This is a genomic window from Fusibacter sp. A1 (assembly GCF_004125825.1).
Taxonomy (GTDB): Bacteria; Bacillota; Clostridia; order Peptostreptococcales; family Acidaminobacteraceae; genus QQWI01.
The window spans coordinates 1-57,671 of record NZ_QQWI01000007.1 but is presented as its reverse complement, the minus strand read 5'-3'; the positions used below and the strand labels follow the sequence as shown (position 1 = coordinate 57,671).

The following is a 57,671-nucleotide window of genomic DNA, read 5'->3' as shown; positions in this document are numbered from 1 at the left end:
CAGGGATGGGTCTTTTTTGTTTTTGTTACTATTTAAATTTAAAGGAGATAAAGATGGCAGAATTTTTAGGTACATGGAAACGTACACACTATAGCGGTGTGTTAAGAGAAGAACATATCGGTCAAGAAGTGATCTTGATGGGCTGGGTTCAGAAGAAGCGTAACTTAGGCGGACTGATCTTTGTGGATTTAAGAGACCGTGAAGGTATTTCACAAATCATCTTCGACAGCGCTGTTTCAGAAGAGTCCTTTAACAAGGCTGACCAGCTTACAGGTGAGTGTGTGATCGCTGTGAAGGGTATCGTACACAAGCGCGAATCGATCAATGAATCAATTCCTACGGGTCTTGTAGAAGTTTACGGTGCGGAGCTTAAGATTCTTTCGTTCTCGCAAACGCCGCCGATCCATATCAATGATGACGATAACGCCGGTGACCAGTTAAAACTTAAATACAGATATTTGGACTTAAGAAAACCTAAGATGCAGAACTTCCTTAAGACGCGTCATAAAATTTCTTCTACGATTAGAGATTTTTTAAACCGAGAAGGCTTTTTAGATATGGAAACACCAGTACTGACTAAACCGACTCCAGAAGGCGCACGCGACTACCTGGTGCCATCGAGAGTGCACCCTGGCAAGTTCTATGCGCTGCCACAGTCGCCACAGTTATTCAAACAGCTGCTGATGATTTCGGGCTTTGACAAATACTATCAGATCGTTAGATGTTTTAGAGACGAAGACCTTCGTGCTGATAGACAGCCTGAGTTCACGCAAGTGGATATCGAAATGTCCTTCATCGACCAGGAAGACATCATGGCCGTCAACGAAAAGCTGATGGGTGAACTTTTCAAGAGCGTCCTAGGATTGGAGCTTGAGTCTAAGTTTATGAGAATGACCTACGCTGAGGCGATGGACAAATACGGTTCGGACAAACCAGACTTACGTTTTGGCATGGAAATGGTGAAATTGAACGACTTAGTGGCAGATTGCGGATTTAGCGTATTTGAGGATACAGTTAGAGATGGTCATCTTGTAAAGGCGATCAATGTCATCGGTGGTGCCGAAGCATACAGTAAAAAAGCGATGAAGAATCTTGAGAAGACAGCAAAGACTTACGGAGCCAAAGGACTTGCTTGGTTGAAAGTCACCGAAGAAGGAATCGATTCGCCGATTGCCAAGTTCATGACAGAAGAAAAGATTGCTTCTATCATTGAAGCAATGGATGCGAAAGTAGGCGATATGGTCCTGTTTATCGCAGATAAGAAGTCGGTTACAAACGTCACACTTGGCGGTTTAAGACTAGAGGCTGCTAAAAAGCTTGACCTGATCGATCCTAACGATATTAAGGTTTTATGGGTGGTTGACTTCCCGCTGTTCGAGTACGATGAGGATGACGGCAGATTCTATGCGAAACACCATCCGTTCACAAGCCCGATGGAAGAGGATCTTGACATTATCGAATCTGACCCAGAAAACGCACGTGCTAAGGCATACGACCTTGTCATCAACGGATCTGAAGTGGGTGGCGGCAGTATCAGAATCTATGATGCCGAGCTTCAGAACAGAATGTTCAAGGCCCTTGGTCTTACTGAGGAGGAAATCACGGATAAGTTCGGGTTCCTTGTTGAAGCCCTTAAATACGGTACGCCACCACATGGCGGTATCGCTTACGGTCTTGACAGGTTGACAATGATCCTTACAGGAACTGAAAATATCAGAGACGTGATCGCATTCCCTAAAACACAAAATGCAGCGTGTCCTTTGACAAACGCACCTTCTCCAGCAGATGCAGCACAGCTTGAAGAACTGGCACTTGCGGTTGTTTTGAAGGAAAAGGAAGAAAAAACAGAAGAATAGGGCTAAACATTACTATTCTTTAACATATTATTTGTTTCCAGCTACTTTATTAAAACGTGTAATAATTTATAATAGTAGTTGTGAAACTAGGATAACGTTTTCTCGAGAGGAGAGTACGATGAATCGGATTGGACAGGTTGTAGAACTTGATCACGACATGGCAGTCGTCGCTATGAGAAAGCACACAGCGTGCGGTGATTGCGGCGCGTGTCAGTTGGGTGAGGAGAACATGGAGACAACAGTCAATGTTTTAAACCCGATCGATGCGCAACCAGGTGATTTTGTTGAAATCGATATGGCGGACGCGGATGTTCTGCGAGCTGCATTCCTAGTGTATATCATTCCGCTTGCGGCACTACTTTTAGGCATCGGACTTACGCAACTGTTTTTAGGCTTTATCGGTGTAGGTAATTCAGAATTGATCGGTGTACTTGTAGGGTTTGCCAGTATGGCGGTATCTTACATCATTATCAGAAAGAAAGATGATGCGTTAAAAGGAAAGAAACGCTACATTTCTACGATCACTAAAAATTTTGGCAACGGTGAAACGACTCAGGCTTAAGTGGGGTTATACCTCATTAAATGATAAGGAGGATTTACATGAATTTTAGATTTTTACAATCAGCAGATCCAGTGGTTTACGAAGCGATTCAAAACGAAACTAAAAGACAACAAGACGGTCTAGAACTGATCGCATCAGAAAACTTTGTATCAGAAGCGGTAATGGAAGCTGCAGGTAGCGTATTTACAAATAAGTATGCTGAAGGTTACCCAGGTAAGAGATACTACGGTGGCTGTTCGGTAACTGACGTAGTGGAGACGCTTGCAATCGAAAGATTGAAAGAAATCTTCAGCGCGGACCACGCGAACGTTCAACCGCATTCAGGCGCTAACGCGAACATGGGTGTTTACCTTGCCGCACTTAAACCTGGCGACAAAGTACTTGGTATGGATCTTTCTAACGGTGGTCACTTGACTCACGGTTCTCCGGTTAACATTTCTGGTCTTTACTTTGACTTTGTGTCATACAAACTAGACCCTGTAACAGAAATGATCGACTATGACCAAGTGAGACAACTTGCTATCGAGCATAAGCCAAAAATGATTGTAGCTGGTGCTTCGGCATACGCTAGAAAAATCGATTTTGCCAAGTTCAGAGAAATCTGTGACGAAGTCGGCGCGCTTTTAATGGTAGATATGGCTCATATCGCCGGTCTTGTAGCTGCTGGTCTTCACCAAAATCCATGTGAGTACGCTGACTTTGTAACGACGACTACTCATAAGACATTAAGAGGTCCACGTGGTGGAGCTATCCTTTGTAAAGCAGAGCACGCGAAAGCTGTTGACAAAGCGATCTTCCCAGGACTTCAAGGTGGACCGCTTGTTCACGTAATCGCTGCTAAGGCTGTTGCATTCGGCGAAGCGTTACAACCTGCATTTAAAGCTTACCAGGAGCAAGTGGTTAAGAACGCAAACGTTCTTGCTAACGAGCTGATGAGCCGTGGAATCAATCTAGTATCTAACGGTACAGACAATCACTTGATGCTTATCGACCTTGGCGCAGAAGGAATTAGCGGCAAAGTCGCAGAAGCGCTACTTGGCGATATCGAAATCACGGTCAACAAAAACACAGTACCTTCAGAAACACGTTCGCCATTTGTTACAAGCGGTATCAGAATTGGTACTCCTGCTGTAACTTCACGTGGTCTTGTTGAAGAAGATATGGTAGAAATCGCTGACATCATCGCATCATGCCTTAACCAAACGGTTGAGCCAGCGATACTTAAAGAGCGAGTTCACACGCTTTGCAAAAAATATCCGTTATACGCTAAATAGTCGTAAGAGGCTAAAGCTGGATTAATAATCGTATAGAAGACTGTTGCCAATCTAGATTGGTGACAGTCTTTTTTACTGGTGCAAATAAGCGGTGCAATATGGTAAAATACTAGTGATACTATATTTGGGGGTGCTCTATGCAGATTAGGGAAGAAGCAGATTTGACTGTCATTCAACCGCTATGGGAAAAGTTGAACGCGCATCATCTGGAACATTCAATTGATTTTAAGGGTTTTTTCGAGTCCAATTATTTTGAAAGAAGACTGGCATTCATCAACGAAGCGGAAGAAGTGAAATTGTATGTGGCTGAAGATCACGAGGATTGCGGTTTTATTATTGTTGCCATCGACAAACTCAGAAGAGGTGAAGTCGAAGCGCTCTATCTGGATTCTGATAAGAGGGGACTTGGCATCGGAGAAGAATTGATGCAAAAGGGACTTGACTGGCTTAAGGCACATCATGCCAAAAGCATCTCACTAAAGGTAGCTGCAGGCAATGAGGCTGTCATGGACTTTTACGAAAAATTTGGATTTAAAAAACGCCTATACTACATGTATCAGGTTGAAGAATAGAGGATTAGGAGAATTTGATGGAATTATTTACAACGATTGAGAAGCACGGTCAAGGACATTTGATAAAGCATTATGAGAGTTTGCCTAAGGAGGCGCAGGTTGATTTTTTAAATCAGTTGAAATCGATCGACTTTGAACTGATCGACCGACTGTATGGACAGCTTGTTACGGGGCAGCAGGCGACCGATCACGAACGGAGTCTTTCGCCACTCTTGCCTGATATCTTGACAGATGCTGATAGAATAACCTTTGAACAGCTGGGAATTAAGGTGATTGCAGCCGGGCAAGTTGCCGCACTGCTTCTTGCGGGGGGACAGGGGTCAAGGCTTGGACATGAAGGACCAAAGGGTACTTTTGATATCGGACTTGCCTCTGGTGCGTCTTTGTTCCAGCTGCATATCGATTCATTGAAAAGAGTTGAAAAGACCACTGGGACTTATATCGATTTTTATATCATGACCAGTGACACCAATCATGACGAAACCGTCGCCTATTTTGTGCAAAACGGCTACTTCGGCTACCCACGCGAGAAGGTGACTTTCTTCAGGCAGGGAATGCTGCCGGCAGTTGATTTTAGTGGGAGGATCATCATCGAATCCGAGGGCAAAATCAGCTTCAGCCCGGATGGCAATGGAGGCTGTTTTGTGGCGCTTGGTAAAAGTGGTGTGATGCGCTCGATATTAGATAAGGGTATCAAGTGGTTGTTCCTATTTGGAATTGACAATGCCATCACAGACGTCTGCGATCCTGTATTTGTAGGTTACACCGAGGCTTCTATGAAGCAATCCGCAAGCAAGGTCGTCAAAAAGATAAGTGCCGATGAAAAGGTCGGCGTACTATGCTACGATCACCTTAGACCTTCGATAGTGGAGTATTCTGAGATGAGCGAGCAAGATACACGCCTTACAGATGAGAAGGGCGAGCTTGTATACAGCAATGCGAACATTCTTAACCATCTGATAAGAACAGATGTGCTAAACGACTACCTGACAGAACCTATGCAGTATCATCTAGCGGTGAAAAAGATCAAACATATCACGGATTCTGGAGTTTCTGTTACACCAGATAAGTCGAACGGATATAAATACGAAAGCTTTATTTTCGACATATTCCCTTTCTTTACCGATATGGGAGCCCTGCAGGTGTCTCGCGAGCTTGAGTTCGCACCTGTTAAAAACAAAGAGGGTGCTGACTCACCCCAGACTGCAAAAGCGCTTTATATGAAGAAATACAAGTAGCGTCATTAGATTAGAGGTAGATATGTCTAGAAAACTTTTAGAAGAAGCGTTTATAGAACTGATCGAGCATATTGATGAAGGTGTGCATATAATTGATGCCTCTGGAGTGACCCGTGTTTACAATAAGGCGATGGAAGATATCGAGGGTATGAAGGCTAGCCAAGTGATTGGTAAGCATATCACTAAGGCCTACGACGGCTGGACTGAAGAGAATTCGACGCTTTTGACCGTGCTTAAAACCGGAAAATCGCTGCATAGACCCAATCAGAAGTACCTTAACCTGATGGGAAAACCCATTGCTACTGTAAATACAAGCATGCCTCTTTTTCATGAAGGTGAGATTATCGGTGCGCTTGAAGTCTCGCAAAATATCACAGAAGTCAGTGAGCTTTCTGAACAGATCATACAGTTAAGGCAGCAAATCATGGATCCTGCAAAAGCTAAGGATCATCCCAATTATAAAGAAAAGCATTATACCTTCGATATGCTTATCGGACAAAATAAGAACTACCTGAATGCGATTAAGATTGCCAAGCGCGCGGCCAAAACCTCGTCGAGTATCATGATTGTCGGAGAGACCGGTACGGGTAAGGAACTGTTCTCACAAAGTATCCACTATGAAAGCGATAGAAAGACCTTTCCGTTTTTAGCAATCAACTGCGCCGCAATGCCCGAATCACTTTTAGAGAGCATCTTGTTCGGGACGACAAAGGGCAGCTTCACCGGTGCGATGGACAGACCGGGCCTGTTTGAACAGGCCGACAAGGGCACGCTGTTTTTAGATGAGATAAACTCCATGTCCCTAAACCTTCAGGCAAAACTGCTTAGGGTGCTGCAAGAGGGCTATGTCAGACGAGTAGGAGGGCTAGGTGATATTCCTGTGGATGTCCGGATTATCGCTGCGACCAACGAGGAGCCTTCGAAACTCATCGAAAAGGGCGAATTTAGAAAAGACCTTTATTATAGAATCAACGTACTAGCCATCAAGATTCCGAGTTTAAAAGAAAGACCTGAAGATATCAAGCACTTGGTGGACTATTTTATAAAATACTACAACGAAAAGCTGTCAAAAGACGTATGGATGCTCTCAGAAGAGGTGATGAACCTTTTAAAGCAATACGAATGGCGTGGCAATGTCAGAGAACTTCAGAACTTTATCGAATCCTCATTAAACATGGTGCAGGATGAGCATGTGGTCAATAAGGAACATATGCCTGACCACTGGCAAGAGGTTTTTGGAAGCTCGAAAGTTAAAGAGGAAAGACTCACGTTTGTCAGTGATGACAGGTCGCTTAATGAGCAGATCAGAGAGCTTGAGATTGAGATCATCAAGTCGAAAATGAATGAACATGACAGTAACGTGAGCAGGGCGGCAAAAAGTTTGGGCTTATCAAGACAAAACCTACAATATAAGCTGAAACTGTATGGGATTTAAGTATTTGAATGATTATACATGCGGGCATGTGCAAGATATTTTGCACATGCCCGCATTTTATTTTGCACTACTTGTATTTATGGACTCATTGGTGTATTATGTTGTATTTTATTGTATAATGCATGCAAAATATTTTGCTTTATAAACGCAAAATATTTTGCATGTAGGGTTTACGACTGTGAAAGCGTTTTCTAAACATGCACTGACGCTCGGATTAGATGCATATCTATGCATGACGTGCATGTTTATGAGTTTTTTTATACTGAAAACTGACAAAATGGTTGTTAAAGTTGGCACGCATCTTGCTTTATAAATGGGCATAACGCTTCAAGCTAACTTTAAGGAGGAATTACTAATGAAAAGAAATGTAAGAGTAGCAATTTGGGGATTCGGCGCAATGGGCAGTGGTATGGCTGAGATGCTTCTTAAAAAGACTGGTGTTGAAATCACGGCTGTATGTGATAGACACGAAGGCAGAGTTGGTAAAGATATTCATGAAGTACTAGGTGTTGAACGTGGTGATAGAGCCGAAGTAATCATCAACCCTAACGTTGAAGAAGTAATTAAAGAAGGCGTTTGTGATGTTGTATTATGTGCTACTGATTCCTTCACAAAGTCAGCGTTCCCAAGACTTAAATATTGCTTAGAGCAAAAGTTGAATGTAATCTCGACTGCTGAGGAAATGGCTTATCCACAAGCTCAAAATCCTGAACTTGCAGCTGAACTTGATAGAATTGCAAAAGAAAACGGCGTTTCAATCTTAGGTACTGGCATCAACCCAGGACTTATCATGGACTTGCTTGTGGTTATCCTTACAGGAGCTATGACTGAGCTTGACCATGTTAAAGCAGAAAGAATCAACTCACTTTCTCCATTTGGTCACACAGTAATGGAAGAGCAAGGCGTTGGACTACCAAAAGACGAGTTCATGAGACGTGTTGAAGACGGAACTATGGCTGGTCATGTTGGATTTGAAGAGTCAATCACGATGATCGGTGACGCTGTAGGTTGGAAAGTAGAAGGCATCAAAACTCAAATGGCTCCAATCACAACTGACGTAGACAGAAAATCACCACACGGTTTTGCTGCTGCTGGAGACGTTTGTGGTGTTAACATGACTGGTCAAGGTTATGTAGATGGTAAAGTGCTTATCGACATGTACCACCCACAACAAATCGAACCAGAGCAAGTTGGCGTATTCACAGGTGACTACATCACACTTCAAGGTAAGCCAGAAATCAACATGGCGATCAAACCAGAAACAGAAGGTGGTCTTGGAACAATCGCAATGTGCGTAAACATGATTCCACAAATCATCAATGCAAATCCTGGTCTTAAAACAATGCTTGACCTACCAGTACCAAGAGCGATTATGGGCGACATGAGAGATCGTATCGAGAAGTTCTAATTAGTACGAATTGAATTTATTCGGTTGTAGGGGCGTGCCTTGTGTGCGCCCGCAACTCTTTGATAATACCTGAGCGGGTAGACATGAAGCCTACCCCTAAAGGCAAATCATCCAATTTTGAAAGGAAGAATACAATGGCTAAGAAAGGCGATTATGTAAATATATACAACGTCGTACTAACGCCAGCTGAACGTGCGCCGCAAGTGCCGGAGGATACAAAATCTGTGCCGCTTGAAATGTGGGTTCGTGGATTCCTTACTGAAGATGGCGACATCGGTGACGAAGTGACAGTAGAAACCATCACAGGACGTAAAGTGACAGGTAAGATTGTCGAAATCGCGCCGACATACAACCACTCCTTTGGTAAACATATTCCAGAAATCTACGAAATAGGCAAACAGTTGAGATCAATCTTGTTCGGAGGTGACTTATAATGAGAGACAACAGTTACCAAGGTGTAATGAGCCGCCGAAACGAAATTATGAAAAAGGCTGTCGGTATTGACTATAGTACTTTTGAATCGGGAGCGATCGCTTTTGATTACGAAAAAATGATGCGAGAAACCGGTTATACGCTAGAAGAAATGCAGGCGATCCAGGGTAGCACAGGTGTCGGCAACACTCCGATCCTTGAGCTTAAGAACCTTACAGCACTTGCAAGAAAATCAGCGAAAGCAGGAAAGGGTGCCAGAATCTTCTTAAAAGACGAGGCATGCAATCCTTCGGGCAGTTTTAAGGCAAGACGTGCTGCAAATGCCGTTTATCACGCTAAAAAACTTGGTTATAAGGGTGTTATTGCTGCAACAAGCGGTAACTACGGGGCTGCCGTAGCTTCACAGGCGGCGATGCACGGCCTTAAATGTATCATCGTCCAGGAATGTTTTGATTCTGAGGGCAAGGGACAACCGGAAATTATCGAGAAGGCTAGAAAATGCGAAGCATACGGAGCCGAGGTCGTTCAATTGTCCGTAGGTCCGGAACTATTCTACACCTTCCTTCAACTGCTTGAAGAAACAGAATATTTCAATGCATCACTTTATACACCGTTCGGTATCGCTGGTGTCGAAACCCTTGGTTACGAACTTGCGCTCCAAATGAGAGAACGTGTGGGTAGAGACCCTGATGTGGTGGTTTGCACCAACGCCGGCGGCGGTAACTTAACCGGTACTGCGCGAGGCTTAAGAAAAGCAGGTGCTGTAGACACCAAAGTGGTTGCTGCAAGTGTCGATCTATCTGGTCTGCATATGGCTAGTGACAAACAATTCAATAAAAAATCATTCACAACAGGTCACACTGGATTCGGTGTTCCCTTTACCACAGTACCTGATAGAAGCGACGTACCACGTTCAGCTGCACGTCCTATGCGTTATATGGACAGATATGTGACTGTCAAGCAAGGTGAAGTGTTCTATATGACAGAAGCCTTAGCTCAAATTGAAGGTCTTGAAAGAGGTCCTGCCGGTAACACTTCGCTTGTTGCCGCATTCGCTATCGCACAAGAAATGAACGAAGACCAGATCATCGTTGTTCAAGAAACTGAATATACAGGCGCTGGCAAAAGCATTCAGCCACAGCTTAGTTTTGCAAGGGACAACGGCATAGATATCAAGTTCGGCAACCCAGATGAAGAAGTACCTGGTGTGAACATCATCATGCCTGCTAATCCTTCGATGATCAAGGCACGTGATTTGGATCTTGATAAATTGAAGGTGTCTGTCATTAAAAATGCTATTAAGGATTTTGATCCAAATACGATTTCTGATGAAGATATCGCTTATTTGGTGGACGAGACAAGTACAAATACTGAATATGTAAAAAATGCAATCAATAAATTAAGTGACGTATAAAAAATACGCATGATGGAGGTTATTCGATGAAAGGTTTATTAGTAAGAGAAGACGACTTTGAAAAAAGACGCGCACACCTCGCGGATTTATCTGACGAGCAGTTGAAAGAAACTTTTTGGAACCTGATTGAGGAAGTTGTAGATCCTCTTCTTGATCTTGCAAAAACACACACTTCTCCATCGGTAGAACGTTCGGTTCTACTAAGAATGGGCTTTAGTTCATTAGAAGTTCAACCGCTTGTCGATGGTGCTATCGATCGTGGTTTGATGGGTAAAGGTGTCGGTCACGTTGTTTACCGTATCGCTAAAGAAAAAGACTTAAGTATTCGTGAAGCAGGTCTTGCTTTAATCGATGGCAAGTACTGGGACGATGCAGTAGCAATCTTCAAAGGGGGTAAATAATCATGACTTTAATTCCAGATCAAAAAATGGACGTAAGAGAAATTCTGCAAGACCTTGAAAACTATAGACCTAAGCGTAGAGGTTGGGTTTGGAGAAAGAAAGTTCCTCATTTACAAATGGGTAAGTTTACCTACGAAGAATGTGCTGAGCCGCTAAAAAACAGCATTGGAATACCAGCTGCACAGTACTTTGATAATTTAGACCCTCAACCGATGGAAACAATCACTACTGAAATCGCTTCTGGTAGATTTGAAGACGATATCCGTAGAATGAGAATGTCTGCTTGGCACGGTGCTGACCATATCATGGTTATCCGTACTGCAGGTCAATCTCACTTTGATGGCTTGATCGAAGGTTCTCCTCAAGGTATCGGCGGTGTGCCGATCACTCGTAAGCAAGTGAGAGCTCACAGAAAAGCACTTGACCTTATCGAAGATGAAGTGGGCCGTCCAATCAATTACCATTCATACATTTCGGGTGTTGCTGGACCTGATATCGCTGTAATGTTCGCTGAAGAAGGCGTAAACGGCGCTCACCAAGATCCACAATACAACGTTCTTTACAGAAACGTGAACATGGTTCGTTCGTTCATCGATGCCGCTGAATCAAAAATGCTGATGACTTGGGCTGATATCGCTCAAATCGATGGCGCGCACAATGCAAACGCGACTGCAAGAGATGCTTGGAAAGTTATGCCTGAACTTATGGTTCAACACGGTATCAACGCGCTGTTCTCTTACAAAGTCGGCATGAAAAAGGAAAACATCTGCTTGTCTACAGTACCGCCTACAGCGGCTCCTGCACCAAGCTTGAAGTTTGACTTACCGTATGCTGTAGCGCTTAGAGACTTCTTTGACGAATACAAAATGCGTGCTCAAATGAATACAAAATATATCACATCTTCTGGTCGTGAAGCAACGGTTACGCATGTTCTTAACATGTTGATTTCAAGACTTACTAATGCTGATATTCAATCTACAATCACTCCAGATGAAGGCCGTAACGTGCCATGGCACGTGTTCAACATCGAAGCATGTGACACTGCCAAGCAATCACTTGTGACAATGGACGACCTTTTAGGCATGGTTGAGATCAGAAAAGAAGGTTTCTTACCACAACAGGTAAGAGAGCTTAAAGAAAGAGCAATCCTCTTCCTTGAAGGCATCAAAGAAAACGGCGGTTACTTCAACGCAGTTGAAAAAGGTAGCTTTGTAGATTCAGGAATGTACCCAGAAAGAAACGGCGACGGTATCGCTCGTAAAATCGACGGTGGTGTTGGCGCTGGCGCAGTATACGAAAGAGATTTCGACTACATGGCTCCAGTTACGGCTCACTTTGGTGACAATAACATCGAGCAGTACGATGCAAGTGCTGTATCTAATCCATCGGTACTGATCGATGGTTGTACGCTTGAAAAACCTGAAAAGATCATCTACATCGATGAGCTTGACGAAACGGATAATGCGAATGTTCGTATGGACGAAACAGAAGCTTACAGAAACACTAACTTACTAAAGCCAGAAGTTGAATGGTTGGGTGACGGTACTGTAACTACTGAGTTCTTCTTACCGACTGATTCAAGAACTGCCGAGTTCGCAGCACTTGAGTTTGCAAAACACATGAACATGAAAGACGCGGAAGTAATTCACGTTGAAATGATGCACCCATCAGAAGGTACACGTGTTCAGGTCAAAGGTAAACTTGAGTTTGTAGTGGATATGGATAAACTTGTGATTCCACCAATTCCAGAAACTTTGAGCGATGATGAAATCAGAGAGTTTGTTAAAGAACACGGTATGAAGGTTGTTGCTGGAACAGTTGGCCAAGATGAGCACTCAGTTGGTCTACGAGAAGTAATCGACATCAAGCACGGCGGTATCGAAAAATTCGGTATCGACGCTGAATACCTTGGAACATCTGTACCGGTTGAGAAACTAGTAGATGCTGCCATCGAGCACAATGCAGACGTAATCCTTGCTTCTACGATTATTTCACATGACGATGTTCACTACAAAAACATGAAGAGAATTCATGAATATGCAGTGGAAAAAGGTGTTCGTGAAAAACTGATCATCTGCGCAGGCGGTACTCAAGTATCTCCAGAAATCGCAAGAACACAAGGAATGGACCAAGGCTTCGGTCGTTATGACAAAGGCACGCAAGTTGCGACATTCTTAGTAAAAGCAAAAAAAGAAAAATTGGGCTTAGAGTAGTATAAGCTGTGAATCAAGGCTGCCCGATGGGCGGCCTTGATTTTTACTACAAGAGGTGAAAAATGAAAATAGATGTACTGGTAGCAGAAATCGGCAGTACGACCACAGTAATTAACGCATTCAAGGGTGTAGATACAGACCATCCAGAGTTCATCTGCCAAGGACAGGCGCCTACAAGCGTATCTGATGGCGATGTGACCATCGGACTTAGGGCTGCCATGGACGACTTGCAGTTTAGACTTGGGCACCAGACACTAGATTACAATGAGCTTTTAGCAACCAGTTCTGCAGCAGGCGGACTGAAGATGACAGTTCACGGACTTGTATACGACATGACAGCAAAAGCTGCAAGAGAAGCGGCTTTAGGTGCAGGTGCCAACATCCATTTGGTGACTGCGGGCAAGCTAAGAAGAACCGACCTTAAAAAGATTAAAGATGTTGCCCCAAACATCATACTCATAGCAGGTGGTGTGGACTACGGAGAACGTGATACGGCACTTGAAAACGCAGAAAAGATTGTAGCGCTTGATCTAGATGTACCGGTGATCTATGCCGGAAACATCGAAAACCACGAAGAAATCAAACTGATTTTTGAAGAAGAAGGAAAGGCTCATCTGCTGCATATCGTGGATAATGTCTATCCTCAGATCGATGTGCTCAATGTAGAGCCGACAAGAGCCGTGATTCAAGACGTGTTTGAAGAGCATATCGTACACGCGCCAGGCATGTCTAAGGTGAGGGAGCTTGTTAACGGTCCGATCATTCCAACACCGGGGTCAGTGATGGAAGCTGCCAAACTTTTGAAAAGCCATATCGGAGACTTGATCGTATTTGACGTGGGCGGTGCCACAACCGACCTACATTCAGTGACTGAAGGATCAGAAGAAATCAGTCGTATTCTGTTAAGTCCTGAACCGGTTGCAAAACGTACTGTTGAAGGCGACTTGGGTGTTTATATCAACATGCATAACATCGTAGACTTAATCGGAATCGATACACTTGTCAAAGATCTTGGTTATTCAGAACACGAAGTGAAACATCTGATCGATAACCATGTACCGATACCAAAGTCCGAACAACAAAAGCGATTTGTCGAGCGTCTTACAAAAGAAGCGGTGCTTCATGCTGTTGACAGGCATGCAGGCGGATTCAGAACACTGTTTGGCGGCTTTAAAAAGACACTTGCAGTGGGTAAGGACCTTACCAGTGTCAAGTATATCGTCGGAACAGGCGGCGCGCTGACTAGACTGGATGCAAGACACGAGATACTCAAGTCCGTTGCGACAAGCAACAAGGGTGATAAGTTGTATCCTACTGAAGAAGCTAAAATTCTGATCGATAACGATTATATTATGGCCTCACTAGGTGTACTAAGCAAAGTTCACCCAGGGGCAGCGTACAAATTGATGAAACATAGTTTAGAACTTGATGAAGAATAGCGGAGGATAGGATGTACCCTCAATTAGTAATCGATTTAAAAAAACTGCAAGAAAATACAAAAGTATTAGTTGATAAATGCAAAGCACAGGGAATTTCTGTAATGGGTGTCACCAAAGTATTCTGTGCTGACGAAAAATCAGCACAGGCTTATGTGGACGGCGGTGTAGACTACTTGGCGGATTCTAGAATTGAAAACCTTGAAAGACTGCAGTTTTTCGCACCTAAAAAAGTACTTTTAAGACTACCGATGATTTCTGAAGCCGCGCGAGTTGTCGAAGCAGCGGATATCACCCTAAACTCTGAAGTCGCAACGATCAAAGCGATTAACCAGGCGGCAAGTGCCAAAGGCTTAGTGCATGAGATCATTCTGATGATTGATCTTGGCGACTTAAGAGAAGGCATCATGCCGGTAGACTTTGAAGCGACAGTCAGTGAGATCACTGCACTTGAAAACATTCAGCTAATCGGTGTTGGAGTCAACTTGACATGCTACGGCGGAGTGGTGCCAAATGCAGACAACCTTGGTCAGATTTCTGCATTTGCAAGACGACTGGAGTCTGAATACGGCTTAACACTTGATATCGTATCTGGTGGTAATTCAAGTAGCCTATACCTGCTTGACAGAGATGGCCTTCCAAAAGGAATCAACAATCTTAGACTTGGTGAGGCGCTTGTACTTGGCAGAGAAACCGCATTCGGTGACGCTATCGAAAACACACATCAGGATGCTTTTCAGCTGGTTGCAGAGATCATTGAAATGAAGGAAAAACCGACGCTGCCAATCGGTGAAATCGGTATGGACGCGTTCGGCAATAAGCCGGTGTTCGAGGATGAAGGCATCAAAACACGCGCGATACTTGCAGTAGGAAGACAAGACGTGAATGTCGACAACATCATCCCTGTGGATAGCCGTATCAGAATCTTTGGTGCATCAAGCGATCACCTGATTGTCGATCTTACTGAAGTTGCAAACGACTACAAGGTAGGCGACACGGTAACGTTCAATCTTGAATATGGTGGACTCTTATCACTGGCAACATCGCCTTATGTTAAGCGTGTATATAAGTAGTTTTATGTTATAATAAAGCTGTTATCCATTTTGGGATAACAGCTTTTTTAATACAACCAATGAAGATATGGGTGAGAGAATGAATCTACTGGACATGATAAACGATGAACAAATCAGACACGATGCGCCACTTGCAGAGCGGATGAAACCTGCAAGCCTTGATGAGTTTGTCGGGCAGGAATCGGTGCTTGGCGAAGGAACACTTTTAAGAAGAATGATCAAGGCGGACCAGATGCGGTCGATCATCTTCTATGGTCCTACCGGTGTGGGCAAGACAAGCATCGCTAGAATCATCGCAAAGATTACCTCGTCGCAGTACCTTAACATGAACGCTGTCACATCTGGAATAAAAGACATCAAAGAGGCCATAGCAAAGGCCGAATACGCAAAACTTAGCGGTCAAAAGACCATACTCTTTATCGACGAGATCCACAGGTTCAATAAGGCACAGCAGGACGCCTTGCTACCTTATGTTGAAAACGGTGTGATATGCCTGATTGGGGCGACTACAGAAAATCCATACTTCGAAGTCAACGGCGCCTTGATCTCAAGAACCATGGTATTTAGACTAGAGGCGCTTGACGACGATCAACTGACCATCATCATAAAAAGAGCCCTGTCAGAACCTGGACGAGGGCTTGCGGATTATCATCCCATCATGGAAGAAGAGGCAATCAGCTACCTTGCTAACTTTTGTTACGGCGACGCCCGTAAGGCGCTTAACGCGCTAGAACTTGCCGTTCTGTCAACCGATCCAAACAGAGACGGTGATCTTGTGGTTACCTTAGCGGATATCAAAGCAAGCTTTCAAAGAAAAGACGTCAGGTACGATAAGGGCGGAGACCAGCATTATGATATCGTATCAGCCTTTATAAAGAGCATCAGGGGCTCTGACCCTGATGCGGCACTGCATTATATGGCAAGAATGATAGCGGGCGGAGAAGACCCTATGTTCATCGTCAGAAGAATTGTGATCAGTGCAGCAGAAGATATCGGAAATGCAAACCCGATGGCCCTTGTGGTGGCGACCGCAGCTGCAGATGCCATTAAACTGATTGGTATGCCAGAAGGTAGAATCGTACTTTCTCAAGCGGTGACTTATCTTGCAAGTTCGCCCAAATCAAATAAAGCCTATGCGGCAATAGGACTGGCACAGGCGGATGTTGAAACAAAAGATATCGGTGAAGTGCCAAGTCATTTAAAAGACGCGTCATATAAAAGCGCAAAAAAACTAGGGCATGGGGTAGACTACAAATATCCGCACGCCTATGACGGAGCCTACGTGAAGCAGCAATACATGCCAGAAGCACTACAAGGTGCTAGCTACTACGACCCAAGCGATAGAGGCGAAGAAAAGCACCTGAAAGCCTACTTAAACAGCATACAAAACAAATAATCTACGTAGTCGCCTTGAGATCAAATTAAGTTCTTTGGTCTTAAAGGCGCTCTTTTTCAGAACAACCTAAACCCCATGCTTCATCACATGATGGTCAATCCCATAAAGATCAAGCAGCGTTTTTCCTATCTGGTTTTTTCGAACCTCTGTTTCGTTGAGAAGTACCCCTGTAAGGATATGATAATAGTCTGGATCGTCCAAATGGAACATCGCAATTGCTTTTCGTAGCATCAGATTGTTGTAGGTCGTACTCCTAAACGAAAGAACTGGATCGCCAATAGCACCGTCTACAATGGCTTTCACTTTTTCATGTTCATCCAAATGGTGGTAGGAATAGCTCAAGTTCAAATAGAGCGTCGCAAGGTTTCTGATATGCTCATCAGAAAGTGCTGGGTAAGACCTAATCTTATCTATGAGGCATTCGATCAGGTTAATCGCTTCAATATTTCTTTTGCTGCGCCTATACTGAATCACCAAGTAGATCGATGCGGAAACCTCGAGTGAAAACAGATAGGGATCAGTTGCAATATTCTTACGGTCCTTACTTAACAACATAAGGATCGCTTCTGTATTGATGATGTTCTTATCGATGTTCTTAGTGGTATTCAGCTCTAATGACTTAAACCCCTCAAGGTAGTCGATATAATACTTGCTATTATGCTTAGGACCGTTCGAATCGATGATATGCTGAATGACCTCTTCTATTTTAGCTTTCAACTCCACGTAGTTAAGGCTATCCAGCTCATTCGTGATCATCCCGGCAATCTCATTTGAAAAAAAGCTGAACTTGCTTCTGTGTTTAGTCAGTAGGAAGATCAAGTCGTATTTATAAACCTCAGACAGCTTCTCTAGCGTCGATAGTTTTGGCTCTGCAATCCCTTTTTCAAGTCTGCGAAGCGTCTCGATAGCCACTCCTGTAATCTCAGACACCTTTTCCTGTGATACACCGCAGTTTTTTCTTATCTGCCGGATTTGATCACCAAACCGCACAAAATCCAAGTTCATAGAAACCTCCAATACATTAGTGATTTACATAGCTGTATTTATTATAACTCATATGAAGGGAAATACCATGAGAAAGCTACAGGTAGTCGGTACTTACTGTGGAATATACCCTTCTATTTTGTACTAGGTCCTTTATTCATTCCTAAAATCGGCTATTTCGGTGTCATTATCAGTGAACCCGTCATTTGGATATTGATGACGTTGCAACTCATCGGCGCTTATAAGAGAAATAAATACCTTTTTTCATCACTATAGAGTCACACCAACAGATAGTAAAGATACACAGAGATTAGAAGAATAAAGAAAGAGTAGCGACTACGGTAGCCGCTACTCTTTTTGCATTAGCAAACAAATTACTGATTGATTGTAGACTTTTGAACAAAATCAATGGCTTCCTCAAGGAGCATATCCTTGAAGTCTTGTGCTTCAAAAATGCGTCCACTCTTTTTATCATTCAAGAAAGCAGGAAGCGCCACACCCGGAAGCGTACTTCTAGGATCGTTTGGTGCGCTCGGTCCGCCCAAATCTGTTCTACACCAACCTGGATCGACCAAATTGATCATCACGTCAGTTCCTTCAAGCTTAGACCCGATATCTTTGGTGACCTTGTCAAGCGCAGCCTTGCTTGCTGAATATCCGGCCTGCTCGGGTTCATTTTTGATTCCGCTAGTCGTATTGACAATACGCCCGAAATCATTCGCGATCATTTTTGGTAAAAAGTGATAACAGATCTGCATGGGTGCCACTAGGTTGATCTTGTTACTTAGGTCAAAGTCTTCTACAGGTGTTTTAAAGAAATCATGCCGATAAGCAATTTGAATACCGGCATTGTTGAAGACATAGTCCACACGTAAAGCCAATTCATCAATTTTTGCCAGCATCTCAATCACCTGGTCAGAATCGGAAAGTTCCGCTTCGAAAGTATGAACGATACTTCCAAGAGACTCCACCTTTTCTTTTACTGCTGCCAGATTTTCGCGTTTTCTTGCATGTAACAACAAATTAAAACCCTTTTGAGCAAGAAACAAGCTTAACTCACAACCAATTCCACGACTTGCTCCAGTAACGAATGCCCACTTAAGATTAGTAGAAATCATGATACCTCCTTGTAGCTCTCAGATAAGCTAATCATATGCTAGACAACTACTTAGTTCAATTAGGAACTGTTCTAAATTTTATAGGACAATTGGTATAAGCGATGTTTGACAGTCTTATAAGTGATGAAGTATAAGTAGCAATTGATATGAGCATAGCAAGCATTTGAAATATATTCTGACAATGATTATGTGACTACGGTGTCAATAAATGGTATGATTTGTAGAGTAATAAATTCATTAAGGTGTTATTCATTTTAATGATGTGTTGTTACATGATTACGCATACTAGAAAATGCAGCTTACATGATTAGAAAGTGTTAGATAAAGGATTACTATTTCTTATGGATTATGAATGTTACGAACAGAATTGATATGCAATAGTGTTCGCTGTCAGTGGATCTAAAAGGATACGTATCAAAATGTATACTGGTAAAATATCTAGGTTGCGGGAATATAAAAAAGAAGATGAGATGAAATAATTTTCTCTTTTAAAGGTAATAGGTTGGCTTGCCAAAGTGGTGAGAATGTACTGAACTTGATATAATCGCAGATAGGACCGAAATTGATCAGAGGATGGCAGGGTGATGTTAAAAAGGTCCATCAACATATTTGCGTTCTTGGCAAGCTTTAGCTATTGCATTTTTAACAGGTGTGATCTATTATGAAATTTCCTCATGTAACTTCTGTTTAGAAACACAAATAAAGAAACTAAATGCTAAGCGAAACTCAGTTGTGGGACGATTAACTATTGAGAGGACATCAAATGGGATATGAAACAATGATACAGACAAAGAAAGACAGTGGTGTCAAGTTCAAAGCGATAGGACTTGCGATATTGGCTGCGCTCTTATATGGTGTCAGTTCACCAGTGGCAAAACTTCTTTTGAGAGAACTACCACCTGTACTTATGGCCGCTCTTTTATATTTAGGTGCGGGTTTTGGAATGGCAGGTGTCAATGCCTATATCGAATTGAGAAAAAAGGAACGATTCGAAGCCCAAATCACAAAAAATGAAACTAAGTATATTCTTTGGATGATAGTTCTTGATATTGCAGCACCAATTCTTTTGATGTTTGGATTGTCCAAGACAACAGCCGCGAACGCATCGTTACTTAATAATTTTGAGATTGTTGCGACTTCTTTGATTGCGCTATTTATTTTCAAGGAAACAGTAGGTCGTAGAATGTGGTTTGCGATTACACTTATTACTATTTCGAGCATAATCTTGTCAGTGAGTGATTTTAGCAGTCTGTCCTTTTCTCTTGGCTCCATTTTTGTATTACTGGCTTGCATATTTTGGGGTTTAGAAAACAACTGCACAAGAATGCTATCTTTAAAGGACCCTTTGCAAATTGTGGTCATCAAGGGATTGGGTTCTGGAACCGGTTCTGCACTGATTTGTTTTTATCTTAAGGCATACAGTAATAATTGGTTGTACATAGCGATTGCCTTGCTTCTAGGGTTTGTGACATATGGACTGGGTATCTTTCTTTATATCAGGGCGCAAAGGGACCTTGGAGCAGCAAGAACAAGCGCATACTATGCGACAGCACCATTTATAGGAGTGCTGATTTCGTTTCTTGTCCTTCATGAACCGATCACAAAATCATTCCTAATCGCACTTGCAATCATGCTGCTGGGTACTTATTTCGCCGTATCGGAAGATCACAAGCACAAACATGCCCATAATTACGAGCGGCATGAGCATAAACATAGGCATGACGATGGGCACCACATGCATATGCACGATGAGGATATCACGTTTGAACATTCTCATGAACACACCCATGATCTAATGGAGCACAAGCATGCCCATACACCCGACTTGCATCATCGACACATGCATTGAGGATGGATGTGAGCATGAACTTATACAACTGATCAATCATAATATATCTGGCAGGGGAAAGGTAATTACAGACATATCACTAAGGAGACCGATCATATGGGTTACGGTATAAATGATGTTTCATCCTTACAAGAACTTAAAAAATCATTCAACCTCTTCAAAGTCGTATTTAAAGGTAGACCAATTATTGATAATCCCGAATACTCCTTTGAAAAGTGGGAAGAACGAATGGAAAAATACAGTGATTTGATGCTGTTTGCGAGTAAGGAAGATGAGGTTATCGGCCTTGTTTTTGGCAGATTGATGGATAGTGATAATTTAACAATCGCACTTTTGGCAGTTGATGAAAACTACAGGCGAACCGGAATCGCTAAAAAAATGATTCATGCGCTTGAAGAAAGAGCAAAAAAATATCATATCAAAACGATAAGTCTTGGTTCAGTCGAATCAGCAGAAAAGTTTTATGTCAAGATGGGCTATAAAGGCTCGCTCTTGGTTCAGTCTCAAGTGCACAGCATTGATGAATTGTTTTCACTGAAAACAGGTCATAAAGTATCCTTTACTAATATCTATGATGGTAAAGTCAGTCAAGTATGCCTAGAACTCGATGAATCCGATAGGAAGCTGCAAAAGAAATATGAATCCGCCTTTACTGGTTGCTACACTCAAATGCTTTTTAGAAAAATCGTTAATTATGATTAAGTTCCTATGAAGATAAGGATGATTCTATGAGTCAATTAAAGATGCTTGTGCTGTTTTTACTAGTGGGTTTCTTAAATAATGTCCATAGTCAAGAGTTAGCATTCGATTCGGTCATTCATTTCTCGTTTGACAATCAAGTGATTATTGAAAGGGATGTGGATCAAACTGCTGATGCGAATGAATCCGCTAATGAAGATATAGAAGACATGTTTTCCTTTGAAGAACTGTTAGTAGGACAGTTGAAACCTTATAGGCTAATGCTCACCCCAGGTGAAAATCCATCTGAAATGATCAATGTGACGTTTGCTTTGCCACAATCCATAGACAGCGCGTCAGTACTAGTTTTGGACACGCAAGGGCATCTTGTGGACACTTATGATGCTGTATTTGTAGAGCAACTACAATTTGCTGAATCCGAGTTGTTAAATATTTTCAAAGCGAGCTTAATTGAGCTTAAGCCAGATACCAGCTATACTTACTACCTAAGATCAGGTGAGTTGATCAGTCAGCAATATCAATTTGAAACTGTAGGCACAAAAGAGGTAATCCTATCCTTCTTTGGAGATATCCAAGGCTATAAGCGCAGTCAATACGATGCTTTTAGAAGGATTTACGAGCACATGCTGCTGGAGTCTGGAAACCCAGACATAAACTTATTGGCTGGCGATCTGGTGGATGATGGCGAAGAGGATGAGCAGTGGAACTATTTGGACTTGGCTATGGGTGATTATTTCGATGACAGACTATGGATGACTCCAATTGGCAACCATGATGTAATGGGTTCTGATGAGAATTTCATTCATAGCTTCAACTTTCCTGACAATGGAATAATATTATTAGAGGAAAGAAACTATTATATCGATTTGCCAAATGTGAGAATTGCTGTCATAGATACAGAATCACCTTCACTTTTTAAAGAGCAAACAGCTTGGCTGAATGATATCATGCTAAGTGAAAAAAACAAATTTAAGATTGTATTGATGCATCGAAGTGTGTATCCGATGAGGTACAACGAGAACTACATCAGGGAATTTTCTTCAGTATTTGAAGCTTTGGGAGTTGATTTAGTCTTAAGTGGACATGATCATATTTACAATAGGACTACGGTAAAAGATGAAAAAGTGGTAGAAATCGATAAGGGTGTGACCTATCTTGTTGGCGGAAGTGGTTCTGGATCAAAATATTACAAAGCAGATACCAGTGCAAAGCGATATTGGAAGTCGCTTTACTACGATGAAAACAACCCTGTTTATACAGTGATCAAGGCAACTCAGTTTCAGATTCTGATTCGCGTTTATGCAGTCGAAAATGACACCTCGCTAATAATCGACGAATTTGTGTTGACTAAGTGAAGCATGTTTTGACGTCGTCATTTTAACGAGCTTACAGCAGAAGAAACACTCATTGTCTGATGTGAAATAGGATGTAAGGTACGGCAAGACATCAGTCATGGCGTGGTTAATTCTCACTTTAGTTGATTAATTCCCATCAATTAAGATATGGCTTAGCAAATGCGAATACCTTACTATTGATTTAGGCCAGTAATTGATATAAGTGGGCCAATCATTGATATAAGGAGACAAGATATGCAAGTAAGAATTGGTGAAGTAATTAAAATGCACAGAGGAAGAAAAGGTTTAACACAGGACAAGCTAGCAGAAATACTAGGAGTGTCGGCGCAAGCGATCAGTCGCTGGGAGAATCAGATGACTTATCCAGATATCAACTTGATACCGGCGATTGCAAATTTCTTTGGTATTTCTACGGATGAGCTCTTAGGTATGGATACACTTAGAAATGAGGAAGAGATCAGTAGAATTCATAGCACTGTTCATAGGGCAATTAAGAGTGGCAAGGTGGATGAAGCCATCACAGAGCTCAGGAAAGCGCTTAAAACTTATCCTAATGATTATGGATTCATGTGTGAGTTAGCTCAGGCATTAACGATCCATAAGGACTATGAGGTATCAAAGGAAAGCTTAGATGAGGCCACGAGAATTTCTGAACTGATTCTTGAGGATTGTGTGAATGACAAAATAAGGAGTACCACAAAGGCGAATCTCTGTTTTGTCTATTTGCACTGTGGCAAGGTAGAAGCCGCAAAGCAATTAGCTGGTCAGTTACCTCATGTATGGGAATCAAGAGAAATGATTGTGCCTGAAATGAGTGCTGCAGATTTTGATCTTAACAAATTCAAGCTAGGAATAACGACAACATTGGATGTCGTTTATGCAAAAATCAAAGCACTAGAGGATGATGACAAGACTTCTACAAGTAAGTTGCTTATTCTGGGTCAAAAGTCATTTGAGCATGTGAACTTCGATGAAAAAATGAATATGATCACAAAATTTATGGCATAACCAAGTTCTACTGTGTTATTGGAATGATTACTGAATGATGACTTCCAGTGGGCGATTAACATTTGAAAATAATCATGACCTATTAATGATTTAACATACTTTACTTCCCTATATAGATTAGATAATATAACCGATCAAAAGCACTGCAATCACAATAAGCGGTGCTTGAATTTTTCTTGAAAGCAATAGACCGACTGTCAGTAGCATCACTAGAAGATTATCTAGGGTGAATCCGCTTTTTTGCATGAGGATTACAGCAGAGACAGAGATCAGACCACCTGCTACTGCGTTGATTCCTTTTAATGAAACCTTGATCCCTTTGATTTTTTTTAGGTTTTCCCATATGGGGTAGACAAAATAGATTAAAAGAAGACCTGGTAAGAAGATACCTATTCCGCCTACTATCGATCCGAGCAGTTGCTGTAGCGTACTTCCGCCACGGGCAGCCATGCCACCTGCATATGCGCTAAAACTGAACATTGGTCCAGGTAGTCCTTGAACTAGGCCGTAACCCGTTAAAAACTCGCTGTTTGTCATGTACTGGTTGACTAGCACAAGTTCACTGTGCATCACAGGTACGACAACTTGTCCGCCTCCGAAAACGAGGTATCCATATCGATAAAAGCTTTCAAATAAGTGAACAATTCGATGGTCCCACGTGAGCGTCAAGACGATTCCAACTAGTGTGAAGAAGGTAAATGCAATTAGGTATGGCCAAGGTGGAGACAGTTTAACATGGTTCCATAAGTCCTTTTTCTTTGATGTGACGATACTTGCTGTTCCTCCGAGGATCAACACTAGCGGAAAGACCCAAGGGTCACGGATGAAATAGGTGGTTAGTGCGCCAAAGAGCAAGAGCCCGACTGTAAGTTTGTCGTTAACGACTTTGCGTCCGATCCTGAAAGCGGCAACCACGATAAAACCGACAGCCATGGGACCGATGTATCGAAGGGTATCATGAGAGATGTTCCTGCTTTCAAGAAACTGATACAAAAAGGATAGAAGGGTCATCGCTATAAGCACTGGCAGCGCCCATACCATCATGGTGAGAAAAGCCAGTAGGGGACCGCCGGTCTTGTAACCGATGGAAACAATGGTTTGTGTACTGGTCGGACCTGGTAGGATGCTGCACAGGGCGATTAGCTCAACGAGTTCCTCTTCGCTAAGATAGTTCTTCTTTACGACAAGCTGGTCTGTGAAAACGCCGTAATGCGCTTCTGGGCCGCCATATGCGCCTAGGGAGCAGATGAAAATGTCTTTTAAGAAGCTACGCCATTTAGGTTGTTCCTTATTCTTTGTTGATTGTATTTGCATATGCTGGTCTCCTTTATATGGATTGCTATCTAAAACCTTTGATCCAATGATTGATTTCAGAAAGGTCGAATGCTAACGATGTTTAGAATCATTATACACTAAATGAGAATTAATTTCATCTCAATAGAAAGAGGTTTGTGACTAAATCATGAAACTGTTTTGTTACAATTACCTTAAATCACCAATTTAGTTTGTGTTTTTTTGTATAATGAAATGGTATAAAAGAACACTACATCTATTACGGTTGCTAACCTAGGGAAGAGCAACTTTGCAAATGCTTTTTAGGAGAAAACTATGATTGATAAGCTCATTACAGCGGTATATTTATATGCTGTTTCAGTAATTGGATTGTCACTAACCGCTTACCGGATCTACAGATGGCAGAGGTTGAATCGAAAAAACTTATTTTCATGCAAATGGACTCTTAACAATACTAGGCTATTTACAATAATCATGTATTGCATTGCTTTGATTCTTCAAATGATTGTAACCCGAAAGATGCAGGCAATCGGATATCCGTATGTTGACTTGAACTTTTCAATGATTGCAGTAGTTGCTGCAGCTTTGATAGGGGATTTTGTTGACTTGGTTCTTAAAAAAGGAATTACAGATTCTGTTGTTTATAGCTCCACTGCTAAAATAAACTTTGATAAGCTTGAGAATTTCATTTGGCAACCCGTCAAAGATGAGCAACTTATCGAACTGCAAGTTTATAAGAAGTACAAACGATACCCGGATTACGTTCCAGCGCCGATTTTTAAGTTCACCTTCGAAAAAGCATTACAAGAAGAAATTGAAGGATTTTTGATTGAAGAAAAAAAGTTGAAGCTTCAAAAAACTATTGGAAAGAATGAAAAGTCTTAAAAAGCGGAGTATCCGATTGAAGGGGAAAAATGATGATAGCCTATCGTAAAGTCAGCGATTTCAAAAGAGGAACACTCTTTCAACTGCTAAAGGACGCATATGCCTATGACGGAAGATATGAAGAACACTTTAGTTTGAATTGGAGAGAGTGCGACGATTTTTTTTATGACAATATTCACATAGGGGATAGCTGTTGCATAGTCACTGTTCTAGATGATGAGGCGATAGGATTTGTTTCCTGGGATCCAAGGAACATGCCTGATTATGTAGAGATCGGCCACAACTGTGTGGCTACTAAATTTAAAGGAATGAAATACGGAAAACTACAGCTTGAAGAAGCGCTTTCTAGAAATAGACAAAATGAGTTGAAGAAAATAATTGTGACTACAAACCAAGCGTTGGTTCCAGCGCAAAGAAATTACGAAAGTGTCGGGTTCAAATTGGTTGAAAAAAGGGTCAACAATTCAGAAACGAGTTTTTCAGGAGATTATATTGATTACGAGTATCAATTGTAAATACACGAATATAACACCTATAATAAAACTGCAGAAATATAGTATGAAGGAGCTTGATTCCTTTAACGATTAACGACTATTCATCTATAGATATGGAGAACTTTTATGTTACCAATAACAATTGTTATGCTTACGCGAATTATTTCAGCTATTATCCTTGCAGTTGTAGGAATCATCTTTATAAAAAACTTCGAAAAGGATTTGAGTAAGTATGAAAAAGTGAGCCGTTTTATGGTTCGATTTTCATTAATTTCAACGGCAATTCATATTTCTGCAGTGTTTGACAATGTTATTGAAGCTAAAGAATTAATCAACATACTACTTATTTTAGCGGCATCAATGTCAATATATTATATTCTTATAAGAAAAGTGAAACAAAAGATAATAAAGTCTAAATGACACTCATCATAAATTGAAATGTGCTAGGTAATTGACACTTAAGTAAAGTTGTCGTTGAACAGCCATAGTCTGTCGATTTATATTGTTTGATTATTTTCGTTAAGCAAGGAGGATTCAATGATATACCAAGTAGGCAATCAAAAGATACTCTTAACAGCTTCAATAAGAAGAAAAGTAAGTCATAATGGGACGTTTAACAGTCGTAAGGTAGACGATCACATAATGAACGTCTTTAGAAATGATTCGAGTTCATTTAAAAAAGAGTATTTGGAGTTTAATGTTACTGGAGAAGAGGCGAAACAAGCAACTATTGAACTTTTAAAGGATTACGTTAGCGGATGTAGAGGTCGATTTTTCGTGGATGCTGATCATGAAAAACTTTACTGGCTGGATGTTTGGATTAACGGAAATTTCTTGACACGCAAATTGAAGTTAAGTGATTACATACGACTTAAAATTGATAGTGAAGAAGTGATACGAGTAAGTGGGCAAGTGGAGGATTTTTACATTCACTTTGGAAATGATACAACGTTAAGATGCAATAGGTGCATCACTATGAGTTAGGGAGTAACCATATGGTAACAGTCAATGAGTGAATATAAATACCTTATGCCTAAAAGGCGTTCTAAGCTCCGAACAAGCATAGGAAAATTATACTTTAGGCAAAAACGCAAACTCCAGTGGCTGAAAGAATCGAGTCGATTCTCTAAACATAGAACGAATGAGCTGCTGCCTTATATTACATTTACCCACCGCACCCCGATACTAAGACGTTTAAAAGATGTTGATATGTGGATGCAGCATAATAAGGCGGAGAACTTAAAAATTGCCATTCGCTCAATTGACGGTTTAGTGATTGAACCTAGAGAGGTGTTTTCTTACTGGTACAGTCTTGGCAAACCTACGAAAAGAAAAGGGTATAAGGAGGGTATGATACTTCACTATGGCAAGTTCCGAGCAGGGACTGGGGGTGGGCTTTGTCAGCTCTCGAACTTATTGTTTTGGATGACGCTACATACGCCTCTTAATGTGATTGAAAGACATCGGCATGGATTTGATGTGTTCCCAGACAGTAATCGGACACAACCGTTTGGAAGTGGTGCATCTTGTGTTTACAACTATCGTGATTTGCAAATTGAAAACACAACTGAAGAAAGGTATCAATTTCATATACGTATTGAAGAGGACTACTTAATAGGAGAAATACGTTCAGAGCTTCCTAAGTACTTTGATTACTCAGTGTATGAAAAAGACCACCATTTGAGCCATGAGTACTGGGGGGCATATGTCAGGCACAATAGTATTTGGCGAAAGACGCTTGATTTACAGGGTAAAGTGATAAATGATGCGAGACTGTACGAAAATCATGCGCTTATGATGTATGAACCCTTGCTAAGTTCAAATGAGACTGCTTTGTGACGTCTTTGCTAAGAAAGATAACGCTTAATTTAGAGGATATTTATGGACAATTATATTGAACGCCTAATCGATTACTTACTAGTGAAATACAAGTGCGATACAGTCATACTTTATGGCTCATATGCTCGTGGTGATTTTACTGCAGAAAGCGATGTAGATCTTGTGTGTTTTAGAGAGAGTGAGATCGATTTGAACGATACCGGTATCTTTGAAGGAAAACAGCTTGATGTTTGGGTGATGAGCAAGAAGGCTCTATTAGCACCACAAGACTTTCTTCATATTCGGGAAGGGATAGTTCTAGTTGACAAGGATGCTTCTGGAGAGAAACTTTTAAAAACAGTAGATGATATGTACGCATGTGGTCCTGAAAAGAAAGAGCGAAAGGACAAACTCTTCCTGATAGACTGGATGAATAAAATGTACCTTCGTTCAACGAAGGGGGATATTGAGGGAACTTATCGCTACTACTGGCTTGTGAGAGACATTCTGGAGATCTACTTCGAGTTACATGACTTATGGTATGAAGGACCAAAAAAGAGCTTAAGTTGGTTAGAATTGAATGACACAGTCTTTTATAACCACTACGAAAAGGTGTTGAGAGATAAGGTTTTATCTGTTGAAATGAGAGCACTAATTGAATATCTTTCAGAATCTCTAATGGTAAATGATCAGTTGGAAGAAGCGATTCTACCGAACAAGCAATAGCTCTCTGATATTTTTGAGATGGCTGAGGCTCTCTAAATAGTGATACTATGGACATATCGTATGATTCAGGAGGGGAATGCTATGAAAACAAGAATTGAAAAAGTCACTAAAGAGAATTATCAGGAGCTATATGACTTTGAGACCAGAAATCGACTTTTCTTCGAATTGGACCTACCACCACGCCCACAGGGATACAATCATTTTGAGACCTTTTCAGGTATTATGGATGAGCTGCTAAAAGAACAGGAATCCGGTTCTTATATAATGTATCTCATTAGGGGAAATGAGGGGGAGCTTGTTGGTCGGATTAATTTGAGCCTTAACGTAAAAACCGGTGAGAAATCTGCTGAGGTTGGGTATAGAATGGATAAGGAGAAGCTGGGGCGTGGTTATGCAAGTAAGGCACTAAGGCTTATTTTGGAAGAGGCAATCAATATCCATCACATCACTGTAGTTACCGCGGGAACTTCGTCAAAGAATATTGCTTCTCAGCATGTACTTGTAAAGAATGGTTTTTCAAAAGTAGGTGAAGAAAAAAAGGTGATGAAGGTGAATGATCAATGGGCGGACGGATACTTGTATTCATTGAGACTAAAGAAGCTAAACCCTTAAAGTTAGCTAAACCGGTGACAGGATATCCATTTGATTCTGGAGGTGTAATGTGAAGGAGTTAAAAGACTATATTGACGCAATAGAGATTCCTGAGCAAAGAAAAAGAATGATTGATGTTTTCAACTGGATTGAAAAGGAATTTCCGATGCTTGATGCAGCTATTAAATGGAACCAACCCATGTTTATTCATGAGGGTACCTTTATCATAGGTTTTAGCATGGCCATGCATCATATGTCATTTACTCCTGAAGAAGCTCTCGTGACTTTGTTTTTGGATGATATCAAAAAATCAGGATATGATCATACAAAGGGCCTTGTAAAGGTGAAGTGGAATCAGGAAGTGGATTTGAAATTGCTGCGAAGAATGATTGAGTTCAATATTGAGGATAAGGCAGGGTACAAGAACTTTTTTAGAAAGTAGATGGATAGGGTAATGGATAGAAGGGAGGACTAACAATGGAAGAGTATAAATTCTGTCAAAGCTGCGGTTTTCCAATGAAAAAGGACCCGCAAGGAGGCGGCACTGAAAAAGACGGTTCGATCAACAAGAAGTATTGTTATATGTGCTACAAAGACGGTGAGTTTTTAACGCCGCCAGAAGTGGACACTGCGAGGAAAATGCAAGACTTTTGCATTACGCAGATGAAAGAATCTGGAATGAACGGTATGGTGGCATGGTTGGCGACTCGCAGTATACCGAAGCTTGAGAGGTGGAAGAAATAGAAGGTTCACACTTAAAAGACATCATATGGAATGATGTCTTTTATTAGTGTACAATAGTCAGTATAAGGGGGTAAATGATGAATAAAGATCTAGTACTAGTAAAACAAGTCGAAGGCGATGCCTATGCGACACAAATCGAAGCAATACTTAATGACAATTCCATCCCATGTGTGAAAAAGTATTCTAGTGACGGTGCTTTAGCGCATTTGTATATGGGGGCGACAAACCATCTGATTGAGTTTTATATCTCACCGGATGATGTTGAACGAGCAAAGGTGCTTCTTGAAAACTTTGAGGTGGCAACTACAAGCCTAATAGATTCTATTTATGATGACGAAAATGTGCAAGCTATGATAAAATCGCGTAAATTAATACAAGATCGATTATCACTAATTATTTTGATTTTTGTTACACTCGCTCTTGTCGGAGCGGTTGCATTTTCTCTAATCAATTGAATAACATGCTAATGAACAAACAACTTTAATCCGGAGTTTGAATGTTGATATCATCTCTTGCCGATCCATTAGTTCCATAGGAAAGACCTTGCTGTAGTATTGAATACAACAAGGTCTTTTCCAATGCAGGGTATTATGCTCTATACTGCCTGGTTACTTGCCAGTTCGACTTTTTTAGCAAAAGCATCAATTGCTTCAAATTTTATCACGCTAACTGTTTCAGAAGTCTTAGCAATCATTTTAGTAACTAAGCGATCGAAAAAGTTCATTTTAGATTGGTTTAGCTCAAATCCAAACTGCGTAACTATCGTTGATTCTGTCTTCAACTGATCGGGAACTAGATTGAAATGGTCGGTCGTATCATTACAGCAGAAGTAGTATGAAACGTGCTTAGATTTAAGAAGGTCAACATGGTTAGTGAGATATGTCTTCACTGGTTTTCTGATTTGGCCCGCATAGACCGATGTACCTATGATGATGTTTTGATAGTCAGATACGTCAAAGTCAGGTTGAGCGTCTAGTGATACAAGTGTGCACTGTATAAGCTTTTGAGCCAATAGTTCGGCGCATTTTTTTGTTGTACCATATTTTGACGAGTATAATAGTACTGTTTTCATGTGAAGTCCTCCTTCTTGCATTTGGGAATAATTGCGTGTAAGATATAGGTAGTAAGTTACCTTTTTATATTGGTAGTATATTACCTAATTACAGGAAAGTCAATAAGGAGAATATTAGAATATGATTAATTCCATTCGTGAGATTTTCGCAAAGTCTTTTTTAGTTACTAGAATGTGGGAAGTGCTTTTTAACAGGCAAACTGGTTCGAAAGAACTAACGTTAAAGCAATTAATGCTTCTGATTGTTGTCGACAATGCGTTTGATCATTCGCCTACAATAAAGGAAATTGCGAATGAACTAGCGACTTCTCATCAAAATGTAAAAGTACTCTTAGGACAACTTGAGAAAAAGGAGTTTGTTGAACTGTATACGGATGAGAATGATAAAAGGGTCACGAGAGTTAGAACATCTGAATTGAAATCGGCATACTGGAAAGAAAGATCCCTTGATGATCAAAAAATGCTTGTACATCTGTTTGATGGATTAACTGAAGAGGAATTAAAGATTACTGCAAGGGCGATAGATAAACTCACAGAAAATGCTAAACGACTGATGTAGCAATTTCAAATAAAAAAAAGCACCCGGTGAAAATCAACTACACCGGGTGCTTAATTATTTATAGTGACATACCTTTTTCAATTGCCGCCAAGTTCACTTGAAGCATTTCAGGACGTTTTCCTGTAAGCTTTGTGATAACCTTTTCGATCTTGTTGGAATCAACAAGCGACAGGTGAGGTAGTAATGCTCCAAGGCAAATCATGTTGCCGATGCTTGGGCTACCTAATTCGTTTGCAAGATCGGTTGCAGGTACTTTTACCACTGTGATGTCGTCACGGTGCTCGCCGATATCCGCTAATGACGAGTTTACGATCAGCACGCCACCAGGACGTACTTTAGGTGCGAATTTTTCGTAGGCAGGCATGTTCATTACAATTGCTGCGTCTGCCTGATCGATTACTGGTGAATGAATCTCTTCGTCAGAAAGGATTACTGAACAGTTTGCTGTACCACCGCGCATTTCTGGACCATAAGAAGGAATCCAGCAAAGCTCTAAATCTGAATCCATACCAGTGTAAGCCAGTACTTTACCAAGGAACATAACTCCTTGTCCACCGAATCCGGCGATTACTATTTTATCCATCATAGCTTAGCTACCTCCTCAGTGACTTTTAATTCACCCATCTCATAGACAGGCATCATGTTGTCTCTTAACCACTGCAAGCTATCTACAGGTGAGAGGCCCCAGTTTGTCGGGCAAGTAGAAAGAACACTGACTAGTGAGAAGCCAAGACCGGCAATTTGCACTTGAAATGCTTTTTTGATGGCTTTTTTCGCTTTAACAATTTCTTTTGGAGAATCGACAGAAACCGCCGCTACATATACAGCACCTGGAAGGTTAGAAAGCAGTTTTGGCATATCGATAGGGAAACCGTCTGTAACTGTGTTCTTACCATAAGGACTTGTAGATGTTTTCATGCCTTCTAAGGTAGTTGGTGCCATTTGGCCGCCTGTCATACCAAAGATTGCGTTATTGACCATGATGGATGTGATGTTTTCACCACGCGCAGCAGCGTGAATTGCATGTTGCGTACCGATTGCAGCAATGTCTCCATCACCTTGATACGTGAACACCATACGATCTGGCAGTGAACGCTTTACACCAATACCGACAGCTTGGGCACGACCATGGGCTGCACCGATAAAGTCGTTGGTGAAGAAGTCCTGGCTAAAACCGGCGCATCCTACTGGTGAAATACCGATGGTGTTATCTATGATTTCAAGTTCTTCAAGTACCTCGGCTATAAGGCGCATGATTGTACCATGTGTACAACCTGGACAGAAGGAAAATGGCACGTCTGTCAGGCCCGCGCTACGGCCAAAGATTTTTTGCATTTCTTTGCTCATGCTTAGGCCTCCTCGTTCGTTAAGTTAAAAGTAGAGATTAAGTTTTCAAGAATTTCGTGTTCTGTCGGTAGCATACCACCTTGACGACGGAATAGGTGAACTGGCTTCTTGCACTCAGTCGCTAGCTTAACGTCTTCAATCATTTGACCTGTGTTAAGTTCGACAGTAAGCATTCCTTTAACGTTATCTATTAGTGGTTCAAACGCCTTTTTAGGGAATGGCCAAAGCGTGATTGGACGGATAAGACCAAGTTTAATGCCGCGTTTTCTAGCATTAAGTACTGTGCTCTTACAAATACGACCTGTTGTACCGTAGCTTACTAGCAGGTATTCAGCATCTTCTGTGTGGAACTCTTCCCAGCGCTGTTCTGTTTCTTCTATGTGCTTATATTTAGCTTCCCATCTAAGGTTGTTGGCTTCACCAATTTCATTAGTGAGCGAGTAGCTTGCGAGTACGCGTTTTTCGCGACCCTTAGCACCATCAACGACCCAGCTTCTATCCACTTGAGGCATTTCAGGACGCTCTTTAAGCCATACCGGTTCCATAGTCTGCCCAAGGAAACCGTCTGTATGAAGAATAACCGGGTTACGGTGTTTGTCTGCAAGATCGAATGCGTCCATTGTAAAGTCGTAAAGCTCTTGAGCTTTAGATGGCGCAAGTACGATGGTACGGTAGTCGCCATGACCGCCGCCACGAGTCGATTGGAAATAGTCTGATTGAGCCGGACCAAGACCGCCAAGACCAGGACCGCATCTGTTGACATTTACGATTACCATAGGTAGTTCAACCGCGGCAGCATAAGAGATACCTTCTTGCTTTAGGCTGACACCAGGGCTTGAAGATGCCGTCATTACACGGTTACCTGTGCATGCGGCACCATAGCACATGTAGATCGCGCCGATTTCATCTTCGGCTTGAACAAGGTCGCCGCCACGTTTTGGAAACTGTGCTGATAAGTATTCAACAACTTCTGTAGATGGAGTGATGGGGTAACCGAAGAATAGTTTACAGCCTGCACGTATGGCAGCCTCACCGATAATCTCGTTACCTTTTAATAGAATTCTTTCAAGAGCCATGGTTTCCTCCTAGCGCTTTTCTCTGTACACTTCGATGGCCACGTCTGGGCACATTGTGGCACAGAGAGCACAGCTGATGCACTGGTTTTGGTCTGTACAAACGGCAGTAAAGTAGCCTTTTTTGTTGGCTGTATCGCCGATCTTCAGGATTTTTTTGGGGCAGATGTCGATGCAGAGCCCGCAGCTTTTACAGTATTCATGCAGAATTTTGACTTTAGTCAAGGGACGCCTCCTTGTCGTAGTGGGTGAGAACGTTTTCCTGGGTTTTGATAAAAAAGCGCAAGTGCGCTTCTTGAATTATTTTAACCCTTACAATTTTTTATAATTCTATTGTACAGTTTTAAGGACAAGGAGTAAAATAGCGGTTATGAATCTCTGTTATCAGTTTTACTTATAAGTATTGTCGTGAAAGATAAGAAGTGATAGGATATCATTAATAATTGAAGCTACTTAGCTACCGGATCAATCGAAATAGGAGGGGAAGATGGACATAAGACAATTGAAGTACTTTGTTGCAGTCGCGGAGAAGTTGAGTTTTACTGAAGCGGCGAAGAGCCTGTATGTGGCACAGTCTGCAGTCAGTCAGCAAATCTCAGAACTGGAGAAAAAACTCGGTATTCCTCTTTTTAATAGAAATAGGAGATCGGTTAAACTCACCCCAGCAGGAAATGTACTTTACTGCGAGGCGATAGGGCTTCTTAAACGGCTTGATGAGGTGCAGGAAATCACTATGAAGGCCCATTTGGGTTATAAAGGACATCTTCGTATCGGCTATATCGGTTATGGGGATCGTACATGGCTACCTAAAATCCTAAATCAGTTTCACACGAAGTATCCCGATGTGACACTAGAGGTAAATAGATATCATCAAGGTGAGCTTACTAAGGCGCTTAATGAAGATGCGCTGGATCTTGTCATTACTTTTTCTTTTGGCATTTCTGAATCCCTGGAAGAATTGCATAATCAGACTAAAATTGAAACACATCATATATGCACTGAAATTCTGTGTGCAGTTTTAGCATCAGATAGTAAGCTGGCAAAGGAGTGGGTGAATAAGACCATTCCCCTAAAAGCACTTGCAAAAGAATCGTTTATTATTCAAAATCGTCATGAATCTCCGCAGGGGTTTGATAAAACGCTGCAAATATGCACTGATAATGGCTTCTCTCCAAAGATCGTGAACACGCCTAATTTAGTTCAGACAGTGCTTGTGTTAGTGGAAGCACATATGGGGGTCGCACTTTTACCAAGCAGTTTGAAAGATTATGCGGGGCCCAACTTGACTTTTTTAGAGCTTGACGTTAAGGCTGAACATCGGCAAAACGATATTGTGGCCGCATGGAAAACAGGTAATATGAATCCATCGCTTAGCTATCTTACAAAGTTGATTTCTGAGGGAAGATAGCCATCATTCTTGAGCCATTAACTCATCGATGAACTTTTTACGATCTACAGGCTTTGAAAAATAGTACCCTTGCAGTACATCACAAGCTTCCTCGATTAACCAATCTTTTTGCTTTTGTGTTTCAACACCTTCAGCAATTACTTTTAAATCCAATTTATGAACGACATCAATGATGCCGGCCACTAACTTTTGAGATTTTATGTTCTCACCAAGATTATTGATGAGTATCCTATCGAGTTTCACTGAGTCGACAGGCATTCCGATTAGACATGAAATAGCCGAGTAGCCTACACCGAAGTCATCGAGGGAGATATGAACGCCAAGCTCTTTTATTTGGTATAGTTCCATGATGATTTTAGGATTTTGATTGTAAAAACTACGTTCTGTAATTTCTATTTCAAGGTGACTTGCATCCAATCCTTCTTCTTTTAAAAAGTGCTCAATCGTATTCGCGAGCGGCTGATTGATAAGCTGGTAGGGCGTAATGTTCACACTAATCGTGAACTCGGGATCGTAGGCTGTCGTTATTTCCTTACAGAATGAAATCGACTCTTTTAGGACTTTGTTGGATAATTCGATGATGATAGGATACTCTTCAACTTTTTCAATAAAGACTCCTGGTGGAATCACACTTGAGTCTTTCACCCATCTGATAAGCGCTTCAGCTCCTGTTATACGCCTGTGTTCAACGGACCATTTACCTTGATAAAAGGCTGTGATCTCGCCATGTTCAAGTGCGTCTTCTAAATTCTGTATTAAGGAGCTCAGTTCTCCATTTGATTTTTCCGATTCGATTTCATGAAAAAGCTCAGTCACGCGTTTGCTAAGTAACTCATTTTTTGATTCAAGCAGTCTTATTTTTTCTTGTTGCATGGGGTGCTCATTTATTTGAGGTCGGGGGGAGTTGATTCGTTCGTTGACAGCAATATAGTCCTTTAAGTATTTGACCGCATAGTTAAGTTGACCTTGGCACTCATAAAAATCTGCTATTGTTTTTAGCAAATCATCAAGAAAGTAATCATAGTGGTTATCGTACATCGTGTGCAGTCCGATTTCAAGAAGTTCGTTGGCCATTTTAAGATTGCCCAATTTGAAATAAACCTCGAAAGTATTGAGGACTAAAACGCCATAATTGAGTTGGTTTTTATAATTGTCGACTTGCTCATAGAGAGCAAGTGCTTTAAGATTGATTTTAAGCGCGGTTTCAAGTTCTGATTTTACTGTTAGGATGACGCCATAGACCATGTACACTTTTATCGATTCCAAAATGTCAGTGCTATCATCCAGAGATTGGACGGCCAACTGCGAATAGTAAAGTGCCATTTCTAAATCTCTATTATGATAGTAAGTCGCAGCAAGCGTACGCCTTGAGCTTAAGATAAGAAATGGATCTTCAAGATTTCGGGCATATTTGTAGGCTTGATCATAGTGTTGGATGGCACTCTCAAAATTATTAGTGGAGTCATAGAACGCACCTAAGGCTTCACAGTAGTAAAAGTTATAATATTGATTAGATTCAACTTCTGGAAAGCTTTCAGTGTAATCAAGCAGCTGACTGAAAACCGCATACTCTTTAAGTTTTGCAGCAGATAAAAGAAGCGCAAGGAGGTTCTCGATTGAATCAGTGGCTTTGTTGTATTCAATAAGTTGAATTTTTTTTTCGTAAAAGCTTTTAAAGTCAGTTTTCGCTTGTACTACTTTAAGTATTAGTGAGTTCATGCATGCCTCCTATGATCAATTATCTATTACTTAAGTATAACACCAAAAGGTAACATAATGCACTGCTGGAATGCTATAATTTAGGCTAGATATTTATTGATACCCAAAGATTTCAATTAGTAAAGTAATTATAAGTAAATAGTTTGATCAACAGTTTTTTTGATTTCACGCTGTTAAATAGCCTAATGTAACAGATGTTACAGCACAAATTGATAATATAGGTTATGCTATATACTGATCATTTTAAGGAGGCTTTATGAAAATCGCGATAATAATTAATGAGAGTACTGCAGATAAATGTACTGGAAAAGGTTGTTTAAATGCATTCCATCAAAGAAAAGATGCATTTGAATGCTATGATGAACATGTGGAGTTGGTAGGTTTTATGCATACGGGCGGAGATTTTGAACACAAGGTGAAAAGATTAATTGAAAATGATGTCGAAGTAGTTCATCTATCGAGTTGCCTAAGAGCAAAAAATGATGACTATGTGCAGATGGCTCATGAGTTATCCAAGCATTTTAGTGTGGTTGGTTATTCACATGGTCAAAGAACAGGTAAGAGTAAAGAAGCAATTATGGTAAAAAAGCAAGTGCAGCCATAAAGCATTTAAGGTATCTGTTATGCCTTATTTTATTCAGGGTATAAATTGAATGAGGAGGTGAATTGTATGAAGAACAAAGTGATTCATGAACTCATTAACTTGAAAGAAAGAAGGTTGGAAGTGGAAGTTGAATTAGGGGTATCCAATATTGAACGCAGCCATTTATCCAGAAAGCAACTTGAACAGATCAATCACGATTTGAAGTTCAATAAATCCACATTCAAAGAGCTTAACTGCATCAATCAATTTATTAAATCCGATGAGCAGATTTTATCCTATAAGCATTGATAGCTCTCTTAATACCACTTTGAAAGTGGTATTTTTATTGCCTATAACGCAGTATAGTATACCTATACTTGTTTTTTTCTACATTCGACTTACCGATTCACTATACTATATAAAGATACGGTAATGTAGCTTATCAACGATTTGATCGATACCGTTTATTGTAAATATATTATCATTTTACGTTGAAATCCAGTAAAATAGGATTAACTTTAAAACAATCTTTACAAGGAGTGATGGATATGAAAACTTATAAAATAAGACCGGTTAAACCGGGAGATGGGTCTGGTATCAACGAATTGAGAAGAATGCCCGGAGTTTTTGAAAATATCTTGGGGATACCTTCAGAACGGAGTAAGAGAAATGAGGATTTCATACTGAACATGGGTGCAAACACGCATATGTTTGTTGCGGTCATGGCTGTTGAAGGACAGGATATCATCGTCGGTACTGCTGGACTGAATGTGATGGATAACCCAAGGTTAAGGCATTCTGGCAGTATCGGCATTATGGTACATAAGGAGTATCAGGGAATAGGAATAGGACAAGCATTGATGGAAACACTACTGGATGTAGCCGATAACTGGTTAATGCTTGTAAGAGTGGAACTGACTGTGTTTTCAGATAATGAGAGGGCGGTTAAGCTTTATACAAAGTTAGGGTTTGAAACTGAGGGGCTGAAAAAGAAGGCGGCGATAAGAAATGGACAATATGCGGACGAATACATGATGTCTAGAATAAGAAACATATGATCTGATGATCAAAAGATGAGATTACTCCACCGCCTTGACGGGTGTGCTAATGTAATCAGGGATGATGCCTTCGCCTTTTAGAGTGATTTTTTCGATTTCTTCAAGGTAGACCTCTTCGTAAAGGTGAAAAGATGCGGTGAATGATAAGGCTTTGCTAATTTCATTTTACTTGTTTTTCATTGATTATGCACCTGAGAAATTTTCATAATAGGTCACAAGGGATATTGCATAATTGATATTGATATTGATATGCTAAAGATACTACTCTACTAAATATAGTGTAATCTTCTTTTTGAATGTAATTATGCAATTTCCTCACCTACTAATCACAAGTTCATGAGTGTGCTCGATTGACCTATTGACGAATACAGGTAATCTTCTGTCCTAAAGGCCGGTTAACTGGGTATTATGTTTCTAAAGGATAGTTAGAGGTGACGTATGAATAAGCTTATTACAGAATTAAAGGAAGAGATTTTAAGTATCGTAACTGGTAATACCCTGGATGCCATGTTGCCACCTTTGGTGTTTGTCATTGTCAATCGATTGGCTACACTGAACATGGCCTTAATTACCGGGCTCCTGTTCGCAGTTTTACTGGGAATCGTCCGCTTAATGAAAAAGCAAGATTGGCGGTATGCCTTTGGTGGAATGATAGGTCTGTTGTTTACCTCTGTACTTGTTTATGCGACTCAAAGCGCAGCCAATTATTTCATTCCTAAGTTGCTTTCTAGCGGTTTTGGATTCCTACTGACGATCATCAGTCTGATTATCGGAAAACCCATCGCAGCTTTTGTAAGCCATTTGACACGCGGGTGGCGGCTTGAATGGTTTTGGAGAGATGATATTAAACCTGCATACCGCGAAGTAAGTGTTCTTTGGGGACTTTACTTTATGATAAGGTTGATGATTTTAAGCACTTTGTACATCAAGGGTGACATATGGGGGCTTTTTTGGATGAACACCTTACTTGGCGGACCAGCAATACTCACTGTACTTATCATCAGTTATATCTATGGAATATGGCGTTTAAAGACACTTGAAGGACCAGGTATCGATGAGTTCAACGAAGGCGTAGATCCACCATGGCGCGGTCAGACGAGGGGATTTTGATTTTATTACTTCCGACTTGAAGTAGTACGTGAAAAAGAGGTGAGAGTATGTTAAATAGCTTACTGAATCATTATGACATTCATTTAGAGAGGTTAAAAAATCTTCAGTGGAACGAATGTGGTTATACGCTTTTGGATGGAAACGTCTCAAGAATCGGATTTTATGGCATGCCGTTAAAATCGATAGCGGATGAACTTTTTGAGTTAGGAAATTTAGAAATGCTGTCACTGATTCACAATCAACTGAAAGAGATTCCTTCTGAAATCGCAAAATTATCAAAGTTGAGAGAATTGTATCTGGGAGGAAACGAACTTACGTCCTTACCTGACGATATAGGGAAGTTAAAAGAGCTGAACTATTTATATGTTATTGAAGAATCACTTAAACGGCTCCCACGATCCTTAGCAGAGCTTCAACAGTTGGAAGAATTGGTTATTAGGACAAAGCATGAAGAAGAGATACTCATGCAAATTAAGATCTTTAAGATCAAAGCCAAAAAAATAGTAGTCAATGATAAGGAAGTAGACTTGTAAAAATAGTGGTTGATAGCATGATTCAAATTGCATTTGAATGTGCTTACTCGTGATCTTCAATGATCTCAATTTCGAAGTAATCAAAATAAATCTCTTCGGTGTAATGATGTTCTTTGAAGCTAGTCTTACCGATAAGGGCGATGTCTCTTGTATTGTCGCTCAACCACATGGGATTTTGAATATCAAAATGATAGCATAGAGCTTCTATACCACGATTAAGTCTTTCTTTTGAGCTTAAGTTTTCTGCGCACAGCTCAAAGGTGTGGTCTGCAATAATATTATTCTTCTTTACGATTTTTCCCCATAAACGGAACATATGCTACTCCTTAAGTGATGAATGTCTATTGGTTCTTCAGTGATTAACTTAAACAGTTTAACAAGTAATGGGTCAAATGTGAAGGTCCATGATGAAATTAGCCCAATACTTCCTGACAATCAATGCAAAGGATAAAGAGATAGGTGTATTTTTGATAGTAAGTGAGGACATTTATGCAATTTACAAAGAATTTAATGAATATGGTAGAACTGGTTAAGGATTATAAGAACAACGATGCGTTAAGAAGCAGTTTCAACAGACTCGCTACAGAAACATTCGGTATAGATTTTGAACACTGGTACAAGAAGGGCTTTTGGAATGACCGCTATATTTGCTATTCATTCGTATTCGAAGGTCAAGTGATCGCCAACGCGTCTATTAATAGAATGAGGCTTAGATGGGATGGCAAATACTATAATGCGATACAGATAGGAACAGTGATGACTGCTCCCAAATTCAGAAAACAAGGACTGTCATACCGGTTATTGGACACAATAGTCAAGGAGTGGGAGAATGAAGTGGATTTCATCTACCTGTTCGGAAATGACAGCGCGCTAAACCTGTATAAGCAATTTGAAATGAAGGAATTCAAGGAACATCGGTTCCAAGCGGTACTTCCAGCATTTAAAGGAATTAACGGGATTAGAAAACTTGACTTGCAGAATGAGGCGGATTTGAGCTTGATGGTGGAAATGACTAAGAATAGAACCGCTCAATCTGAAGCGATCGGCACCGAAGAGGATTCTCATCTGATTATGTTTTACTGTCATCAGTGGTTCGCGGAAAAACTTTACTATATAGAAAAGAAGCATAGCCTTTTAATAATGGATGAAGAGGATGAGACACTGCATTTGTATGATGTGATCAGTGAAGAAGTGCAGGAGATGCAGGAAATCCTAGAGCTGATTTGTGTGAAAAATGCTGAAACAGTGGAATTCCACTTCAAACCTAGCAAGTGCAAGTTGCAACTAGAGGAGAGTATCCTTTCGGTAGAAGATCAGACTTTACTCATTAGACATAAGGGAATCGAACCTACGGAATCGTTCAAATTCCCAACTTTTTCACATGCATGATTACCTTGAAAGAAGTCTTAGAATATGTCATCATAAGCTATACGCTCATTCGTAGACAGGGACTTCAAGGAGCACTCTGACGCTTTGGAAAGGTAGAGAGCATGGAAAAACAACGCTATATGTACCATATGAATTACCAAATGCATGAAAAGGAACTCTGTCTGCTTGAAATGAGGGCTTTATTTGCTAGAGAAGTAGATAGTAAGGTGTTCTTTTCTGATCGCGGCCTTGATTGTTCGATAAGTCCTTTTATGAGAAATCGACTTAAATTGATGTATTCAGCTGCTTCTCTTGATGAAATCGTACGTTTAATTGAGCAGGATAAGTTGAAATCGGATTGCTTTTTAGTCAGGTACATGGATTTGACCAGTGAGGAGCGAAACAGAACAGAACATAAGGAAATTTGTAAACTGATCGGTTGTGCGATTACCGGTGAAGTTTCCTTCAAGTCGCCTGATATGATATTTGGCATAACACTGTATGGTGGCAGTTGGTATTTTGGGATCTTTTCGTCCAATGACAATACTTGGAGAAGGCATATCGACAAGCCTTATTCCTATTCAAGTTCGATTGGCATAACCACTGCGAAAGCGCTTGTCAACATCGCAGCTAATGGAGATTTTGGTAAAAAAATAATTGACCCATGTTGTGGTGTCGGTACAGTTCTTTTAGAAGGAGCTATAGCAGGATATGATATCGTTGGATGTGAGATCAACGATAAGATTGCTGAAAATGCCAGAAAGAATCTAGGCCACTTCGATTATTCCATTCGTGTTGAAACAGGAGACATCAAAGATATTGCTGAACACTATGACGTGTCAATCGTAGATTTACCATACGGAAACCGGACGATCATTCATTCAGAAACCCATTTGCATATTATCAGAAATGCGAAAAGGATTTCTGACAAGCTGATTCTGATTTCTTCAAGTGATCTTGGAGACTTGATCGTGGACGAAGGGTATGAACTGATTGATTATTGCAAAGTTAGTAAAAGCATGAAACATACTTTTAGTAGATACATTTGGGTCTGCGTATAAAGGGAAATCATGCAGATAAAGGAATGAACAGCATGAAACCTTCAAAAATTACAGCAAGAGATACTGCATTTATCGGTTTGGGCGTTGCTACTCTGATTGCCGGCGGGTTTGTCATTTTTTACGCGAGTACCCTGTTTCCTTTTTATGGTGTCAAGTACACGCTTATGTCGCCATACATGTCCATGGTGGTTTATATCATCATAAGCAAAGTTGCCTCACGTCATGCGCTGATCTATTTTGGACTGACGTTTAGTTTGATTATGCTTCCAATCAATATTTACATGTTTGCAGCAATTTTATTGACCACCATACTTAGTTATATCACAGCACAGCCTTTTAAAAATAGGAATAAAAGAAACATCTTAATGAGTCTCCTGTTTTCGGCGTACACTGGGGTGACAGCTCTTGGGTTATCAAAGTTGATGATAGGAGGGGTTTTCAGTGAAATTCCATGGTACTGGGTGTTAGTGTCCGGTGCGCTCAACTCTATTTTCGGCTTTATCGGAGTTTTATTTGCCAGTAAGGTAAGAAGGCATATGATAGGTTTTGAAAAGAATATCGACAATAAAATCATATCCAACTTGCCGCAGAAGGTACATGAGAGCAATAAGCAAGATTGAAAACCTGTGTAAGGAGCAATAACAGAAAGTCGAATCTAGAACTTTATATGAGTTTTGTCTCAAATGATATAATCAGAATTGTGTACAAAAAAAGGTAATACGTCTGTAAGATGAAACGTTTAATACCAGCCAAAGGTTTTATCCTCTTTGACTGGTATTTTTTGCGTGCTGCATCCTATCGTCAAATTGCATATTTGCTTCAAATAGAAGGTCGCTATGGACCGTTATGACGCTTTCTGATCCGTCTTAGGCCGAACACTAGCATGTTGTGTTGTTTGTCCGATTTTTTTCACGATAAAAATGAGTGCTGTGATGGATAGTGCTAAGGATACAAATGGGTTGAGACCAAGACCTGCTGGTATAAATCCGAAGAAAATGGCAACCAAGGCCACGGTTAAGGCATATGGAATTTGAGTCTTCACATGAGAGATATGATCACACCCTGATGCCATAGATGACATGATTGTTGTATCTGATATAGGTGAAATATGGTCACCTAGCACAGCGCCCGTTAAAACGGCTCCGATGGTTGGTATCAGCATGGCTTCACCGCCGGCCATATAGGCCAGAGGAATGGCGATTGGCATGACAATGGAGTTGGTGCCCCACGACGTACCTGTCGAAAAAGCGACTACTGCAGGAATCAGGAACATGATGGTAGGAATCAGAAACGCCGGTACAGACTTACCAATGGTATTTACCATGAATGTAGCCGTGCCAAGTTCGCTATTGATGCTTCCAAGAGACCAAGCAAGAGCAAGAATCATTGCTGGTACAGTCATCGATTTGACACCTTCGACAAATGCTTCAGCGACGCCTTTGATATCCAAGGTCTTTTGAATGACAGACATAAGTGCTGCAACGATGATACCCGCGAAGGATGCCCACAGAAGCACTACGCTTGCATCAGCACTTGAGAAGGCTTCTCTAATGGTGCTACCTGAAAACCCACCGCCATTGTAGATTAAACCGATAAAGGTGACAAGTACAACAGATGCAATCGGTACGATGGCGTTGTACCAATGCGTTGATTCTATAATCTTTTCACTAGAAGAATGATCGTAGGTCTGGACTTTTGCATTAAACTCCGCTTTTCGCATAGGACCGTAATCCTTGCCGGTAAAAATGATAATCAAGACAAAAATTAATGCGAGGACGCTGTAGAATCTAAATGGAATAGACTGTAGAAAAATACTGTACGAACTTAGGTTTAAACCAAGGTCGTTTAAACCGGTTTGAATTAAACCGATTTCCATGCCTATCCATGTGGATACCAAAGCCATGGATGAGATTGGCGCTGCCGTAGAATCGACAATATACGCCAACTTCTCTCTAGAGATCCCTTGTCTATCTGTAATCGGTCTCATGGTGTTACCGACAATCAGGGAGTTCGCATAATCGTCAAAGAAGATCAGCATACCTAACAACCATGTGGAGAACAAGGTAGACTTGGTGTTTTTTGACTTTTTGATAATAAGAGAAGCGATGCCTTTAGTACCGCCATTTTTATCGATGATGCCGATCAGCCCTCCGATTGTCAGGCAGAATACAAGAATGGACATGTTCCACTGATCAGTCAAGGCACCGATCAGATGGGTATTGAGGGTATCCATAAAACCATGGATGGGATTGCCTGTAATGATGCATGCACCGACAAAGACTGCGATAAATAGCGATAGCAGGACTTCCTGCGTTAATAGTGCCAAAAGAATGGCAAGTAGTGGGGGAATAATTGAGATCCAACCGAATTCCATAATAAAACTCCTTTAAGTTTTCAACAGTTATAGATTTTTGAACGCAAAAAAACACCTGACGAGTAGAGTCAGGTGTCAACATTCAAAAAAACACTTCACATCACCAGTCATCTTATCCCAAATTGGAGATAGCTCAACGTTAAACAAGTGGCTGCTTGCTTAACGACAGTCCTGCACCTATTCGATACAGACCCAGCTGCAATCCTTGGAAGATTGCGCTTCGGCGATGGTTCCTTTCTTTATTCATCACAGGCTTCCGGCCTAAAAATAAATACTCATAAACATCGCGCCTCTACCTCATCGGTTAAGCTGATGAGGCAATGCATATTTAGTTAATGAAAAAACTATAGCACTGAGAAAAAGAGAAGTCAACACTTTATTCTCGACGAAATCAGTAAGTTTTGTTAAGTTTGATGCTGTTAATATGTGTTTATATGTAGTAAAAAACTGATAGATTGACAATGAATTATTTTGAATGTATAGTTTGAATAGGTATTCAAAACGGAGGCTTTTATGGCAAACAGCAGATTTATAAAATTAGACAAAGAAAAAAAAGATAATATTCTATATACGGCTTTGACTGAATTCGCTTCTAAGGGGTTTACAGGATCATCTATCAATCAAATCAGTAAGCAAGCTGGACTTAGTGCAGGGCATCTGTACTATTACTTTGAAAATAAAGAGGATTTATATTTGACGGTTGTAGATTTTGTGTTTGACGAGCTAATTCATAAGGAAGATGAAGAACCGATCAATTTTTGGATGAGAGTGGAGCAGTTGGTTCGTAGTCGAGTGATGTTATCTAGAAAAAACAAGGAGATCGGTAGATTTCTCAATCGTTTTTTTGATTACGCTGTGAGCCATGACGGAAGTGATGTGGAGCTGCTTACGATGGATAAGGTGCAAAACGAATTCAGAAGAATTTTTGAACTAGGAATTCAGAGTGGTGAGATTCGGTGTGATTTGCCTCAAGATTACCTTTTTCAAGTTCATTTAGGATTAGTGTTGACCACAAACCGCTGGATTTTGACGCATATCGACAAGTTGGATGATGCAGCAATGGATAAGTTCATTAGTGATGCCGTGGGGCTGATTCGGTTGACCATGGGTTCTGTAGAGGAGAAATCATGAAAAAGATAGTGATTGTTTCAGGGAGTGGCAGAAAAAAAGGTAATACGATGAAAATCGTATCTGCTATACAAGAAAAACTAGGTAGTAAAGAGTTTGAATTTGATACCATATTCCTTTATGACCATACTATCCATGGTTGCATCGGATGCAAAGCATGTACTTTGAAACACGAAACAGCTTGTCCCTTTAAAGATGATGTGTTTGGAATTATGGAGCAGTTAAAAGGGGCGGACGGTCTGATTTTCGCAAGTCCGGTGTACTCAAGGATGGTTACCGGTCAACTGAAGCAGTTTATCGATAGAACTAATTATGTGCTGCACAGACCCAGTTTAATCGGTATTCCAACTCTCTTGGTTGCAACCACAGATATCGGTATGGCTAAAAAAGTGACCGATTATATGGCTGTTATCGCATCCAGTATGGGTGCTAGGGTGGAAGGTGCTTTGCATATAAAGGTTGGAAAGATGAAAAACGACGCAAAGTATAAGCTCCGTGTTGATAAGGATATTGAGTCCATGTCGCAAGTATTTAAAAAATCGATACTAGAAGGCAAAGAACAAGCGCCTAGCTTTAAGCAGCTGGTGAGATTCAACTTTTGGAGAAAAAGAGCCATGATCTCAAAAGAGAAGAATTCTGTTGATTTTGACTATTGGAATCAGCGTGGTTGGATCGAAGAGGACTTCTTTTATGAGATACGCTCACCAAAGTTAAAGCTTATGATTCTAGGGCTTCTCTTAAAAATTATGGAAAAGAAAATCAGACAAGGCGTACTCTACTAATTGTGTTGTTTAGCAAAAATCAACCGATGCAAAAAAGGAATGATCATTATGAAATCCACAAAAATTACTGCTAGAGATACTGCACTTATCGGCTTAGGTGTAGCTACTCTTATTGCCGGCGGGGTTGTCATTTTTTACGCGAGTACCCTGTTTCCTTTTTTAGGAATAAAAGAAACATCTTAATGAGTGTCCTGTTTTCTGCGTATACCGGGGTGACCGCTCTTGGGCTATCCAAGTTGATGATAGGAGGGGGTTTCAGTGAAATTCCGTGGTACTGGGTTTTGGTATCTGGTATGCTGAATTCAATTTCGGGCTTTGTCGGAGTTCTATTTGCCAGTAGGATCATGAGGCATATGAAAGGTTTTGATAAAAATAAGTAAATGTAAGAGCGACGAAGCAGTAAGTTCAGTTCGATTTGAAATTTCTATGTTATGTTTGTCTTAAATGATACAGAATAGTGCATATATTTTGATATAATGAGTTATACTACTTTGATACTGTAAAGAGGAGAAGCGAATGACTATTGAAATTAATGATCTAGACATAAACGTCATCATCAAAGGTACTGGAACCCCATTTGTAATGCTTCATGGATTTGAGCTGGACTACCGGTCGATGGAAGGGGCGCTTGAGCCTATTTTAGATGGCAGAGATTACAAAAGAATTTACTTTGACCTTCCTGGAATGGGGGAGTCGGAGTGTTCCGATAAAATTCAGAATGCGGATGATATGCTTGAAATAGTTGTAAAACTGATTAAAGAGCTTATTCCTGAAGAAAAGTTTGTCGTAGCAGGTCTATCTTATGGTGGATACCTTGCTAGAGGTCTAGCAAAGCTTATGCCTGAGTCTATTTTAGGAATGCTTCTATTCTGTCCGGTGATCTATCCAAGACACGCACAAAGGATTTTGCCAGAGCATAAGATCGTAGTGGAGGATCTTGAATTCTTGGAGTCTCTAAACGAGGAAGACCGAGAGGAGTTTGAGTCGTTTAACTCGGTGCTCACAGAAAACGTCTATGACCGCATCCATAGGGAAATCATCGTTGGAACCAAGATGGGTGACCCTATCTTTAGGGAGAACTACCAAAGCAGGGGATATGGTTTTAAAGAGGATGTCGATCAAGTCGACAGCCCATATTATTTTCCATCACTTGTTCTCGTGGGTAAGCAAGATTTTATCGTCGGTTACAAAGATGCCGTCAAGTTAATGGATTTGTACTCAAGTCTAACCTATGTGGCGCTCGAATCTGCCGGACACTCGCTTCACATCGAACAGGAAGAGCTTTTCAACCTTCATGTCAGGGTTTGGCTAAGAAGGATTAACGCCTTACTATAAATTTAGTTGTCGAACATAGTTATTTATCAAGCAAAACCCCCTGTACGCTCACGTATGGATTTATACGCCGAGTCCGCAGGGGGTTTCTTTTGAGTTTGGACTTCCTTGTCGCGGTTTGCCTATAACCTCATAAATCGCTTAGCAAGGGCTCTGACAGGCTTATAATGAAAACCTTCGAAGGCCTTTGTGACTTTTTTTAGTTCATCTTTAATTTTGATCTCTTGTGGGCAATGCTCCTCACATTTTCCACAGTCGATGCATAGGGATGCGTTTTGAGACTTGTTCTTCAAGCTTGTCTGCATAATGTATTTTGTAGATGCGGCGATTTTTCCTTCGATTTCTATGTCGTTGTAACATGCGAGGCAAGTGGGAATATCTACATTGACAGGACATGGCATACAGTAGTTACAGCCGGTACAAGGGATTCGGATTTTTTGGTTCAAAATGGTTCTTACTTTGCCGAAAAGCTCTGATTCATCGGTTGTAAATTCGTTAACCTCTGTTTCTGATGCGACCCGAATATTCTCTTGTAACATTTCCATTGAGTTCATTCCAGAAAGTACAGTGGTAACTTCGGGTTGATTATACAACCATTTGAATGCCCATTCGGCAGGTGACCTTTTAACAGATGCGCGGTCAAAGGTTTGATAGACTTCTTTAGGTAAATTGCTTACTAGTTTTCCACCTCTTAAAGGTTCCATGATCATCATCGGCAGTCCTTTTGAAGAAGCGTACTTCAGCCCGCTCTTACCGGCCTGATTATTTTCATCTAGGTAATTGTACTGTATCATGCAAAATTCCCATGGGTAAGCGTCGATCAGTTTTATGAATTCGCTTTTCCCACCATGATATGAAAATCCGATATTTCTAATTTCTCCACTTTGCTTTTTCAATTCTATCCAGTCGAGCACCCCAAGGTCTACTAGGCGGTCCCAAGTGGTCAAATCCGTTAACATGTGCATGAGATAGTAGTCGATATAGGTTGTCTGAAGCCTTTCGAGTTCTGTATAAAACAGTTTATCAAAATCCTCATGCTTTTTTACCAAATAGGGAGGTAACTTTGTTGCAATTTTAACCCTTTCGCGGTAGCCCTTTGCCAAAACCCTACCGAGGATGACTTCGCTGTTAGGATAGATATAAGCTGTATCAAAATAATTGACTCCATTTTCAATAGCGTGAATGATCTGTTCTTCTACGTCTTTCTCACTTTTTGAAAACCGCATACATCCGAAACCGAGAACGGACAGATGGTCTCCATTTTTAGGGTTAATTCTATATTTCATCTTACTCTCCTTAGTTTACATCAGATTGATACTGTGATCGAATGATTCTTATTATTCATCTTACACTGTTTGCACAAAAATAGAAACTTTTACGATCCTACAATGATTGCTTATCAATTGAATGTATTTCGACTATAATAGTGAGGAGAAAGTTTTTGATGGAACTAACGGATAACAACTGGAGGCTTTACAATGAATTTCTTGATACAAGGATGGTTATTGGGACTTGCGTACGTCGCACCAATTGGAATGCAGAACATGTACTTAATCAATAGCGCGATAGAAAGAGATCGTAACCGTGCCTTATTAGTAGCGATGATCATCATCTTTTTTGATGTCACCCTTGCACTTGCATGCTTTTGGGGAATTGGAAAGGTTATGGAGCACTTCACTTTATTAAAAGTGCTTGTTACTGTCATAGGAAGCTTAGCCGTGATTTGGATAGGAGTGAGTCTTATTAGAACTACCCCTGGAAGTGAAATCAGGCAAGATTATCACCAACCCTTACTTAAAGTTATCGCAACTTGTTTTGCGGTTACTTGGCTCAACCCTCAAGCCTTGATTGACGGCACTCTTCTTTTAGGTGGATTTAGGGCCATACTCGAACCAAGCGCTTCCGGGTTATTTATCATGGGAGTAGCGCTTGCTTCAACTATGTGGTTTACAGGTTTGGCAGTTGTAGTCAACCTGTTTAAAAAATCGTTCAGTGTGAAAGTCTTAAAGGCGATAAATATTGTGTGCGGTGTTATTTTGATCATCTTTGGTATTCGACTTGGTTCTGAATTTATGATTTCGTTGATCAATTAAGTTACTTTCTATCTTGAATAAATGAAGACATTGATTTCAGTGTCTAGCACTTCAAGGACAATCTTGCAAAAGAGCATACTTGAACTTGTCTGGCAACTACGTCACATCGAACAGAACCGGATCATCAACCTTTATGTGAATGTTTTACTTCTATCAACTAATATAAAAAAGCGATATCACTCAATTACTTTGGCGATATCGCTTTTTTATAATTGGTGACGATGTATATGCCATTTGCAAAGCTTATCGTGCAGCTTGTCGATCAAGGTGATAAGACCTGCGGCAACGATGGCCATGGCGATGATTCCTGAAAACATTCCTGGGTAGTTGACCATGGTCCAGTTGTTCATGATGTAGTAGCCAAGTCCATAGGTGGTGGCGTAGTTCTCACAAAAGAATAGTACAGCCATACTGATTCCGACACTGATTTTTAACGCGTTCAAAATATGGGGAAGCGTACTAGGAAAATAGAGCTTCATAATTTTTTGTCTCCATGACAACCTCATGATGGAAACAACATGTACATATTCGACAGGAAGTTGCTTAACACCGTCTCTTGTTGCGATGATCAGCTGAAAGACCAAGACTGTAAACAGGAGCATAACTTTTGATCCGTCACCAAGTCCAAAAAGGAGCATGAACACCGGTAAAAACGCTATTTTAGGGAGTGGATAAAGTAAGTAGGTGATAGGTGTAGCAAAGTAATCGAACCATTTGCTAATACCACTCAAAAGTCCGATGGGGATGCCAATCGCCAGGGCTAGTCCGATAGCAACTGAAAGCCTTAGTAAACTTGAGAGCATATGAAGTAAAAGGGTGCCGCTGAGCATTAAACGGATGAAATACTGCCAGACGACATGAGGTAGGGGGATTAAGCCCTTTGGAAGTGCTATCGCCATGACATACCAACATAGATGAACCATGAGGATGGCGTAGATTCGACCGGTTAGTTTATTCATAGCCCACCTCACGAATAAAGACCTGTTTGAGTTCTTTTACTTTTTCAAAGTAGTCACTTGTGTCTCTACGATCCTTTGTCATCGGTAGGTCGATTTGATGCTGTGAGACAACTCTTCCGTCTTTCATAATCATGACACAGTCCGACAAGAAGACCGCTTCTTCCATGCTATGTGTGACAAATAGGGTAGAGCGCTGCTTCTCAAGATGAAGATCCATGAGTAAGTTCTGAAGTTCTTCCTGATTGATTGCATCAAGGGATGCCGTTGGCTCGTCCATTAGAAGAACCTCAGGTATTGTCGCCAGTGTTCTTGCGATGGATATCCTTTGTTTTTGACCACCGCTCAGCTGACTGGGGTAAGCGGTTTCAAAACCTGTCATTCCAACAGATTGCAGTGCTGTGTTGATGATCTGATCGGTAGAAGTAGGGTGACGATGAAGACCAAGTTCAATATTTTGCCTGACGTTTAGCCATGGAAACAAGGCATCTTGCTGCTGTATGAACCCCAGGGCAGTAGATGTTTTTGTTGTCTCTCCAATCTGAAAAGAACCAAAATCAGCCTCTACAAGAGAGGCTAAGACTTTAAGTAACGTAGATTTTCCGCACCCGGATTTACCGACTAAAGAATAAACCTTGCCACGAGGTATGGTAATGGAAAGTTCAAAAATGCCTCTACCTGCTCCGTAATTCACGGTCAATTCTTGAGTTTTAATCATTGGCAGCTCCTAATCAATAAACTGTGTATCAATCATATCTGATGGAATTACGTTAAGCTCTGATTCAACAACTCCATTCGTCCAATCGATAATTCCTTGTAGGTAGTCAACACTTGGAAGTCTGGTTTTATGATAAGTTGGAAGAGTCATGATATCTTTGACTTCTTCACTGATGTTTGGAATATTCTTGACTAATGTCTCTCGAGCTAAGGACTCATCGTTGTTGATTGCTTCAACCGCTTTGTCGTATGCCTGATGAAATGCTTTCAAGGCATCTGATTTCGCGTCGATTGCTGTTTGTGTAAATGCCATGATATCAGGAGTGATGCCACCAACCGGTTCAAAGACAAGTTTTTTAAGACCTTTCATCTCGCCAACGCTACCAAGTGGTTCGGGAAAGAATCCCATATCGAGCTGGCCGCTAGCGACTGCTTCTAGTCTTGCAGGGATGGCATTGATATATACTTTTTCGAGCTTATAGGTTTCAGCCAGCCAGTGGTCGACCAAAAAATTAGATACACTGATTTCCATAAGACCGACTTTAAGTTCTGCTTTATCAGTTGCTCCTTCTTGAGCGAGCATAACAAACATACCATCTGTCAAGGTTGTAGCTTTTAGGTCGAAACCGCCGGAACGATTGGTTGCCAGTGCGACAAGATCGGTCATGGCACCATCGATGACACCTGTCTGCAGAGCACTTTGTCTATCTTGAGCATTTGTGAAGAGCACAATCTCAACATCGAGATTTAACTCGTCAAAGTAACCCATGTCTTTGGCCAAGTAGATAGGGGATGTATCGACGGCAGGCATGACGCCGACCTTTAGAGTCATTTTTTCTTCAGTCGTTGTTGCGGCACATCCAGCTGCAAGAATCAGAATACATAATAGAACTGCGATAATTTTTTTCATTATATCCACCTTTGATTTACAGTTTGTCATAACCAAGCATAACAGACTTGTAAATTATTTGTCAATCTTTATAGACCTTGATATGACTTAATGCTAGAATGATACCATCGACTTTTAGGAGGCTTTATGACTACACTGATCAGGTACATTAAAGAATATATTATCGCACTGAGGGTATTCTCACTCACTTTGGCTCTAGCCGCTACAACTTTTGGGATGATCTCCGCTTATAGGGCTGGATCGTTCAATACCTCAACACCACTTTTCAATGTGTTTTTAGTCATTATCATCACGATAGCCGGAGTCGCTTCTCAGGCCGGTGCGAATCTCATAAATGATTATTTTGAAGGCTCATTCAAGTACCGTGACTACAGTAAAACCAAAGTCATGTTTCTTGGAAAAGAAAGGTCCTATTTTGATCTACTTGTCTTCTTATCTGGACTTGCCGCTCTAGGTCTTGCAGGTCTGATCGGCCTGTATCTGATTTATATCACAGATTGGTGGATGCTTGCCATCGGATTGGTCGGTCTAATAGGATCCTATGCCTATACGGGTGAACCATTTGTCTATAAGACCAAGGGACTTGGCGTACCTTTATCGTTTGTGTTGATGGGACCATTGATGTTGATTGGGGCAAGTTACCCTTTTATGAAGACAATCAGTCTGTATCCTGTTGTCATCGGATTGCCGGTTTCTCTTTTTGTACCGGCACTTATGATTAGTAACGAAATGAGAGATTTCAAACGAGATAAGCGTTTAGCAATGGGCACCTTAAGCGTCTTGCTTGGTCCCAAAAAGAGTCTAATGCTTTATGATGTTTTGGTTTTCGGTGCATTCGTACTGACATTGTTGTACATTCTATTAGGTATCTATCCCGTGCAGACGCTTTTGGTGTTCATTAGTTTTCCAACAGCCCTTAAAGCAAGGGGATGCGTTAAAAGGTTTGAACGACTGAGTATTCCTTATACGAATAGACTTCATCTGATGTACTTTACTGTTGTAACGATCTGTCTTTTGTTATTTTGATGCTAGTAAGTAAATTAATAAATGAAAACGGAACTGGCGTCCTAGAAAACATAATTTTCTAGGACGCCAGTTCCGTTTTTTTTGATGGCAATAATCTTGAGTGTTCAGTTCTTACTTTAAGATTATGTATCTCTACAGCTCTATTTGGAATGATAAGACGATAAAAACACGATTCAAATCATGGTATTGAAAGTGGTGATAGTAAATGAAGAAGTGTCACATAGATTGTCCAATGGATAACCATAAAATAAAAGGGGATATATTCGTTGTTTTTCAGTATAAACCTCTTTAACTATTGTCGGATTCATGATATCATATGATTAACCTAAACGATAACGATTATCTCTATCAATTAAGAGTTTTGCACATATAATACTTTTTAGTAAAGGAGCAAATTATGAAACGGAAAAAAACGATGGAAACAAGGTCATTATCATTAATAGTTGCATTTTTACTACTGTTTTCAACAATACCCAATGCCGTTTATGCTGTAGGAGGAGCAGATGATCCGACTTCAACTGAGGGGATCTATCCAGTTTTCTATTCCGGTAACGACGGGGGCGGTATTCAGGGTGATTCTGTTGTAAAAAGTGTTTGGCATGATTACAATGGTCAAATTGAATATCAGATCAGTTCTGATGGAAGTTATTTAAAATGGAGAGCGATCACACATACTGTAGCTTCGGTTAGAGTAAAGGGTGGAAACAATTATTATGAATATAACTACGATGGTATTGTAAGCAGCGATTCTAAGCTTCGGTCACCACTTAACAATGGTGGAAAAGTACCGGCGATCAGTCATTTTAACATTGTGATTGGTGATGAAATACCACAAACAACAACAACAACTCAAACGACAACAGAAATACCAACAACAACACAAACTACTACAGAAGCACCAACAACAACTGAAACTACTACAGAAGCACCAACAACAACTGGAACTACTACAGAAGCACCAACAACTGAATCTACTACAGAAGCACCAACAACTGAATCTACTACAGAAGCACCAACAACAACTGAAACTACTACAGAAGCACCAACAACACAAACTTCAACTGAAGCACCAACAACAACACAAACTACAACTGAAGCACCAACAACAACACAAACTACTACGGAAGCACCAACAACAACACAAACTACTACAGAAGCACCAACAACAACACAAACTACTACAGAAGCACCAACAACAACACAAACAACAACTGAAGCACCAACAACAACACAAACAACAACTGAAGCACCAACAACAACACAAACAACAACTGAAGAACCAACAACAACACAAACTACTACGGAAGCACCAACAACAACACAAACAACAACACAAACAACAACTGAAGCACCAACAACTACACAAACTACTACGGAAGCACCAACAACTACACAAACTACTACGGAAGCACCAACAGCAACTGAAACTACTACAGAAGCACCAACAACAACGCCGCCGACTACAGAAGCTCCAGCGACCACTCAGGAACCAACTACAGAGGCAGCGACTGAGACAGTAACCATAGCAGAAGCTGATGATCTGATTGTTATTCAAGATGAAGAAATTGCACTTGGTGCAGTTGATCTACCAATAAATGATTCGAACGTAACTGAAGAAGAACCAGAAATAATTCTAGACTTAGAGATTCCATTAGGTAGTGGAACATTACCTAAGACTGGGGAAAGTTCACCTTGGCAGTTTTATTCACTAGGTACCGCCTTAATCTCTTTGGGATGGGTATTTAAAAAGAAATAACTTAATCAAGCAGCCGTTAGAGAAATTCTAATGGCTGTTTTTATTTTTGTGAATTTGTATTTTTATAATAGTCACATTAAATTTTAACTAGATTATCGAACCAACTCAGAATACAAGAATAGCGGTACTAATTCCTACTTTTTCACCCATCAGTATGCCGAGCTTAAGCGCTGCGAACTTAATGAGTGCACGAATTAAATCTACCTACTTGTTGGTCTTTTAGTAAGAATGACCATGAGGGCGTCATCTATAGAATAAAGTACATATCCTTCATTTACAAAATTATGATTACAAAATAAAGAGGCAAGTATTCACTTAAATTGAGCTATCATAACATATCTCAAAAAGAGGAATTGGATTTCTTTTCGACCTATCTAGGTTGAAAAATAAGAATATGGGTCATCTTCTACTTATCAAAATATAGAAAGAAATTGTGATTAAACTTAAGTAAGGGAAAAATCACTTTAAATATAAAGGAATAGAGTTTACATTAGCAAGTAGCTGCTTAATTATATTGTAGCTATTCTAGGTAAACATTAAACCGTGTTTTAAGACAATTAAATTATTTCAGATATTTACATTTAGTATGTATATTGTTCTTTATATTTCAATTTCTTTATGATAGTATTGTTTATAAGTTTAATCATACATTGAGAATGAGTTTCACTAAAAGCATTTTTAAACTTATTACTTATTTAATAACAGCAAAGGAGTTACGTATGAATCGCACAACCACGATGGAAATGAGAACTTTAGCATTATTCATTGCATTATTGTTACTGTTTTCTGCTAGTCCAAATGTTGTATTTGCTGCTCAAGGACAGGGAATTAACCTTTCTGATGGAACAACTGATACAAGTGTATCTTCAGGAAATGGTATTCACCCAATTTTTTACTCTGGTAATGACAAACATGGTATTAAAGGTGAATCTGTTGAAAAAGAAAAATGGCATGATTACAATGGTCAGATCGACTATTGGATCAGTGATGATGGCCGTTACTTGAAATGGAGAGCTAAAACACATACTGTGGCATCTATTAGAGTAAAAGGTGGAACTGATTATTATGAGTATAATTACTCAGGTTTTGTCAGTGGAGATAGTAAACTTCGCTCACCACTGAATAAAGGTGGTAATATACCTCAAATCAGTCATTTTAATATTGTGATTGGTAATAAAACTCCTGATGAAACAACGGCAAAGCCAGTGGTAACGCAAGCTCCAACGACTGCAACGCCAGTGGTAACGCAAGCTCCAACGACTGCAACGCCAGTGGTAACGCAAGCTCCAACGACTGCAACACCAGTGGTAACGCAAGCTCCAACGACTGCAACGCCAGTGGTAACGCAAGCTCCAACGACTGCAACACCAGTGGTAACGCAAGCTCCAACGACTGCAACGCCAGTGGTAACGCAAGCTCCAACGACTGCAAC

59 protein-coding genes, 1 pseudogene and 1 riboswitch are annotated in these 57,671 nt (G+C 40.7%); of the genes and pseudogenes, 45 read left to right on the top strand and 15 right to left on the bottom strand.

The window, feature by feature from the left end; genetic code table 11:
- The first annotated feature begins 53 nt into the window (after positions 1-53).
- From aspS to DWB64_RS11240, 14 genes are all read left to right on the top strand, one after another.
- Positions 54-1,856, top strand: a complete 1,803-nt coding sequence (gene aspS, locus DWB64_RS11305; RefSeq protein WP_129488352.1) for an aspartate--tRNA ligase — start codon at positions 54-56, stop codon at positions 1,854-1,856.
- Positions 1,857-1,974: 118 nt separating this feature from the next.
- The gene (locus DWB64_RS11300; protein ID WP_129488351.1) at positions 1,975-2,418 is read left to right on the top strand and encodes a SoxR reducing system RseC family protein; all 444 of its coding nucleotides are present in this window, start codon (positions 1,975-1,977) and stop codon (positions 2,416-2,418) included.
- Positions 2,419-2,456: 38 nt separating this feature from the next.
- Positions 2,457-3,692 (top strand): serine hydroxymethyltransferase, encoded by a 1,236-nt coding sequence (gene glyA, locus DWB64_RS11295; RefSeq protein WP_129488350.1) that lies wholly within the window; start codon positions 2,457-2,459, stop codon positions 3,690-3,692.
- Between the two features lie 137 nt (positions 3,693-3,829).
- Positions 3,830-4,264: an N-acetyltransferase gene (locus DWB64_RS11290; protein ID WP_129488349.1), complete on the top strand. Its 435-nt coding sequence runs from the start codon at positions 3,830-3,832 to the stop codon at positions 4,262-4,264.
- Between the two features lie 17 nt (positions 4,265-4,281).
- Positions 4,282-5,502, top strand: a complete 1,221-nt coding sequence (locus DWB64_RS11285) for a UDPGP type 1 family protein (protein ID WP_129488348.1) — start codon at positions 4,282-4,284, stop codon at positions 5,500-5,502.
- A 22-nt stretch (positions 5,503-5,524) separates the two neighbouring features.
- Positions 5,525-6,937, top strand: coding sequence for a sigma-54-dependent Fis family transcriptional regulator (locus DWB64_RS11280; RefSeq protein WP_129488347.1), 1,413 nt, complete (start codon positions 5,525-5,527; stop codon positions 6,935-6,937).
- Between the two features lie 355 nt (positions 6,938-7,292).
- Positions 7,293-8,345: a 2,4-diaminopentanoate dehydrogenase gene (gene ord / locus DWB64_RS11275; protein ID WP_129488346.1), complete on the top strand. Its 1,053-nt coding sequence runs from the start codon at positions 7,293-7,295 to the stop codon at positions 8,343-8,345.
- Between the two features lie 134 nt (positions 8,346-8,479).
- Positions 8,480-8,779 (top strand): 2-amino-4-oxopentanoate thiolase subunit OrtA, encoded by a 300-nt coding sequence (gene ortA / locus DWB64_RS11270; protein ID WP_129488345.1) that lies wholly within the window; start codon positions 8,480-8,482, stop codon positions 8,777-8,779.
- Positions 8,779-10,191 (top strand): 2-amino-4-oxopentanoate thiolase subunit OrtB, encoded by a 1,413-nt coding sequence (gene ortB / locus DWB64_RS11265; protein ID WP_171831364.1) that lies wholly within the window; start codon positions 8,779-8,781, stop codon positions 10,189-10,191. The genes ortA and ortB overlap by 1 nt, the downstream gene beginning before the upstream one ends.
- A gap of 26 nt (positions 10,192-10,217) precedes the next feature.
- Positions 10,218-10,592: an ornithine aminomutase subunit alpha gene (locus DWB64_RS11260; protein WP_129488343.1), complete on the top strand. Its 375-nt coding sequence runs from the start codon at positions 10,218-10,220 to the stop codon at positions 10,590-10,592.
- A gap of 2 nt (positions 10,593-10,594) precedes the next feature.
- Positions 10,595-12,805: a D-ornithine 4,5-aminomutase subunit OraE gene (oraE, locus tag DWB64_RS11255; RefSeq protein ID WP_129488342.1), complete on the top strand. Its 2,211-nt coding sequence runs from the start codon at positions 10,595-10,597 to the stop codon at positions 12,803-12,805.
- Positions 12,806-12,867: 62 nt separating this feature from the next.
- A complete protein-coding gene (locus tag DWB64_RS11250; RefSeq protein ID WP_129488341.1) occupies positions 12,868-14,244 on the top strand; it encodes a GlmL-related ornithine degradation protein in 1,377 nt (458 codons plus the stop codon).
- 11 nt (positions 14,245-14,255) lie between these two features.
- Positions 14,256-15,314: an ornithine racemase Orr gene (orr, locus tag DWB64_RS11245; protein ID WP_129488340.1), complete on the top strand. Its 1,059-nt coding sequence runs from the start codon at positions 14,256-14,258 to the stop codon at positions 15,312-15,314.
- Positions 15,315-15,393: 79 nt separating this feature from the next.
- The gene (locus DWB64_RS11240; protein ID WP_129488339.1) at positions 15,394-16,710 is read left to right on the top strand and encodes a replication-associated recombination protein A; all 1,317 of its coding nucleotides are present in this window, start codon (positions 15,394-15,396) and stop codon (positions 16,708-16,710) included.
- A 66-nt stretch (positions 16,711-16,776) separates the two neighbouring features.
- Here DWB64_RS11240 and DWB64_RS11235 read toward each other — a convergent pair whose 3' ends face one another.
- Both DWB64_RS11235 and DWB64_RS11230 read right to left on the bottom strand, forming a co-directional pair.
- Positions 16,777-17,715 (bottom strand): helix-turn-helix domain-containing protein, encoded by a 939-nt coding sequence (locus tag DWB64_RS11235; RefSeq protein ID WP_129488338.1) that lies wholly within the window; start codon positions 17,713-17,715, stop codon positions 16,777-16,779.
- A 353-nt stretch (positions 17,716-18,068) separates the two neighbouring features.
- Positions 18,069-18,812 (bottom strand): SDR family oxidoreductase, encoded by a 744-nt coding sequence (locus DWB64_RS11230; protein WP_129488337.1) that lies wholly within the window; start codon positions 18,810-18,812, stop codon positions 18,069-18,071.
- Between the two features lie 763 nt (positions 18,813-19,575).
- Between DWB64_RS11230 and DWB64_RS11225 the strand changes: the two genes are divergently transcribed.
- The 4 genes from DWB64_RS11225 to DWB64_RS11210 all read left to right on the top strand — a co-directional run bounded on the left by DWB64_RS11225 (position 19,576) and on the right by DWB64_RS11210 (position 23,723).
- Positions 19,576-20,661 carry a DMT family transporter gene (locus DWB64_RS11225; protein ID WP_371682601.1) on the top strand — a complete coding sequence of 362 codons (1,086 nt, stop codon included), beginning with the start codon at positions 19,576-19,578 and terminating at the stop codon, positions 20,659-20,661.
- Between the two features lie 96 nt (positions 20,662-20,757).
- Complete coding sequence (locus DWB64_RS11220) at positions 20,758-21,363, top strand: GNAT family N-acetyltransferase (RefSeq protein ID WP_129488336.1); 606 nt, start codon at positions 20,758-20,760, stop codon at positions 21,361-21,363.
- Between the two features lie 26 nt (positions 21,364-21,389).
- Positions 21,390-22,715, top strand: coding sequence for a metallophosphoesterase family protein (locus DWB64_RS11215; protein WP_129488335.1), 1,326 nt, complete (start codon positions 21,390-21,392; stop codon positions 22,713-22,715).
- A gap of 234 nt (positions 22,716-22,949) precedes the next feature.
- Positions 22,950-23,723: a helix-turn-helix transcriptional regulator gene (locus tag DWB64_RS11210; protein WP_129488334.1), complete on the top strand. Its 774-nt coding sequence runs from the start codon at positions 22,950-22,952 to the stop codon at positions 23,721-23,723.
- Between the two features lie 117 nt (positions 23,724-23,840).
- On the opposite strand, the gene chrA is transcribed toward DWB64_RS11210, so the two are convergent.
- Positions 23,841-25,037 carry a chromate efflux transporter gene (gene chrA, locus DWB64_RS11205; RefSeq protein ID WP_129488333.1) on the bottom strand — a complete coding sequence of 399 codons (1,197 nt, stop codon included), beginning with the start codon at positions 25,035-25,037 and terminating at the stop codon, positions 23,841-23,843.
- A 294-nt stretch (positions 25,038-25,331) separates the two neighbouring features.
- Here chrA and DWB64_RS11200 point away from each other — a divergent pair, with 294 nt between their 5' ends.
- The 10 genes from DWB64_RS11200 to DWB64_RS11155 all read left to right on the top strand — a co-directional run bounded on the left by DWB64_RS11200 (position 25,332) and on the right by DWB64_RS11155 (position 30,729).
- Complete coding sequence (locus DWB64_RS11200; RefSeq protein ID WP_129488332.1) at positions 25,332-25,901, top strand: hypothetical protein; 570 nt, start codon at positions 25,332-25,334, stop codon at positions 25,899-25,901.
- Positions 25,902-25,933: 32 nt separating this feature from the next.
- Positions 25,934-26,416 carry an N-acetyltransferase gene (locus DWB64_RS11195; protein WP_243118974.1) on the top strand — a complete coding sequence of 161 codons (483 nt, stop codon included), beginning with the start codon at positions 25,934-25,936 and terminating at the stop codon, positions 26,414-26,416.
- 105 nt (positions 26,417-26,521) lie between these two features.
- Positions 26,522-26,815, top strand: a complete 294-nt coding sequence (locus DWB64_RS11190) for a hypothetical protein (RefSeq protein ID WP_129488330.1) — start codon at positions 26,522-26,524, stop codon at positions 26,813-26,815.
- Positions 26,816-26,932: 117 nt separating this feature from the next.
- Complete coding sequence (locus tag DWB64_RS11185) at positions 26,933-27,379, top strand: hypothetical protein (RefSeq protein WP_129488329.1); 447 nt, start codon at positions 26,933-26,935, stop codon at positions 27,377-27,379.
- Between the two features lie 24 nt (positions 27,380-27,403).
- The gene (locus DWB64_RS11180) at positions 27,404-28,234 is read left to right on the top strand and encodes a VanW family protein (RefSeq protein ID WP_129488328.1); all 831 of its coding nucleotides are present in this window, start codon (positions 27,404-27,406) and stop codon (positions 28,232-28,234) included.
- 42 nt (positions 28,235-28,276) lie between these two features.
- Positions 28,277-28,939 carry a nucleotidyltransferase domain-containing protein gene (locus tag DWB64_RS11175; RefSeq protein ID WP_129488327.1) on the top strand — a complete coding sequence of 221 codons (663 nt, stop codon included), beginning with the start codon at positions 28,277-28,279 and terminating at the stop codon, positions 28,937-28,939.
- 81 nt (positions 28,940-29,020) lie between these two features.
- Positions 29,021-29,551: a GNAT family N-acetyltransferase gene (locus DWB64_RS11170; RefSeq protein ID WP_164980371.1), complete on the top strand. Its 531-nt coding sequence runs from the start codon at positions 29,021-29,023 to the stop codon at positions 29,549-29,551.
- A gap of 49 nt (positions 29,552-29,600) precedes the next feature.
- On the top strand, positions 29,601-29,972 hold the full coding sequence (locus tag DWB64_RS11165) for an iron chaperone (protein ID WP_129488325.1): 372 nt from the start codon (positions 29,601-29,603) through the stop codon (positions 29,970-29,972).
- A 35-nt stretch (positions 29,973-30,007) separates the two neighbouring features.
- Positions 30,008-30,274 (top strand): zinc ribbon domain-containing protein, encoded by a 267-nt coding sequence (locus DWB64_RS11160; RefSeq protein ID WP_129488324.1) that lies wholly within the window; start codon positions 30,008-30,010, stop codon positions 30,272-30,274.
- A 77-nt stretch (positions 30,275-30,351) separates the two neighbouring features.
- Complete coding sequence (locus tag DWB64_RS11155; RefSeq protein ID WP_129488323.1) at positions 30,352-30,729, top strand: hypothetical protein; 378 nt, start codon at positions 30,352-30,354, stop codon at positions 30,727-30,729.
- Between the two features lie 140 nt (positions 30,730-30,869).
- On the opposite strand, the gene DWB64_RS11150 is transcribed toward DWB64_RS11155, so the two are convergent.
- A complete protein-coding gene (locus DWB64_RS11150) occupies positions 30,870-31,346 on the bottom strand; it encodes a flavodoxin domain-containing protein (RefSeq protein WP_164980370.1) in 477 nt (158 codons plus the stop codon).
- Positions 31,347-31,467: 121 nt separating this feature from the next.
- Here DWB64_RS11150 and DWB64_RS11145 point away from each other — a divergent pair, with 121 nt between their 5' ends.
- The gene (locus DWB64_RS11145; RefSeq protein WP_129488321.1) at positions 31,468-31,905 is read left to right on the top strand and encodes a MarR family winged helix-turn-helix transcriptional regulator; all 438 of its coding nucleotides are present in this window, start codon (positions 31,468-31,470) and stop codon (positions 31,903-31,905) included.
- Positions 31,906-31,963: 58 nt separating this feature from the next.
- On the opposite strand, the gene DWB64_RS11140 is transcribed toward DWB64_RS11145, so the two are convergent.
- The 4 genes from DWB64_RS11140 to DWB64_RS11125 are packed head-to-tail and all read right to left on the bottom strand — an operon-like array spanning position 31,964 to position 34,550.
- A complete protein-coding gene (locus DWB64_RS11140; protein WP_129488320.1) occupies positions 31,964-32,491 on the bottom strand; it encodes a 2-oxoacid:acceptor oxidoreductase family protein in 528 nt (175 codons plus the stop codon).
- Positions 32,488-33,240 carry a thiamine pyrophosphate-dependent enzyme gene (locus DWB64_RS11135; RefSeq protein WP_129488516.1) on the bottom strand — a complete coding sequence of 251 codons (753 nt, stop codon included), beginning with the start codon at positions 33,238-33,240 and terminating at the stop codon, positions 32,488-32,490. The genes DWB64_RS11140 and DWB64_RS11135 overlap by 4 nt, the downstream gene beginning before the upstream one ends.
- A gap of 14 nt (positions 33,241-33,254) precedes the next feature.
- A complete protein-coding gene (gene vorB / locus DWB64_RS11130) occupies positions 33,255-34,328 on the bottom strand; it encodes a 3-methyl-2-oxobutanoate dehydrogenase subunit VorB (protein WP_129488319.1) in 1,074 nt (357 codons plus the stop codon).
- A gap of 9 nt (positions 34,329-34,337) precedes the next feature.
- Positions 34,338-34,550 (bottom strand): ferredoxin family protein, encoded by a 213-nt coding sequence (locus DWB64_RS11125; protein WP_129488318.1) that lies wholly within the window; start codon positions 34,548-34,550, stop codon positions 34,338-34,340.
- 262 nt (positions 34,551-34,812) lie between these two features.
- Between DWB64_RS11125 and DWB64_RS11120 the strand changes: the two genes are divergently transcribed.
- Entirely contained in the window at positions 34,813-35,733 is a 921-nt protein-coding gene (locus DWB64_RS11120; protein WP_129488317.1) for a LysR family transcriptional regulator, read from the top strand.
- Between the two features lie 3 nt (positions 35,734-35,736).
- Here DWB64_RS11120 and DWB64_RS11115 read toward each other — a convergent pair whose 3' ends face one another.
- Entirely contained in the window at positions 35,737-37,452 is a 1,716-nt protein-coding gene (locus DWB64_RS11115) for an EAL domain-containing protein (RefSeq protein ID WP_129488316.1), read from the bottom strand.
- A gap of 256 nt (positions 37,453-37,708) precedes the next feature.
- Between DWB64_RS11115 and DWB64_RS11110 the strand changes: the two genes are divergently transcribed.
- From DWB64_RS11110 to DWB64_RS11090, 5 genes are all read left to right on the top strand, one after another.
- On the top strand, positions 37,709-38,056 hold the full coding sequence (locus DWB64_RS11110) for a CGGC domain-containing protein (RefSeq protein ID WP_129488315.1): 348 nt from the start codon (positions 37,709-37,711) through the stop codon (positions 38,054-38,056).
- A 66-nt stretch (positions 38,057-38,122) separates the two neighbouring features.
- On the top strand, positions 38,123-38,344 hold the full coding sequence (locus DWB64_RS11105) for a hypothetical protein (protein WP_129488314.1): 222 nt from the start codon (positions 38,123-38,125) through the stop codon (positions 38,342-38,344).
- Between the two features lie 239 nt (positions 38,345-38,583).
- On the top strand, positions 38,584-39,093 hold the full coding sequence (locus DWB64_RS11100; protein ID WP_129488313.1) for a GNAT family N-acetyltransferase: 510 nt from the start codon (positions 38,584-38,586) through the stop codon (positions 39,091-39,093).
- A 438-nt stretch (positions 39,094-39,531) separates the two neighbouring features.
- Positions 39,532-40,203, top strand: a complete 672-nt coding sequence (locus tag DWB64_RS11095) for a DUF3159 domain-containing protein (protein ID WP_129488312.1) — start codon at positions 39,532-39,534, stop codon at positions 40,201-40,203.
- Positions 40,204-40,250: 47 nt separating this feature from the next.
- Entirely contained in the window at positions 40,251-40,736 is a 486-nt protein-coding gene (locus DWB64_RS11090; protein ID WP_129488311.1) for a leucine-rich repeat domain-containing protein, read from the top strand.
- Positions 40,737-40,779: 43 nt separating this feature from the next.
- Here the strand turns inward: DWB64_RS11090 and DWB64_RS11085 are convergent, their stop codons facing one another.
- Positions 40,780-41,052: a hypothetical protein gene (locus tag DWB64_RS11085; protein WP_129488310.1), complete on the bottom strand. Its 273-nt coding sequence runs from the start codon at positions 41,050-41,052 to the stop codon at positions 40,780-40,782.
- Positions 41,053-41,225: 173 nt separating this feature from the next.
- Here DWB64_RS11085 and DWB64_RS11080 point away from each other — a divergent pair, with 173 nt between their 5' ends.
- The 3 genes from DWB64_RS11080 to DWB64_RS11070 all read left to right on the top strand — a co-directional run bounded on the left by DWB64_RS11080 (position 41,226) and on the right by DWB64_RS11070 (position 43,785).
- Positions 41,226-42,125: a GNAT family N-acetyltransferase gene (locus DWB64_RS11080; protein WP_129488309.1), complete on the top strand. Its 900-nt coding sequence runs from the start codon at positions 41,226-41,228 to the stop codon at positions 42,123-42,125.
- A 101-nt stretch (positions 42,126-42,226) separates the two neighbouring features.
- Positions 42,227-43,165 (top strand): TRM11 family methyltransferase, encoded by a 939-nt coding sequence (locus DWB64_RS11075; protein ID WP_129488308.1) that lies wholly within the window; start codon positions 42,227-42,229, stop codon positions 43,163-43,165.
- A gap of 32 nt (positions 43,166-43,197) precedes the next feature.
- Positions 43,198-43,785, top strand: a complete 588-nt coding sequence (locus DWB64_RS11070; RefSeq protein ID WP_129488307.1) for a hypothetical protein — start codon at positions 43,198-43,200, stop codon at positions 43,783-43,785.
- Positions 43,786-44,009: 224 nt separating this feature from the next.
- Here the strand turns inward: DWB64_RS11070 and DWB64_RS11065 are convergent, their stop codons facing one another.
- Positions 44,010-45,539 carry a Na+/H+ antiporter NhaC family protein gene (locus tag DWB64_RS11065; protein ID WP_129488306.1) on the bottom strand — a complete coding sequence of 510 codons (1,530 nt, stop codon included), beginning with the start codon at positions 45,537-45,539 and terminating at the stop codon, positions 44,010-44,012.
- A 121-nt stretch (positions 45,540-45,660) separates the two neighbouring features.
- A riboswitch (Lysine riboswitch) is annotated at positions 45,661-45,842 on the bottom strand.
- A 210-nt stretch (positions 45,843-46,052) separates the two neighbouring features.
- On the opposite strand from DWB64_RS11065, the gene DWB64_RS11060 reads away from it, so the two are divergent.
- The 3 genes from DWB64_RS11060 to DWB64_RS11050 all read left to right on the top strand — a co-directional run bounded on the left by DWB64_RS11060 (position 46,053) and on the right by DWB64_RS11050 (position 48,784).
- On the top strand, positions 46,053-46,670 hold the full coding sequence (locus tag DWB64_RS11060) for a TetR/AcrR family transcriptional regulator (protein ID WP_129488305.1): 618 nt from the start codon (positions 46,053-46,055) through the stop codon (positions 46,668-46,670).
- Complete coding sequence (locus DWB64_RS11055) at positions 46,667-47,449, top strand: flavodoxin family protein (protein WP_129488304.1); 783 nt, start codon at positions 46,667-46,669, stop codon at positions 47,447-47,449. The genes DWB64_RS11060 and DWB64_RS11055 overlap by 4 nt, the downstream gene beginning before the upstream one ends.
- Positions 47,450-47,965: 516 nt before the next feature.
- A complete protein-coding gene (locus tag DWB64_RS11050) occupies positions 47,966-48,784 on the top strand; it encodes an alpha/beta fold hydrolase (protein ID WP_129488303.1) in 819 nt (272 codons plus the stop codon).
- Between the two features lie 119 nt (positions 48,785-48,903).
- Here the strand turns inward: DWB64_RS11050 and DWB64_RS11045 are convergent, their stop codons facing one another.
- Positions 48,904-50,067: an aldo/keto reductase gene (locus DWB64_RS11045; RefSeq protein ID WP_129488302.1), complete on the bottom strand. Its 1,164-nt coding sequence runs from the start codon at positions 50,065-50,067 to the stop codon at positions 48,904-48,906.
- 192 nt (positions 50,068-50,259) lie between these two features.
- Here DWB64_RS11045 and DWB64_RS11040 point away from each other — a divergent pair, with 192 nt between their 5' ends.
- Positions 50,260-50,874 carry a LysE/ArgO family amino acid transporter gene (locus tag DWB64_RS11040; RefSeq protein WP_129488301.1) on the top strand — a complete coding sequence of 205 codons (615 nt, stop codon included), beginning with the start codon at positions 50,260-50,262 and terminating at the stop codon, positions 50,872-50,874.
- Positions 50,875-51,080: 206 nt separating this feature from the next.
- On the opposite strand, the gene DWB64_RS11035 is transcribed toward DWB64_RS11040, so the two are convergent.
- The 3 genes from DWB64_RS11035 to DWB64_RS11025 are packed head-to-tail and all read right to left on the bottom strand — an operon-like array spanning position 51,081 to position 53,457.
- Positions 51,081-51,833 (bottom strand): ABC transporter permease, encoded by a 753-nt coding sequence (locus DWB64_RS11035; protein ID WP_129488300.1) that lies wholly within the window; start codon positions 51,831-51,833, stop codon positions 51,081-51,083.
- Positions 51,826-52,548, bottom strand: a complete 723-nt coding sequence (locus DWB64_RS11030) for an ABC transporter ATP-binding protein (protein ID WP_129488299.1) — start codon at positions 52,546-52,548, stop codon at positions 51,826-51,828. The genes DWB64_RS11035 and DWB64_RS11030 overlap by 8 nt, the downstream gene beginning before the upstream one ends.
- Before the next feature lie 9 nt (positions 52,549-52,557).
- A complete protein-coding gene (locus DWB64_RS11025) occupies positions 52,558-53,457 on the bottom strand; it encodes an ABC transporter substrate-binding protein (protein ID WP_164980369.1) in 900 nt (299 codons plus the stop codon).
- A 126-nt stretch (positions 53,458-53,583) separates the two neighbouring features.
- Here DWB64_RS11025 and DWB64_RS11020 point away from each other — a divergent pair, with 126 nt between their 5' ends.
- From DWB64_RS11020 to DWB64_RS11010, 3 genes and pseudogenes are all read left to right on the top strand, one after another.
- Entirely contained in the window at positions 53,584-54,483 is a 900-nt protein-coding gene (locus DWB64_RS11020; RefSeq protein WP_129488297.1) for a prenyltransferase, read from the top strand.
- 397 nt (positions 54,484-54,880) lie between these two features.
- Entirely contained in the window at positions 54,881-56,239 is a 1,359-nt protein-coding gene (locus tag DWB64_RS11015; RefSeq protein ID WP_129488296.1) for an LPXTG cell wall anchor domain-containing protein, read from the top strand.
- A gap of 719 nt (positions 56,240-56,958) precedes the next feature.
- A pseudogene (locus DWB64_RS11010) lies at positions 56,959-57,671 on the top strand (hypothetical protein); the annotation flags it as partial.

Bases quoted from the DNA above. Each gene is read 5' to 3' on its own strand.
- DWB64_RS11035 (WP_129488300.1), bottom strand. From the start codon at position 51,833: ATGAATAAACTAACCGGTCGAATCTACGCCATCCTCATGGTTCATCTA.
- DWB64_RS11060 (WP_129488305.1), top strand. From the start codon at position 46,053: ATGGCAAACAGCAGATTTATAAAATTAGACAAAGAAAAAAAAGATAAT.
- DWB64_RS11040 (WP_129488301.1), top strand. From the start codon at position 50,260: ATGAATTTCTTGATACAAGGATGGTTATTGGGACTTGCGTACGTCGCA.
- DWB64_RS11280 (WP_129488347.1), top strand. From the start codon at position 5,525: ATGTCTAGAAAACTTTTAGAAGAAGCGTTTATAGAACTGATCGAGCAT.
- DWB64_RS11190 (WP_129488330.1), top strand. From the start codon at position 26,522: ATGTTACCAATAACAATTGTTATGCTTACGCGAATTATTTCAGCTATT.
- aspS (WP_129488352.1), top strand. From the start codon at position 54: ATGGCAGAATTTTTAGGTACATGGAAACGTACACACTATAGCGGTGTG.
- DWB64_RS11150 (WP_164980370.1), bottom strand. From the start codon at position 31,346: ATGAAAACAGTACTATTATACTCGTCAAAATATGGTACAACAAAAAAA.
- glyA (WP_129488350.1), top strand. From the start codon at position 2,457: ATGAATTTTAGATTTTTACAATCAGCAGATCCAGTGGTTTACGAAGCG.
- oraE (WP_129488342.1), top strand. From the start codon at position 10,595: ATGACTTTAATTCCAGATCAAAAAATGGACGTAAGAGAAATTCTGCAA.
- DWB64_RS11105 (WP_129488314.1), top strand. From the start codon at position 38,123: ATGAAGAACAAAGTGATTCATGAACTCATTAACTTGAAAGAAAGAAGG.
- DWB64_RS11085 (WP_129488310.1), bottom strand. From the start codon at position 41,052: ATGTTCCGTTTATGGGGAAAAATCGTAAAGAAGAATAATATTATTGCA.
- DWB64_RS11045 (WP_129488302.1), bottom strand. From the start codon at position 50,067: ATGAAATATAGAATTAACCCTAAAAATGGAGACCATCTGTCCGTTCTC.
- DWB64_RS11030 (WP_129488299.1), bottom strand. From the start codon at position 52,548: ATGATTAAAACTCAAGAATTGACCGTGAATTACGGAGCAGGTAGAGGC.
- DWB64_RS11110 (WP_129488315.1), top strand. From the start codon at position 37,709: ATGAAAATCGCGATAATAATTAATGAGAGTACTGCAGATAAATGTACT.
- DWB64_RS11145 (WP_129488321.1), top strand. From the start codon at position 31,468: ATGATTAATTCCATTCGTGAGATTTTCGCAAAGTCTTTTTTAGTTACT.
- DWB64_RS11300 (WP_129488351.1), top strand. From the start codon at position 1,975: ATGAATCGGATTGGACAGGTTGTAGAACTTGATCACGACATGGCAGTC.
- DWB64_RS11220 (WP_129488336.1), top strand. From the start codon at position 20,758: ATGGGTTACGGTATAAATGATGTTTCATCCTTACAAGAACTTAAAAAA.
- vorB (WP_129488319.1), bottom strand. From the start codon at position 34,328: ATGGCTCTTGAAAGAATTCTATTAAAAGGTAACGAGATTATCGGTGAG.
- DWB64_RS11120 (WP_129488317.1), top strand. From the start codon at position 34,813: ATGGACATAAGACAATTGAAGTACTTTGTTGCAGTCGCGGAGAAGTTG.
- DWB64_RS11065 (WP_129488306.1), bottom strand. From the start codon at position 45,539: ATGGAATTCGGTTGGATCTCAATTATTCCCCCACTACTTGCCATTCTT.
- DWB64_RS11015 (WP_129488296.1), top strand. From the start codon at position 54,881: ATGAAACGGAAAAAAACGATGGAAACAAGGTCATTATCATTAATAGTT.
- DWB64_RS11140 (WP_129488320.1), bottom strand. From the start codon at position 32,491: ATGATGGATAAAATAGTAATCGCCGGATTCGGTGGACAAGGAGTTATG.
- DWB64_RS11195 (WP_243118974.1), top strand. From the start codon at position 25,934: ATGATAGCCTATCGTAAAGTCAGCGATTTCAAAAGAGGAACACTCTTT.
- DWB64_RS11180 (WP_129488328.1), top strand. From the start codon at position 27,404: ATGAGTGAATATAAATACCTTATGCCTAAAAGGCGTTCTAAGCTCCGA.
- ortA (WP_129488345.1), top strand. From the start codon at position 8,480: ATGGCTAAGAAAGGCGATTATGTAAATATATACAACGTCGTACTAACG.
- DWB64_RS11055 (WP_129488304.1), top strand. From the start codon at position 46,667: ATGAAAAAGATAGTGATTGTTTCAGGGAGTGGCAGAAAAAAAGGTAAT.
- DWB64_RS11225 (WP_371682601.1), top strand. From the start codon at position 19,576: ATGGGATATGAAACAATGATACAGACAAAGAAAGACAGTGGTGTCAAG.
- DWB64_RS11200 (WP_129488332.1), top strand. From the start codon at position 25,332: ATGATTGATAAGCTCATTACAGCGGTATATTTATATGCTGTTTCAGTA.
- DWB64_RS11290 (WP_129488349.1), top strand. From the start codon at position 3,830: ATGCAGATTAGGGAAGAAGCAGATTTGACTGTCATTCAACCGCTATGG.
- DWB64_RS11070 (WP_129488307.1), top strand. From the start codon at position 43,198: ATGAAACCTTCAAAAATTACAGCAAGAGATACTGCATTTATCGGTTTG.
- DWB64_RS11260 (WP_129488343.1), top strand. From the start codon at position 10,218: ATGAAAGGTTTATTAGTAAGAGAAGACGACTTTGAAAAAAGACGCGCA.
- DWB64_RS11170 (WP_164980371.1), top strand. From the start codon at position 29,021: ATGAAAACAAGAATTGAAAAAGTCACTAAAGAGAATTATCAGGAGCTA.
- orr (WP_129488340.1), top strand. From the start codon at position 14,256: ATGTACCCTCAATTAGTAATCGATTTAAAAAAACTGCAAGAAAATACA.
- DWB64_RS11175 (WP_129488327.1), top strand. From the start codon at position 28,277: ATGGACAATTATATTGAACGCCTAATCGATTACTTACTAGTGAAATAC.
- DWB64_RS11050 (WP_129488303.1), top strand. From the start codon at position 47,966: ATGACTATTGAAATTAATGATCTAGACATAAACGTCATCATCAAAGGT.
- DWB64_RS11115 (WP_129488316.1), bottom strand. From the start codon at position 37,452: ATGAACTCACTAATACTTAAAGTAGTACAAGCGAAAACTGACTTTAAA.
- DWB64_RS11160 (WP_129488324.1), top strand. From the start codon at position 30,008: ATGGAAGAGTATAAATTCTGTCAAAGCTGCGGTTTTCCAATGAAAAAG.
- DWB64_RS11185 (WP_129488329.1), top strand. From the start codon at position 26,933: ATGATATACCAAGTAGGCAATCAAAAGATACTCTTAACAGCTTCAATA.
- DWB64_RS11215 (WP_129488335.1), top strand. From the start codon at position 21,390: ATGAGTCAATTAAAGATGCTTGTGCTGTTTTTACTAGTGGGTTTCTTA.
- DWB64_RS11100 (WP_129488313.1), top strand. From the start codon at position 38,584: ATGAAAACTTATAAAATAAGACCGGTTAAACCGGGAGATGGGTCTGGT.
- DWB64_RS11230 (WP_129488337.1), bottom strand. From the start codon at position 18,812: ATGATTTCTACTAATCTTAAGTGGGCATTCGTTACTGGAGCAAGTCGT.
- DWB64_RS11285 (WP_129488348.1), top strand. From the start codon at position 4,282: ATGGAATTATTTACAACGATTGAGAAGCACGGTCAAGGACATTTGATA.
- DWB64_RS11235 (WP_129488338.1), bottom strand. From the start codon at position 17,715: ATGAACTTGGATTTTGTGCGGTTTGGTGATCAAATCCGGCAGATAAGA.
- DWB64_RS11210 (WP_129488334.1), top strand. From the start codon at position 22,950: ATGCAAGTAAGAATTGGTGAAGTAATTAAAATGCACAGAGGAAGAAAA.
- DWB64_RS11155 (WP_129488323.1), top strand. From the start codon at position 30,352: ATGAATAAAGATCTAGTACTAGTAAAACAAGTCGAAGGCGATGCCTAT.
- DWB64_RS11240 (WP_129488339.1), top strand. From the start codon at position 15,394: ATGAATCTACTGGACATGATAAACGATGAACAAATCAGACACGATGCG.
- DWB64_RS11135 (WP_129488516.1), bottom strand. From the start codon at position 33,240: ATGCAAAAAATCTTTGGCCGTAGCGCGGGCCTGACAGACGTGCCATTT.
- DWB64_RS11095 (WP_129488312.1), top strand. From the start codon at position 39,532: ATGAATAAGCTTATTACAGAATTAAAGGAAGAGATTTTAAGTATCGTA.
- DWB64_RS11250 (WP_129488341.1), top strand. From the start codon at position 12,868: ATGAAAATAGATGTACTGGTAGCAGAAATCGGCAGTACGACCACAGTA.
- DWB64_RS11075 (WP_129488308.1), top strand. From the start codon at position 42,227: ATGGAAAAACAACGCTATATGTACCATATGAATTACCAAATGCATGAA.
- DWB64_RS11090 (WP_129488311.1), top strand. From the start codon at position 40,251: ATGTTAAATAGCTTACTGAATCATTATGACATTCATTTAGAGAGGTTA.
- DWB64_RS11080 (WP_129488309.1), top strand. From the start codon at position 41,226: ATGCAATTTACAAAGAATTTAATGAATATGGTAGAACTGGTTAAGGAT.
- ortB (WP_171831364.1), top strand. From the start codon at position 8,779: ATGAGAGACAACAGTTACCAAGGTGTAATGAGCCGCCGAAACGAAATT.
- DWB64_RS11025 (WP_164980369.1), bottom strand. From the start codon at position 53,457: ATGAAAAAAATTATCGCAGTTCTATTATGTATTCTGATTCTTGCAGCT.
- ord (WP_129488346.1), top strand. From the start codon at position 7,293: ATGAAAAGAAATGTAAGAGTAGCAATTTGGGGATTCGGCGCAATGGGC.
- DWB64_RS11020 (WP_129488297.1), top strand. From the start codon at position 53,584: ATGACTACACTGATCAGGTACATTAAAGAATATATTATCGCACTGAGG.
- chrA (WP_129488333.1), bottom strand. From the start codon at position 25,037: ATGCAAATACAATCAACAAAGAATAAGGAACAACCTAAATGGCGTAGC.